Below are 57014 nucleotides of genomic sequence, written 5' to 3' on the forward strand. Positions count from 1 at the left end.
GCCTCGTGACGGCGCTGCTCGTCGGGCTGTTCGGCGCCGCCGGAGCCCTGCTGCGCTTCGCCGCCGACACCTGGCTCGCCCGCCGGCAGGCAGTCCGCCGGCGGCCGGAGCAGCACTGGCCCTGGGCCACCCTGCTGGTCAATGTCACCGGGTCGTTCATCCTCGGGCTCGTCGCCGGCGGCGTGGTGGGCCAGGAGCCGGGCCTGGCGGAAACGTGGCGCCTGGCCGAGCCCTGGCGACTGGCGCTGGCCAGCGGCCTGGCCGGCGGACTGACCACCTTCAGTTCCTTCACCGTCGCCACGGTTAAGCTGTGGGCAGAGCGACGGGCGGGCGCCGCCGCCGTCAATCTCGCGGCGAACCTGCTGCTGGGCACCGCCGCCGCGGCGCTCGGGCTCGCGGCAACTGGCCTGACCGTGCCACTGTCCTGAGCAATCCGTGCCCCTCGCCAGACGGCTGGCCGGCAGGGTTCGGGCGGTCCCGGCCGTGAGCATGACCGCCCGCAGATCGGTTAGGCTCGGCTTGTCTGAGCGTCGGCAGAAGAAAGGTGCCCCATGGCAACTCTGGGAATTGAGGAAGAATACCTGCTGCTGGATCCGGCCACCGGCTTACCCGCCCCGGTGGCGGACAGGGTCGCCGAAAACCTGGAAGGCTCGGTACAAGTAGCCAGGGATGAGATCCAGCGGGAGTTGCTCACTTGCCAGATTGAAACGGCCACCGCGGTCTGCTCCACGCTCACCGAGGCCGAGGAATCGCTGCTCAACTTCCGCCGCGAGCTCGATACCGCCGCCCGCAAGACCGGCGTGCGTGCGGCGGCCACGGGCACGGCCCCGCGGATCCAGGACGACTACCCCGAGGTCACGGACAAGGAGCGCTACCACCAGCTCAAGGCCAGCGCGAAGGGCATCGTGGCCGACCAGTTCGTCAACGGCCAGCACGTGCATGTGTCCGTCCCCGACAAGGAGGCCGGGGTGCAGGCCTTGAACCGGATCAGGCCGTGGCTGCCGGCGGTGGTGGCGCTGGGCGCCAACTCACCGTACTGGCTGGACCGGGACAGCGGGTTCGGCAGCTGGCGGATCGTCCACTACCGCCGCTGGCCCATCCAGGGCTGCGCGCCGGTTTTCCGCGACGCGGCGGACTACGAGCGCCGGATCCAGCGCCTGGTCGACTCCGGCGTGGTCATCGACCGGGGCGTTATTACGTGGCTGGCACGGCTGTCCGACCGCTACCCCACCCTTGAAGTCCGTGCCGCCGACGTGCAGCTCGAGGCCCAGGACTCCGTGCTGATCGCGGCGGTTGTCCGGGGACTGATCTCCACGGTGCTGACCGATGAGGCTTCCTCCCGGTCCTTCCTGCAACCCGAGCCGGAGCTTCTGGACGCCGCCGTCTGGCAGGCCGGACGGCAGGGCCTGTCCGACCGGCTGGTGGATCCTGAGTCCGGCGTGCTGCTGCCGGCACGGGATGTGGTGGGCATGCTGCTGCGCTACATCCGGCCCGCACTCGAGGCAGAGGGCGACTCGGCGTGGGTGGATGCCAGCATCGAGCGGCTCTTCGCCACGGGCACCGGCGCCGACCGGCAGCGCAGGGCCATGGAATCCGGCGGGCTGCCGGCGCTGATGGATCTGTACGCCTCGTCCCTGACCGCGGAGCCATAGCCCGCGGCGCACTGGTCCTTTTAGGCGGGCGGCCGGCTGCCCGGCCCCGATCTGCCGTCCGCCGCAGCCGGCGGCGCGAGCAGGGGTGCGATGAGGTTCATGATCTTGGCCGAAGGCTCCACCCCATAATCCTTCCGCAGCCGGGAACTGAAGGCCTCGAACGCCCGCAGCGCCTGCGCATAATTGCCCTCGGCGATCTGCGCCTGGAGCAACAGCCGCTGCGCGCTTTCGCGCAGCGGCTCAATGGCGACGGCGATTCCCGCTGCGTCCGTCGCCCGGTCGATCTCACCGCGCTCCAGATACTGGCCGGCGAGGCGTTCCAGGGCCTTCAGCCTCAGCTGCCTCCACCGCTCCTGCTCGGCCATGACCCAATCCTCATACCACCCGGGCAGCAGTTCGGCCGTGCGCAGCAGGTCGAGCAGGGCCGGCCGCTGGCCAACCCCGCGGTCCCCGTCGAGGGCGGCCAGCCGCCGGCGGACTTCGTGAACGTCCACCGTGACGTCCGGAGCGAGTGCCAGCGGATCCCTGCTCTCCTCCAGCAGTCCCGGCAACTGGTGGGAAATCATCCAGATCGCCTCCCGCAGGCTACCCGCCGCCTGCCTCTCCGAACTGTCCGGCCACAGCAGGCCGGCCAGGAACGCGCGTGGCTCGCTGCCGTGAAGGGCCAGGGCTGCAATCAGGCGCTGCTGCCGGATGGTGACCCTGACGGGAAGTGTTCCCTGGCGAATCTGCCATCCCCCCAGGAGTTGGACCTCCCACGGGCGTTCTGTTGCATTCATTTCCGTGCCCTCCCCCAAGGGCATCAAGTAGCCCCCAAGCAACTGCCCCGCTTCTCCCCGATTACAGCTTCCCACCGTGTGCAACGTTGTCAATGCGGCCCTCGTCGGCGGCAGTCGGCCCGGTAACGCCGCCGTAACACCGGACGTCGTCCAATGTCGTCTAGGGGCCCGTCGTCGCACATGGCTAGACCGTCGCACATGGCTCGACGCACTGCCCGGCACGTCGTCGACTCCCGAGGCTAGGAGGACTGCCATGGCGGCACATGCGCACTTCCCCACGCCCGCCCAAGAGACGCACGCCGCCTGCGGCTTCCTGGTACAGGCGGTCCGGCAACCGGGACAGCGGGGAGCGGCATGAGCGCTCCGGCAGGGCGCAGCGCCCGGCGCCGCCTGACCGAGACAAGCCACCGGCCGAAATCTTCCAGCCGTGCCGAGGCTGCCAGCACCATCCTCACCGGCGCCCCCGGCAACGGAAGGGTACGTTGGCACGATGGGGACAGGCTGGAACGGCTCTTCGAAGACCGCTGCGACGAACTGCGGCGCGACGGCGAGGGGGGACGGCTCGCCGTCGACGGCGTTGGGTCGTCGCTGACCTACGATCAGCTCGACGCCCGGGCGAACCAGCTTGCGCGGTACCTGATCTCGCGCGGCACGCGGGCGGGCGACCGGATCGCGCTGCTCTTTGACCAGCCCACCCGGTCCTACACGGCCATTCTGGCGGTCTTGAAGGCCGGTGCCGCATATGTCCCGCTGGACGCCGGATACCCCTCCGACCGTCTGGCCTACATTGTTCAGGATGCCGGCGTGAGGCTTGTCCTGTCGCTGTCCCACCTTCGTGACCGGATGCCCCAAACGGGTGCGACCATCCTCTGCCTCGACGAGGAGGACCCGCTGGTGGCCGCGCAGGATTCCTCGCGGCTGCCCCGGGGAGAACAGGCGGGGCCACCGGGCGACCTGGCCTACATCATCTACACCTCCGGCTCGACGGGCCGCCCCAAGGGTGTGGCCATCGACCATCCCAGCATCTGCAACTTCGTGCTCGTGGCAGCCGAAGTCTACGGTTACCAGCCGACGGACCGCGTCTACCAAGGGATGACGATCGCCTTCGACTTTTCGGTGGAGGAGATCTGGGTCCCGTGGATGGTCGGCGCAACCCTGGTGCCCAAGCCCGGCGGCGTCAGCCTGCTTGGCATGGAACTGGGCCAGTTCCTGCGGGACCAGCGGGTGAGCGCCATGTGCTGCGTTCCAACGCTGCTGGCCACCCTCGACGAGGACCTGCCCGACCTGCGGTTCCTACTGGTCTCCGGCGAGGCCTGCCCGCGTGACCTCATTACCCGATGGCACCGGCCGGGCCGCAGGTTCCTGAACGTCTACGGCCCAACGGAAGCAACCGTCACTGCGACCTGGGACGCGGTCCATCCGGACAAACCGGTGACCCTGGGCACTCCCCTGCCCACGTACTCGGTGGTGGTCCTCGATCCGGATGAACCGCGAGCGCTGCCACCGGGGGAACTGGGCGAAATCGGGATCGCCGGGATCGGGCTGGCCCGCGGATACATCAACCGTGACGATCTGACCGAGCGGGCCTTTATCCACGACTTCCTTGGCATCGATAACAATCCCTCAGGCCGGATCTACCGCTCGGGCGACCTGGGGCGGTTCACCGAGGGTGGAACCATCGAGTACCACGGCCGGATCGATACGCAGGTCAAAGTCCGTGGTTACCGCATCGAACTTACTGAAATCGAGTCCGTCCTGCTGCAGGTGCCCGGCATCGCCCAGGCGGTAGTGAGCACCTACGAGCCATCCCCCGGACTCGTGGAGCTGGTCGCCTACTACACACTGCGCCAGGACACCGCGGCGGTCGACGAGGCCGGCATCGCCGAAAAACTGAGCGAGACCCTGCCCGGCTACATGGTTCCGGCCTACCTCGAGCGCTGCACCGAAATCCCCGTCATGCCCAGCGGCAAGGCCGACCGGAAGAAGCTGCCGCAGCCCGGCAAACCCCGGCTCACCGGCGGCACTCACGAGTACAGCGCACCGGCAACGGAGGCGGAGGAGATACTGGCCGGTTGCCTCGCGGGGGTCCTGGGCGTGGAGAAAGTCTCCGCCACGGCACACTTTTTCAACGATCTCGGCGCCAATTCGCTGCTCATGGCCGGTTTTTCGGCCGCCGTCCGGCGCCGGGCTGCGCTGCCGCCGGTGGCCATGCAGGACATCTACCAGCATCCGACTGTCCGCCGGCTCGCCGTCGTCCTCTCGGCAGCCCAGGCCGCGGCCGAGCCGTCGGGAACCCCTGCGGGCGAGACGGAGCCGGCCCTGCGGCCTGCGCCCAGCGCGCTCCGGCATATCTTGTGCGGCGTCGCGCAGTTGATGTTCTTCCTGGGCTACACCACCTACGCTGCCTCTTTGCTCGTCATGTCGTTCGTTTGGGTTTCCGATGGAACCGGCTTGATCGACATGTGGCTGCGATCCGTCGGATTCGGCGCCGCGATGTTCCTGATACTGTCCGTCACCCCTATTGTCCTGAAATGGGTTCTGGTCGGCCGCTGGAAGCGTCAGGACATCCCCCTGTGGAGCTGGGCCTACATCCGGTTCTGGGTCGTCAAGACGCTCAATCGGAGCAATCCCCTCGTTCTGTTCGTCGGCTCGCCCCTTTTCGTTCTCTACCTCCGGGCGCTCGGGGCAAAAATCGGCAAGGGCGTTGCCATTTTCTCGCGCATGGTGCCGGTATGCACCGACCTGGTCAGCATCGGCGACGGCACGGTCATTCACAAAAATTCATTCTTCCTCGCCTACCGCGCCCGCAGCGGCGTCATCGAAACGGGCACGGTAACGCTTGGCCGCGATGTCCTGGTGTCGCAAAAGACGACGCTGGACATCGACACGGCCATGGGCGACGGCGCTCAGCTGGGCTATGCGTCCTCGCTGCAGACGGGCCAGGCGGTACCGGACGGTCAGCGCTGGCACGGCTCCCCCGCGGTCCCTACGGCAACGAACTACCTCAGGGTTCCGCCGGTACGCTGCAGCACCCGCCGCAGGGTCATTTTCACCCTGCTGCAGCTTTTCAACCGGCTGGTCCTGGTCGCGCCGGTCGGACTCATCGGCCTGTCAGCGCTGCTGCCGCCCTATCTCGACAGCGAACACCTGAAAATGGACAATCCGTTCTTCTACCTCGACACCCTGCTCATCACCCTGACCCTGTTCCTTGCCTCCTTCTTCGGCGGCCTCATCGCGGTCCTGACCATCCCCCGGCTCCTGAACCTCGCTCTCAAGCCGGACAAGGTCTACCCGCTGTACGGCGTGCATTTCACGCTCCAGCGGATGGTTGCCGGGCTGACGAACGTCAAGCTGTACAAGGATGTTTTCGGCGACAGCTCGTACATCGTGCATTACCTGAAGGCACTGGGCTACAACCTCGGCAAGAAGGTGGAGCAGACAGGGTCGAACTTCGGCCCCGAGGTGTCACACGATTCGCCCTACCTGAATACCATCGGATACGGGACCATGGTCTCCGACGGCCTGAACATGATGAACGCCGATTACTCGAGCACCTCGTTCCGGCTGTCCCGTGTCAGGATCGCGGGCCGCAACTTTCTGGGAAACGACCTCACCTTCCCGCTCGAGGCACGGGTTGGCGAGAACGTCTTGCTGGCAACCAAGGTCATGATCCCGGTCGACGGCCCGATCCGGGAAAATACCGGCTTGCTGGGATCCCCTCCGTTCGAGATTCCGCGCTCCGTTCAGCGGGACGGCCGGTTCGATGAGCTAAAGATCGAAGAGGCGAAGAACAGGCGGCTGCCGGCCAAAAACCGCCACAATATCGCGTCCATGGGAATCTTCCTCGGTGTGCGCTGGTTCCTGTTTTTCTCCGGGACGCTCATCGCCGCAGCCTCCGTAACAATCTACGATGAATTCGGCGCGTTGGCGGTTGCCGTAGGAACGTTGGGCTTCGTCATTTACCTGGTCCTGCTGTCCGTCCTCGTCGAGCGCCTGGTGATGGGCTTCCGCAGGTTGAAGCCGCAGTACTGCTCGATCTACGACCCGTACTTCTGGCACCATGAACGTCTGTGGAAGATGCTCGCCACTCCACCCTTCAACGGCACGCCCTTCAAATCACTCGTCTGGAGGATGCTCGGCGTCAGGGTGGGCAAGCGTCTCTACGACGCCGGCTGCAACATCCCCGAGAAAACACTTGTCTCAATCGGCGACGACTGCGCCCTGAACGAAGGCACGGCCCTTCAAGGCCACTCAATGGAAGACGGTACATTCAAGTCGGACTACATCGCGGTGGGAAACCGGTGTTCCTTTGGCGTCGAGTCCTTCGTCAATTACGGCGCCGTGGTGGGCGACGGCGTCTCACTCGAGGCCGACTCGTTGCTCATGAAGGGAGAAGACGTGCCGGAGAACGCCATCTATGCCGGCAACCCGGCCCGCGACACGACGGACACCGCCAGACCCAGGCGGTTGACCGGCGCGGCGCAAGGTTGATGAAGTAAACGGGCGCGGAGCAGTGCGCCCGGCGCAGGCGCACTGCACGAAGTTGCTGCAACTGGACTCCCGGTCCATGGTGGTAGGTGATGATTACCAGACGCGAAGCAGCCCAGTTCCTCGATATCCCACCGGAGATGGCGAAACGCCACGGGATCCCCTCCCGCATCTCCGAGGAGGAACTCGCCTCGATGGACGCGGACCCACCGGCCTGGCTGGCCCAGTCGCGTGCCAATCGCACGGGCAAGAGGCCTGTCTGGACACCGCTGCGGTGCTTCATGTGCGGCTTTACCGAGTCTGCCCGGCCCAAGAAATGGTGGCCCGAATTCACCTATGTTTACTGTCGGCACCATGATCCCGCGGAGCTGCCCGAGCTGCCCGCGGGATGGGTCCGCAGCGAGTATGACGGCATCGGCACCAGGTTCACCGGAATCGTCGACGTGGCGCTTCCCGGAGACTGACCCCTGGCGGCGGGCGCTGCTGGGCGAGAGGTTTAGAAGAAAGCCGAATCGCCGCCGGTCCCTGCGCCGGACTCGGCCGGCTCCACGCAGAGGGGCGGCCTCCCCGCAGGGAGGCCGCCCCCGATGGCGGAGCCGGCTGGATTACTCGACCTCGCCGACGCCCTCCTCGGCGGCCTTGGCCGTCTTCCACACGGCCTTTCCTTCGGCCTTGGCTGTCTTCCAGTCGGCCTTTCCTTCAGCCTTGACGGCCTTCCAGTCTGCGCTTCCCTCCGCCTTCGCGGATTTCCACGCGGCATCAGCCTCGGCCTTCGCCGATTTCCACGCGGCGTCCGTTTCGGCCTTCACGGCCTGCCAGGCGTGGGTCGGCTCCTCAACCGGAGCCGGGGCCGGCTCTTCCACGACCGGCTCCTCAATGGGGGCCGGTGCAGGCTCTTCCTCCACCGGAGCCGGTTCCTCGACCGGAACCTCCTCTACCGGCTCTTCCCCGGGGACGGGCTCAACGGGCTCTTCACCCTCGTCCGGGGTTGGGGCTTCGTCCTCGACCGGTGCCGGGGCAGCCGGCTCCTCAGCGGGGGTTTCCTCCGCGGGACCGTCCTCGACGACCGGTTCAGCTTCCTCGACCGGGGCCGGCACGATGGTTACGTCCTCGGCCGTGATGGCCACGAACGAATCCTGCGTTTCGTGAGCAGAAGCGGCTCCTGCGCCTCCGGCAGTCACCACGCCTGCGACGAAGACTCCAGCGGCCAGCTGCCGTGCCTTGGTTTTAGCAAACGATGACATGTGTTGCTCCAATCGTTGGGGATGTTGCAACTTAACCGTTACATCCGGCGGCGAGGGGCTTGCAAGCGGAAGCGGTGAATAGCCGCCGATTGGCCTTAAGACCAGCGTGAGGTCTTTACAGGCCGGCGGGAGTCCGTCACACTCCGCCACGGCCGGGTGGTGACCGGTTCGAGCTTTGTCAGGGGCTGTACCGTACCACGGGGGATAATCGTTACACTGAACCGCGTGGGCGCAACGTCGCATCCCGTCCGTCCTGCACCAACTTCCCGGGACCCCGCCCGCAAGGATGACACCCATGCCTTCGCCCCTGCCCCGCCGCTTCCTCGCCGGACTGGCCTCGTTCACCGCCGCCGCTGTCCTCGGCGGAACGCTCGCCGTCGTTCCGGCTTCGGCCACCGCTGAGTCTGACCCGCCCCTCGCGCCGAGCAAATACCTCAGCGCCCGGGACGTGCCGACCGACCGGTTCATCGTGAAGTTCACGGACAAGGCCGGAGGCAGCTCCGCAGGTAGGGGGAAAGCCTACGGGCGTACCGCCAAGAAGCTGGGCGTCAGCGTGAAGGAACTGCGCGGCACCGCCACCGGGGCCCGGGTAATCACCACTGGCAAGCCCCTCGCCGACTCCGAGGCCAGGGAACTGATCGCCGGACTCGAGGCTGACCCGGGCGTTGAATTCGCCGAACCCGATCAGCGCATGCAGCCAGCGGCGGCCCCGAACGACGAGCACTACGGCCTGCAGTGGGACCTTTTCGAGGACAAGGCCGGGATGCGCGTGCCGGGAGCCTGGGACGTCAGCCGCGGCGACGGCGTCACGGTCGCCGTCGTCGACACGGGCATTACCGATCACAGCGACCTTAACGCGAACGAGCTGCCCGGCTACGACATGATCTCTCACCCGGCCATTGCCCGGGACGGCGACGGCCGGGACGCCGACCCCCGGGATGAAGGCGACTGGTACGACGTCGGTGATTGCGGGTACGACGACTCCTCCTATTCCTCCTGGCACGGCACGCACGTTGCCGGCACCATTGCCGCCGTCTCGGGCAACGGGCAAGGAGTCGCAGGCGTCGCCCCCGGCGCGAAGATCCTTCCCGTCCGCGCACTCGGAGCGTGCGGCGGTTACATGTCCGACATCGCCGACGCCGTGATCTGGTCGGCAGGAGGCGAAGTCCCAAACGTCCCGCTCAATTCAAACCGGGCCCGTGTCATCAACCTGTCGCTCGGCGGCTCCGGGGTGTGTTCCGCCACCTTCCAGTCAGCGGTGAACATCGCCGTGAACGCCGGCTCCGCCGTCGTGGTGGCGGCCGGCAATGAGAACCAGGATGCCTCCCTGTCCACCCCGGCGAACTGCAAGAACGTCATCACGGTGGCGGCCAGCGGACGCGAAGGCAACCGCGCCCCGTATTCGAACTTCGGAGCCATGGTCGACGTAACCGCCCCCGGCGGCGACGGGAGCACCGGCGCGGGCAACGGCATCGTCTCCACATACAACCAGGGCACGACCACCCCGGGCGCCGAGGGCTACTCCTACCTCCAGGGCACGTCGATGGCCGCACCGCACGTCGCCGGCCTGGCCGCCTTGATCCTTGCTGCACGTCCGAATTGGACGCCGGCCCGGCTGGAAAACCACCTCAAACTCAAGTCCCGTCCCCTTCCGGACACCTGCCCCGAAGGCTGCGGAACCGGGTTGGCCGACGCCACCTCGTCCCTGGACTTCAGCCTCGTCCCGGTTATCACTGGGGAACCCCTGGTCGGTCGCCGGCTGGGCGCGGACACCCGCGGCTGGCCCGAGGGAACGGTGGAGAGCTACCAGTGGAACCGCAACGACCAGCCCATCAGCGGCGCCACCTTCGATACGTACACCCCCGTACCGGCCGATTTGGGGTCCGCGCTGAGTGTGACCGTGACGGGCAGCAGGTCACAGGAGGGCTATGCCGTCCGCAGCAACACCTCCGAGCCGACGCCCAAGATCGCTCCGGGCTTGCTGGCCAGTTCCACGCCGACGATCAGCGGAACCCACAAGGTCGGCTACACGTTGACCGCCGGCGCCGGGGCCTGGACCTCGGGCACCACGCTGAAGTATCGGTGGTACCGCGGAACCACGGCGATCTCTGGGGCGACGGGCCGCACCTATGTGCTCACCGGCTCCGACGCCGGCAAGCAGATCTCCGTCCGGGTGACCGGATCCAAGAGCGGCTACACCAGCCTGACCCGTCACTCGGCCAAGACGTCCGTGATTGCCAAGGGCACCCTGCGCACCTCCGCACCGGTCATCAAGGGCACGCTGCGGCCCGGCTACACGCTGACCGCGTACCCAGGTACCTGGACCTCGGGCACCACGCTGAAGTACCAGTGGTACCGCGGCACCACGGCGATCTCACGGGCGACGGGCCGCACCTACGTGCTCACCGGCTCCGACGCCGGCAAGCAGATCTCCGTCCGGGTGACCGGATCCAAGAGCGGCTACACCGGCCTGAACCGGTACTCGGCCAAGACGTCTGCGATTGCCAAGGGCACCCTGCGCACGTCCGCACCGGTCATCAAGGGCACGCTGCGGACGGGCTACACGCTGACCGCGTATCCGGGCACCTGGACGGCGGGCACCACCCTGAAGTACCAGTGGTACCGCTCCGGCACGGCCATCCGCGGCGCCACCGGCAAGACCTACCGGTTGACCGCCACGGACCGCTTCGACACGATCAGGGTGCGGGTCACCGGGTCCAAGACCGGGTATGATACGGCGAACAGATACTCGCTCTCCACCGCGCGCCTTCGATAGCGCCGGCCGGCCCAGACCAGGAAGCATGTCCGGCCACCTGGGTGCGGCGGGCGGGGCGGAAGATCCCCCGCCGGACCGGCTCATACCATGTTGAGCTCACGTAGGCTGCACTCAGGCTGGCTTCGCCTCAGCTTGCTTTTGGCGGGGCCTGAGCGGCGACGATCTCGGCGATCGCGTACTCGCAAACACCCGCCGCTTCCCCCACCTCCTCTTCGGACAAGCCTGAGGAGAGGGCAGCGATGATCTGCTCGTCGCTGGCCGCCTTTGCCTGGTCCAAAGCCCATTCGGCTGCTTCCACTTCGCCGGATCTGCACAGGACGGCGGCCAGCATGCTCCTCTGCGCGGGCGACTTGCCGGTGGGCAGGCCGGGTACCTCAAGGCCTTCAAGATGCGGGTTCGTGCCTTGCCCCAAGTACACGGCCGAATCGAGGCTCGCGATGGAAAGGGCATGGGGGTGGGTTTTGATGTGCGACTCCATGAGAGCCACCTTTCAGAGAATGAAACCAGGCTCCCGGTGGCTCGAAAGAGGGCTTCACAGCAGGCAAAACCAGTTGGCCGCCTGTTTCGACCGTACGCGTGGCTGCCCTCGATGACAACAGGCGGGCTGTCGGCGAACCCCTCGCAAGCAAGGCCTCTTGAACATCATCTTGTCAGTTCGGTGTCTTCCTCGGAGGTTGCGCCCCTTATCTCCTCCGCGCGGCTCTTTTCGGCCTGACTTGGCGGTGGGCTCGGCGAATGTCGCGTAGGGTTTGGGCTGATAGTTGGTCGCCTTGGCCCGCGGCCTGCTTGAGAAGCGCTCTACCCTCCTTAGCTTGCCCCGATTCCCAGAGCGCCAAGCCCAGGTTATGCAGTGCGTTCGGTTCGCCTTCAGAGAGGCTGCGCCGCAGAAGTTCGATTTCTTTGTCGCTTCTGCCTGCCTTGGAATAGAGATCCGCTAGAGGGATCAGGACATCAGCCACACCGGTGTCGAGGTGTCTTTCGAGGAGCTGAATCGATGTGTCGAGGTCCAACTGATCCGTTGTGGTGACCAGTTCTACGGCCGCCTCTGCGCTGAGTTCGCTGCCTTTTCGCAGGATTTCAACCGCGGAGCCCTCATCCCCAACGGCTCGGTATGCTCTGGCCAGCCGGAGTGGGACTAAAGGGTTCTCACCGGCGTCGCTAAGCCATCTGATCGCCTCGGCCGGTTTTCCAAGGTTCAGGTAGGCCTGCCCCAGGGCTAACGCCGCCTGTGGGTCTCCTGCCCTATGTGCCGTCTCGTATTGCTCCAAGGCTTGCATGGTCCGATGCTGCCCTTCGAGGAAGGTCCCGTAGTTGAGATGTGCTTCCGTAACGCCGTGCTCAATCGCTAGTCGATACAGGGCTTCGACCGCTTCAGACGCGGGTATCTGCTGCAGGTCATTCGCGGCGTTGAAGAGACCGTCGGCGTCGCCTGAAAGGATTAGTTCGGCCGATGCGCGAAAGTCGACCGGCTCGCTCTGCTCATTCATGATCACTCGTCTTGTTCCTGCCGCTCGAAGGCCTCGAATTCATCACGATCCTAAAGCCGTCCGGGCGACCAGGGGTGACCAAAGCTGCGTGGCTCGCCGTCATACTTTCCAGTGATGGTTTCCCAATGAGTCGGGACACCGTTTACCTGCTCCGGGTGCCAGCATGAGCCATGTCGAAGATCCGGACCGGAACCACCAACCCAGACAAAAGAAAACACCCCGGTCCGAAGACCGGGGTGTAAGCGATGACCCGACTCATCCGTAAAGGATGTCCCGACTCATCACATAGTGGAGATGGGGGGAATTGAACCCCCGTCCGATGTTGTGTTGCCAGGACTTCTCCGGGCGCAGTTTGCTTCGGGTTTTCTTGGCCCCAACCATCCCGCAAACAGGTGGTTGACCCGGGCCCAGCCGTCTAAATGTCCCGAATACCCCAACGGCGAAGGTATTCAGCAGTGGCCCTCTTAATGACGCCAGCATCCGGGGCGAGAGCGACCCCGGGCTGACGGACTTGCAATGCTACTTAGGCAGCGAGAGCGAAGTCAGTGCGCTTAGATTCGGCACTTATTGGTTTGCAGAGAGCGTTTCCGAGATAACTCTGCATCCTCGGCCCGCTTCCCCTGGCGCGACTAACATCGTCGAAACCTGTCATCCCCGTATGTAGTTATCAAAATAACCATTGCTGCCGGGCAGTTACCTGTCCCGGACCATCCAGTGTAACCCATGTTTGCGCCCGTCTATTCCCGCCGACCCGGCATAGCCAGCGTGCGGTCGCGGGACTTACGCTCGAACCATGGTTGTGGGCCGGCCCCCAGGCACGCCGCCGCCGGCGTCCACCCCGGCAACGTTCGGCATCGAAGAAGAATTCCTGTTGATGGACCCGCGCACCGGCTTGCCGGTGATGACCGGCCCGGCGGTGCGGGCCGCCCTGCGCCTGGGAACCACCCCGGAATGGGTCAGCTACGAGTTGCTCGACTGCCAGGTTGAAACCTCAACCCCGGTTTGCCGCCAGCTGTCCGAAGCTGCGGACGCCCTGCTGGACTTCCGTCACGAGCTGGCCCTCAGCGCCGCCGCAACGGGCGCGGCCGCGGCCGGCATCGGCGTGATTTTCGACGCCGACCTGCGCCCGGCATCCGTGACCGACAACCCCAGGTACCGCAGCATCGCCGAGCGTGCGCCGGCCCTGATCGCCGACCAGTACGTGACGGGCATGCACATCCACATTGAAGTGGCAGATCCGGAGGTGCGGCTGCAGGTCCTTAACCGGCTGCGCCCCTGGCTCCCGCTGCTCACGGCGGTAGCAGCCAACTCACCGTACTGGCGGCACGCGGACAGCGGCTTCGCCAGCTGGCGCACCATCATGTATCGCCGCTGGCAGGTCCAGGGCTGTCCGCCGTTCTTCGCGGACCTGCACGACTACGGCGTCCGCGTGCGACAGTTGTACGCCTCCGGGGTGGTCCCGGATCCCGGGCACCTCTCCTGGCTGGCCAGGCTGGCCGACCACTACCCCACTATCGAGGTCCGGGCCGCCGACAGCCAGCTCACCGCGGCCGACAGCGTGCTGCTGGCCGGGCTGGTCCGCGCGTTGGTCGCCACCGAGCAGGCCGCCGTCCTCGCGGAGCGCCCGGTCACCAACTTCCATCCGGAACACCTGGACGTGGCGCTCTGGCAGGCGGCCCGGTTCGGGTTGTCGGAGAAACTGGTGCATCTGGACTCGGCCACCCTCTGGCCCGCGCACGATGTCCTCGAACTCTTGCTGCGACATATCGATGAGGCGTTGGAGCAGCACGGGGACGGCGGCTGGGTCCGCGAGCAGGCCGCACGGCTGCGGCTGGAGGGCAACGGTGCGCAGCGCCAGCGGAAGGCGCTGGCCCGCGGCGGCCTACCCGGGTGGCTGGACTTGGTGCGTCGGTCCCTGACGGCGGGCTGATGCCACATAGGGCTCTCCGGCCAGCGGCATGGCGGGGCGGCAGCGGAAGGAACAGGGGCGGCTCCCGCCCGCGGCATGGCGGGCGGCAGCGGTGAAGCAGCTGCTCAGGCCCCGCGGTTCTTTTCCCGCATGGCGCGCAGGGCCTCGCGGTTGTCCTGCTTCTCGCGCAGCGTCTGGCGCTTGTCGTAGTCCTTTTTGCCGCGGCCCACGCCGATCTCCACCTTGGCCAGGCCGTCGTTGAAGTACAGCTGCAGCGGAACAATCGTGTAGCCCGACTCCCTGGTCTGGCGGGAAATCTTTTCCAGCTCGGCCCGGTGCAGCAAGAGCTTCCGCCGGCGCCGGGCGGCATGGTTGGTCCAGCTGCCGTTGAGGTATTCCGGGATGTAGACGGATTCCAGGTACAGCTCATCGTTGTAGAAGATGGCGAAGCCGTCCACCAGCGAAGCGCGGCCCTCGCGCAGAGACTTCACCTCGGTCCCCATCAAGACCATGCCGGCCTCGTAGGTGTCCATGATGTGGTAGTCGTGCCGGGCCTTTCGATTGGTGGCCACTACCTTTCGGCCACTTTCTCTGGGCACGGGATACTCCTTCGTCGTCGGAACGTTCCATTATAGCGGCGCCACGGCAGGAGCGCCGCCGCGGTGTTACCGCCGGATTAGCCGCAGCGGCGTCACGGCCGGATAAGCCGCAGCGCGCCGGGTGCCGCCGGCGAAACCTAGAGCAGGTTCATCGGATTGACGAAGCTGCCGTTGACGATGGTTTCGAAGTGCAGGTGGCAGCCGGTGGAGTTGCCGGTGCTGCCCACATAGCCGATCAGCTGGCCGCGGCCGACGCTCTGGCCGGCGTACACCACGTAGCGGGTCATGTGGTAGAAGTTGGTGTCCAGCGCGTTGCCGCCGACCACGCCGTGGCTCATCGTCACGCTGTTGCCGCCGCCCCAGACCGTGCTGTCCGCGCGCGCCACGGTGCCCGCCGCCGGCGCGTAGATCGGCGTGCCGCAGGCGGAACCGTAGTCGATCCCGCTGTGCATGTAGCCGCCGGTGCCGTAGAAGTCCATGGTGCCCGCCGGAGTGGGCCGCCAGCCGTAGCCGGACGTGATGGGCCCGTTCACCGGGTTGATCAAGCCAAAGGACGACGGCGCCTGGCTGGCCGGCGGGGGCGGCGGCACCCTCGGGACCAGCTGCGGCACCGGCTGGCCGCTGTTGCGCGCCGCCTGCTGTGCCGCCTTGATCCGGGCCTGTTCCCGCTCCCAGGCTTCCTGGGCCTTGCGCCGCTCCTCGGCCTCGCGCCGGGCCTTCTCCGCCGCCTCGCGGCGGAGCCGTTCCTGCCGTTCCTTGATCTGCGAGAGCACCTGGTTCTGGGCCTGCTCGGTCTTGGCCAGCTCCTGCTCGATCTGCGGCTTCTTGGCCTGCAGGCTGTCCGACAGCGCCGAGGTCTCGGCGATCAGCTGGTCGACCTTCTGCTTTTCGGCGGCCGCCTCGTCGCGGGCGACCTGTTCGGCCGCCAGTGCCTCCTCGGCCTGCGCCTTCAGGTCCCGGATTTCCTCCTCCACGGCCTCCAGCCGCGCCCGGGAGTTCACATTCGTGGCGTTCTGCTGGGCCAGCTTGTCCAGTGCCGCGTTTTGGCTGCGCAGCGCCTGGTCGGCCAGGTCGATGGTGCTGGCTAGGTTGGCGTCGCCGTCGGAACCGAAGAACAGCGACAGGTTGGACGGCACCCCGCCCTGCTTGTAGGCCTGGGTGGCAATCTGGCCGATGACCTTCTTGGTTTCCTCCAGCTCCTCGGCATCGCTGGCCAGTTGCTGGTTGATCTTGTCCTTGGTCTGCAGCGCCAGGTCCACGCGCTGCGCCAGTGCGGCCACCTTGTTGGCGGCGGCGTCCACCCGGCCCTCGGCCTCGGAGAGCTTTTGCTGCGCCGCCGGCAGCCGGCTCTGGTGCTGCTTCAGCTCCTTGACCGCCTCGACGATGTCGGCGTTGAGGAACTCCAGCGACGATTCGATCTGCTGGATTTCCTGGTCGAGGGCGGCCTTGCGGTCGTCGAGGTCGTCTGCCTGGGCGGGGCCGGCGGAGCCCAGCGAGAACGCGAGCAGGGCGGCCATGGCGGCACTCAAAATCCCTTGCGGAAGGCATTTCTTCCGCGGTTTAGTACGGCTCACAGCCTGGCTCCCCAATGTCAAGTTCTGTGCACGTTTCATGAGTCTAGACCTTAAGGTAGCGGCGCAGGGTCAAAAGGGACGATATTCCGGCCAGGACGGCGCCCAGCAGCACCAGCGCGGGACCTATCACCAGCATGGTGCTGGAGGAAATGAAGGCCGTGTCGGGGTATTGGCTGGCCAGCCAGCCGCCGATGAAGAAGTGCGCCACGGCCCACAGCGTGACCGAGGCCAGCAGCGCCCCGAGCACGGCGGCGATCACCCCTTCCAGCACGAACGGCAGCTGGATCACGGCCTTGGAGGCACCGACCAGGCGCATGATGCCGGTTTCCCGGCGCCGGCTGAAGGCGGAAAGCCTGATGGTGGTGGCGATCAGCAGGATGGCGCAGACAATCATGACGACGGCGATGCCCACCGCCACGAGCGAGGCGATGTTCATGACGCTGAAGACCTTTTCCAGGATCTCGCGCTGGTCCACGACTACTTCGACGCCGGGCAGCGAGGAGAAGATCTCGTTGATGACCTCGTACTTCTGCGGATCGACCAGCGAGACGCGGAAGGACTCCGGCAGCTGGTCGGCCGTCACCGAGTCCACGATCGGCGAGTTCGCGAACTGGTCGCGGAAGTGGCCCAGGGCATCGTCCTGCGACTCGTACAGGTAGGTGTCCACGTACTGTTCCACGGCCGGACTGGTCAGCGTGGCCTCGATTTCCGCACGCTGCTCGTCGGTCACGGGGCCGGCCGCGCAGCTGGCCGTCGTCGAAGTGTCGACGCACAGGAAGATGGCCACCTGGACCTTGTCGTACCAGTAGCCCTTCATCTGGTTGATCTGCATCTGCAGCATGCCGGCCGCGCCCACGAAGCTGAGCGAAATGAAAGTCACCAGCACCACGGAGACCACCATGGACAGGTTGCGGCGCAGGCCGGAACCGATTTCGCCGAGGATAAAAGCCAGCCTCATTTGGCCTCCTCCGGTTCGCCCAGGTAGATGCCTTCGGACTGGTCGCGCACCAGCACGCCGTCGCGCAGCTCGATTACGCGCTTGCGCATTTCGTTCACGATCACGTTGTCGTGCGTGGCCATCACCACGGTGGTGCCGTTCTGGTTGATCCGGTCCAGCACCTTCATGATCCCCAGCGAGGTGGTCGGATCCAGGTTGCCGGTGGGTTCGTCGGCCAGCAGGATCCCGGGCTTGTTCACGACGGCGCGGGCGATGGCGACGCGCTGCTGCTCGCCACCGGAGAGCTCGTGCGGCATGCGGTGGTCTTTGCCCTCCAGGCCCACGGTCTTGAGCACTTCGGGCACCGTCTCGCGGATCACCGCCCGGCTGCGCCCGATCACCTGCATGGCGAACGCCACGTTGGCGAAGACTGTCTTGTTGGGCAGCAGCCGGAAATCCTGGAACACCACGCCGATGCCGCGGCGCAGTTTGGGCACGCGCCAGCTGGGAATGTTGGCCACGTTCTGGCCGGCGACGTAGACCGAGCCGCGGGTGGCGCGGTCTTCTTTCAATACCAGGCGGATGAACGTGGATTTCCCGGACCCGGACGAGCCGACCAGGAACGCGAAGTCGCCGCGGTCGATCTCCAGACTGATCTTGTCCAAGGCCGGACGAGAGTTCTGGTCGTAGATCTTCGTGACGTTATCGAATCGAATCATGACTACTTTGTGCCTCAGGCCGAGGACGAGGGCTTGTGCTTGGGGGAAGAAACCTCAGCCTCTCGACTATAGGCACGCAGTCTTGAGTTTATCCTGCAGCTTGTTCGGTGTGTCGTTTCACCCGACCGGCCCCTGGCCCGCGGCCCATCCCGCCGCCCGGCCGGCCATGGCGTCGCGCACCGCATTGGCCACCGCCGCCGCGCCCGGGCGGTCCATGACGATGGTGTAGTGGTTGGTTCCGGCGACCTCGCGCACCCGCAGCGCCGGCAGCCGGCGCGCCCAGCCGTCCACGTATCCGGGCGTGTACAGGCCCGCGTCTTCGTTCAGCAGGCCGCGCGGGGCCCGCAGCAGCACCGCCGGGACAGCGAGTGATTCCAGCGCGTCCATCAGGACGGCGCCGCTGTTCAGGTCGGCGGTGTCGCGGGCCATCGCCTCGTAATTCGTCGCCGGCCGCAACAGCGGCGGCTCACCGGCGAGGTCGTAGTCCACGTAGTCCTCCACCAGCGCGTTCCAATGCTCGGCGAACGCCGGGTGCACCCGCCAGAAGTCCCGGTACGCCTCCCGGGTGGGGAACGTCGCGGCCAGCCGTTCGGCGGCCGGGCCGAGCACCGACTGGATGACCTCCTCGTCGCTGAGCCCCGCCGGCACCTGCAGCGGCAGGCCGCCGTCGACGAGCACCAGGGACTCCACCAGCCGCGGGTGGCGCCGGGCCAGCACCACGGAGGCGAACGCCCCCATGGAATGGCCGACGACGACGGCCCGGCCCACGCCGTGCGCCGCGAGCACCTCCGCTAGGTCGTCGGCGTGCGCGGCCATGCCGAACGGGCCGGGCAGCCCGTTGCTGCGCCCGCGCCCGCGCAGATCCGGGGCGATCACCCGCACGCCGTCGAGCTCCTGCGCCAGCAGGCCCCAGGTGCGGTGGGAGGCGGTCACGCCGTGCACGGCCAGGATGGCCGGCGCCTCGGCGTCCCGGGGTCCCCACACGCCGGTGCGCAGGGTACCGCCGCGGACCGGCACGTCCAGGGCGGCATAGGGCAGGGCTGCGGGTTCGGCGCTCATCGGCTGGACCATCCGCCGTCCATCGTGTAGGACGCGCCGGTGACCATGCCGGCGTCGGGCCCCGCGAGCCAGCACACCAGCGAGGCCACTTCGTGCGGCTCGACCAGGCGCTTGACGGCGCTTTCGGTGAGCATCACCTTCGCCACCACTTCTTCCGGCGGCAGCTGGTGCATCCGGGCCTGGTCGGCAATCTGCTTCTCGACCAGCGGCGTCTTCACGTACCCGGGATTGATGCAGTTGCTGGTCACCCCGTGCGCGCCGCCCTCCAGCGCGGTGACCTTCGAGAGGCCCTCCAGCCCGTGCTTGGCGGAGACGTACGCGGATTTGTAGGCCGACGCCCGCAGCCCGTGCACGGAGGAGACGTTGATGATCCGGCCGAAACCGCGCTGGTACATGCCCGGCAGCGCCGCGCGGATCAGCAGGAACGGGGATTCGAGCATCAGGCGAAGCATCAGCCTGAAGGCCTCCGGGTCGAACTCCTCGATGGGGTTGATCCGCTGTATCCCGGCATTGTTGACCAGGATGTCGGTGTCCACCGCCGCCGTTTCCAGCGCCCGGGTGTCGCTGAGGTCCACCTGCCACGGGACCCCGCCGATCTCCTGCGCCACCCGTTCGGCGGCCGCGCCGTCCAGGTCGGCCACGGTGACCTTCGCGCCGCGGTCGGCCAGGGCCCGCGCGCAGGCCTCGCCGATGCCGCTGGCCCCGCCGGTCACCATGGCGCTGCGGCCCGTCAGAGTCTTCTCAGCCATGGGTGGGTCCTTCCGTCGTCTGCTGTCCGGGCGCCAGCGCCCGCTCAATGAACTGCATCATCTCTTCGAATACGTGGTCGGGCACTTCCCGCGGGACGGGCTGCGCACCGTCGTCGTCCTCCCAAAGCACCCACCGCATGCCGATCAGTTCGCCGATGCCCATCAGCGCCCACGCCGCGACGTTCGGGTCCATCGGACGGACCTCGCCCGTGGCCTGCGCCGCCTTCAGTCCCTCAATGTAGCCGTTGACAATGCGCGTGTAGTGCATCCGCAGGGCGCCGGGCGACACGAACTCCGCCTGCCGGATGATCCGGTAGAGCGCGGGGTGTTCGGCGGTGAAGCGGAAGAACGCCTTGAACCCGGCCCGCTCGGCCTCCAGCCGGTTCTCCGCCGACTTCGCCGCCTCGGCCATCGCGTGGCGCACCCGCCGGTTAAGGTCCTCGACGACCTCGTCGAAGACGGCCTGCTTGCCCTCGAAGTAGAGGTAGAAGGTGCCCAGCCCGACGTCGGCCTGCTCGGTGATCTTGACGATCGAGGCCTCGTGGTAGCCCACCGACGCAAACACCGCTTCGGCCGCCTCCAACAGCTTGGCCCGCGTTCGGGTGCCCCGGGCGGTGCGTGGTGCAGCGCTCATGATTCCTGCTCCGATCCTGCGGTCAGCGGGTGGCGGCCGGGGCGGACGGCGGCCTCCCGCAGCCTCCCCCGGACCACCTTGTTCAGTGCGGTGCGCGGCAGCGCCGGCACGAAGGCGAAGCGGCCGGGGACCTTGAAGGCGGCCAGCTGCGCCCGGCAGTGCTCGGCCAGTTCCTCGGCGTCGGTGATCCGGCCCGGCCGGACCACCACGTAGGCCAGCCCGGTCTCGCCCCAGCGTTCGTCGGGAACCCCGACGACGGCGGCCTCGGCCACCGCGGGATGCGAGAGCAGGACCTGCTCCACCTGGGCCGGGGCCACGTTTTCGCCGCCGGAGATGTAGAGGTCCTTGATCCGGTCCACAATCCGGAAGAAGCCGTCCGCGGTGCGTTCGACCAGGTCGCCGGTGCGCAGCCAGCCGCCGGCGAGCGCCGCCGCGGTGGCGTCCGGGTTCCGGAAGTAGCCGGCGAACACGCCCGGCCCCGAGACCAGCAGCTCACCGGTGGCCGCCCCGTCGAGGATCTCGCCGGTGGCCGGGTCCGCTACCGCCACGCTGACGTGCGGGTAGGGCTTGCCCGCGTAGCCGATCATGGAGGCCGCGTCTTCATTGGGCAGGCAGAGCACGTTGGGCGAGGCCTCGGTCAGGCCGTAGCCCTGGCTCAGGGCCACGCCCCGCTTGTGCCAGATCCGCAGCAGCGGCGCGGGCATCGACGCCCCGCCGACGATCGCGTGCTGCAGGCTGGACAGGTCGGCGGACGCGAAGCCGGGGTGCTCGGCCAGCAGGGCGTACTGGGTGGGGACGCCCATCATGGTGGTGACCCTGCGTTCGGCGATCAGCTGCAGCATCCGGCCGGCGTCGAACGTGCGTTCCAGCACCACCGTGGCGCCGGTCCACCAGGCCAACAGCGGCTGGATGTTCCAGCCGCCCACGTGGAACTGCGGCAGCGCGGCCAGCACCACGTCGGAGCTGGAGAGCTCCATGGTCCGCGACAGCGAGAGGTTGGTCCAGAAGCAGTTGGCGTGCGTGAGGATGGCGGCCTTGCTCGGCCCCTCGGTACCGGACGTGAAGATCATCAGGAGGGCATCGTCGTCGCGCACGTCCCGCTGCACGGGCGCCCCGGTGCTGTCCAGCCGGCGGGTGGGGCCGGGCACGTGCCGCTCCACCCCCGAGGGCCCCAGCGCCGCCGTGCGCGGCGGCAGCGGGAGCATCGTGGCGGCAGCGGCGGCCAGCGCGTCGAACTCATCCTCCACCAGCAGCAGCGCCGGGTCCGCCAGCTGCAGCTGCTCGGCGATCTCCCCGGGCGACAGCCGCCAGGACAGCGGGACCAGCACGAGGCCGGCCTTGGCGCAGGCGAAGAACAGCACCACGTGGTCGGCGGAGTTGCCGGTCAGCGTGGCGATCCGGTCCCCCACGCCGTACCCGGCGGCGCGCAGGCCCGCGGCCAGGGCGACGGCCCGGGCATCGAGGTCGCGGTAGCGCAGGCTGACCCCGCGGTCGTCGATCGCCACCCGGTCGGGGGTGGACACCGCGCGGTCGGCGGTCCAGCGGCCGAGGGTATGGAGGCCGCCGGCGGGCGGATGGGGCTGCAGGTTCACTCGGCTTTCTCCAGGATGTCGCGCTGCCGGGCGGCTGCCTGGCGGCGCTGGCCGCGGCTGAGGGTGGCCCGCTGCACCGCGCCGGTGATGCCGCCGGGCAGGAACAGGACCACCAGGATGAACAGTGTACCGAGGATGAACAGCGGCTCCGAAAGCGGGATCCGCAGGATGTCCGGCAGGTTCGCGATGGCCTCCGACTGCGCCAGCGCCGTCAGCCGCTGGTCCAGCAGCGTGTAGAAGACGCCGCCGATGACCGCTCCCCAGCGCGAGCCCACGCCGCCGAGCACCACCATGACCAGCAGGGTGATGGTGAAGTCGGCCGAGAGGCTGCGCGGGACGGCACCGGACTGCAGCAGCAGGTAGACCATGCCGACCGCCGAGGCCAGCACCCCGCCGACCACGAACACCAGCAGCTTGACCAGGTAGGGCTGCAGCCCGATGACCCGCACGCGCAGCTCGTTCTCGCGCACCGCCGCGGCCACGTGGCCGGCCCGGCTGAACTGCACCCAGCTGACGACGGCGAAGACCACCAGCAGCACGATCAGCGCCAGCCAGTACAGGTTGCGGGTGTTGGCCACGCCCAGCAGGGCCTCGGGCAGGTTCTCGGTGGCCAGGGTCAGGCCCTCTTCGCCGCCGGTGGCCTGGCCGGGGTTGCGGCCCACCAGCACGTGGCCGGCCTCCGCGAAGGCCAGGGTGACCATGGCGAACGGGATGCCCGTCACGCGCAGGCCGACCGCGCCGACCACGTGGGCCAGAACGATGACCAGCAGCAGCGTCAGGCCCATGGCCGGCAGCAGCGGGATGTCGAACGTGTCCAGGATGACGCCGAGGCCGTAGACCCCGGCGCCGAAGTACAGCGCATGGCCGAAGGACAGCAGGCCGGTGACACCGAGCAGCAGGTGGTAGCTGAGCGCCGCGGCGGCCATCAGCATGCACATGGCGATCAGCTGCAGTGAACCCGGGGTGTAGGTGGGCCCGGGCAGCACGCCCGGCAGGGAGAGGTTCAGCAGCGGCAGCAGGGCCAGCAGCACCACGGCCGCTCCCCCGGCGGCCCACTTGAGCAGCCCGCGGACCCCGCCGGCAGCAGCCCCGCCGTCGTTCCTGCCCGTCCGTCCGCGCCGCGGCGTCCTGTCTCCGCTGCCCGGGGTCTCGGGGTGCCCGGCGGCTGCGGCGGCAGGATTCGGCTGCGCGTCCGATTGCGGGTCGGTCTTGCTGGTGGTCATGATTTCCTCCCGAGCAGGCCGGAGGGCCGGAAGAGCAGGACAAGGGCCAGGGCCACGACGACGACGAAGTCACCCGTGCCGTTGAGGTAGAAGTTCGCGAACTGCTGCAGCAGCGCCACCACCACCGAGGCGATGGCCGCGCCGGTGAGCGAGCCCAGGCCGCCGATCACGGTGACGATGAAGGCGAAGATCAGCAGCGATCCGCCCAGCAGCGGCGAGACGTAGCCGAAGTAGTGGCTGGCCAGCACCCCGCCCAGGCCGGCCGCGGCGCCGCCGATGGCGAAGACCAGCGTGAACGCCTTGCGGACGTCAATGCCCAGCGCGGTGACCATGGAGCGGCTTTCCACGCCGGCGCGGATGATCATGCCGTAGCGGGTGCGCTTGAGGAAGAACACCAGGCCCAGCAGCACGAACACCGCCGCGATGATGGCCACGAAGCGATCGTTCGCGATGTCGGCGCCGAAGATTCTGGTGGTCTGGCTGAACCATTCGGGTCCGGAGATATAGACCGGGTCGGTGCCCCAGATCCCGTCGAACAGCGCGACCGATGCCAGCGAGAGGCCGACGGTGACCAGGACCTGTTCGATGTGCCGCTCGTACAGCTTGCGGATGAGCACGAACTCGGTGAAGGCGGCGAACAGGGCCCCCACGACGGCGCCCACCAGGAGGGAGCCGAGGAAGGTCCACCAGTTGTCGGCGCCGGCGCGGCGGGCCACTTCCCAGCCGGCGAATGCGCCCAGGGTCAGGAAGGAGCCGTGCGCGAAGTTCAGCACGCCCATCAGCCCGTAGATCAGGCTCAGCCCGGAGGCCACCAGGAAGTAGAGCGCGCCCAGGCCCAGGCCGGTGACGGTCAGCAGGACGATGGTACTCACTTGTGCACCCCGTTCGGGTCGGTGCCGGTCTCAGAAAGGGATACGGCGGCGGGGGCCGTGTCCCGGCCGTCTGCGCCGGCGGCGGGGCCGGCCTCGTCGTCGTGCCCGCCTTCGGCGTGGACGCCCAGCAGCCGCTGGGTCAGGTCTTCGTTGTCCAGGAAATCCAGCGCGCTGTCGGTGGTGTGGACCACCCGCCCGCCGGACAGCACCACCGCGCCGGCGGCCAGCTGGCGGACCACCTGCAGGTTCTGCTCCACCAGCAGGATCGGCACCGTTGCGGCGGCCCGCTCCAGCGTCTCGGAGACTTCCTGCACGATCTTGGGCGCCAGGCCCTTGGTCGGCTCGTCGATCAGCAGCAGCTTGTTCTCATTCAGCAACGCACGCGCCAGCGAGACCATCTGCTGCTGCCCGCCGGAGAGCGTCCCGGCCATCTGCGAGGCGCGCTTGAGCAGGTCGGGAAAGAGTTCCTCCACCAGCTGCCGGCGCGGGGAGGCGTCCCGTTCGGCCAGCCGCAGGTTCTCCGCCACGGTCAGCTTGGAGAAAACCTCGCGGTCCTCCGGGACGTAGCCCACGCCGCGGCGGATGATCTTGTAGGTCGCTTCCTTATCGATCCGCGTGCCGTCCAGCGTCACGCTGCCGCTGCGGGAGATCAGCCCGATGATGGCCTTGATGGTGCTGCTCTTGCCCACGCCGTTGCGGCCCAGCAGGGCGGTGATTCCGGTGGCCGGCACGGAGAAGCTGACGTTCTCCACCACCTGCTGGCCGGCGATGTGCGCGCTGAGCCCCGCGACCTCCAGCACCGGGCGGGCGTGGCGGTCCGGCCGTGCCGCGGCCTGCGACGTGGCCGCGGCGGTTGCGGTGGTCGTCGTCGCAATGGGCGGGGCAGCGTCCTGCGGCGCGGCCGCGCGGCGTTCCGGGTGCTGGCTCATACGGGTTCTCCCAGGTAGGCGCTCTGGACGGTGGGATTGGCCATCACCGCGTCCGGGGTGTCGATGGCCAGCAGCTTGCCGTGGTGCATGACCGCCACGCGGTCGACCAGTCCGAGGACCACGTCCATGTGGTGCTCGACCATCATCACGGTGCAGCCGCGGTCGCGGTGCATCCGGCGGATGATGGCGCTCAGCCCCGGCACGTCGCCGGAGGCAACTCCGGCCATCGGTTCGTCGAGCAGGATGACCGAGGGGTTGCCGGCCAGGAGCATGGCGATCTCCACCTTGCGCTTGTCGCCGTGGGCGAGGTCGCTGGCCGCGGTGTGCAGCTTGTCCTCCAGCCCGACCTCGGCCACGTTCTGTTTCGCGGCGGCGGTGGCGGAATCCGTCCGCGAGGGGAACCGGAAGACCGTGACGCTTCCGCCGAGGGCTGCCTGGGCCGCGAGCCGGACGTTTTCCAGCACGCTGAGCCGCGGGAACAGGCTGGAGGTCTGGAATGTCCGGCCCAGGCCGGCGCGGGCGCGGCTGTGGATCGAGGCCGACGTGACGTCCTTGCCGTCGAGCGTGATGGAACCGGCCGTCGGCTTCAGGACGCCGGAGATGAGGTTGAACAAAGTGGTCTTGCCGGCACCGTTCGGTCCGATCACGCCGACCATCTCTCCGGTCGCGACGGAGAATTCGACATCCTCGAGGATGCGGGCGCCGCCGATCTGCAGGCCGAGGCCCTGCACCGTGAGCGCGGGCTGATCTGGGGAGGTCATCATGTCACTTTCTGTCCGGTCGAGGACCCTGGCCGCGGGCCGGGGCGCCGCCGCCGTTAGGTCGGCGGCGCCCCGGTACTGCAGCAGTGCGGGCCTGCCTGTGGTTGTGCTGCGGTTACTTGGCTTCCGGCGGAGCCACCGCGTCGGCCGGAATGGCCTTGATCAGCTCAGGCACCCACTCGCCGTCCTTCTCCACCAGCTTGGCCTGGTACATCTCCTGCAGCAGCGCGTGGTCGGAGGCGCGGATGGTCGTCTCGCCCTTGGGCCCTTCGAAGCTGTAGCCCTCCAGCGCCTCGACCATGGCGTCGACGTCGTTGCCGCCCTCCTTGACCGCCTGCACGATCATCTGGCCGGCGACGAAGCCGTCCGGGGTGAAGAGGTCGGCCTTCTTGCCTTCGGCCTCAACGCTTTCGATCATGGCCTTCTCCACGTCGTTGCCGGCAGCTCCCGGGAAGTAGTGGTTCAGGAAGCTGATCTTGTCCGAGGCCTTGCCGTAGGCGCCGAAGGTCGCGGCGTCGCCCAGGCCGGTCACGATCGGGGCGGCGTCGAACGCGCCCTGCTGGCTCAGTGCCTGCCACATGGATCCCGACGTGGCGCCGGCCCAGGCCACGAAGACCAGATCCGGCTTGGCGTCGATCAGTTGGCGGGCGAACGGCGTGAACTCGGTGGCGTCTTCGGGTACCAGCACGTCATCGACTTCGGCGCCCTGCTCGCCGAGGACGGCTTCGACGGCGGCGAGGTTGCCCTGGCCGAACGCGTTGTCCTGGCCGAACACCACGACCTTCTTGCCCTTGAGGTCGTCCACGAAGGTGCCCGCGGTTGCGACGTCCTGCAGGCTCTGGCGGCCGGAGCGGAAGGTGTAGTCGTTGATGCCCTGCAGCGCGTCGGTGGCGGCGGGGCCGGAGATGTAGAGCACCTTGTTCTGCGCGGCCTGCTCCGCGAGCTTCAGCGCGATGCCGGACACCACGGTGCCGGCCAAGATCTTGTAGTCCTTGCCGATCAGGTCCTTGGCGACGTTGACCGCCTTGTCGGGGTCACCGCCGTCGTCGTGGTAGGTCAGGTTGAGCTTGGTGCCGTTGACCTCGCCGGTGCCCTCGGTGGCGTAGTCGATGCCCGCCTGGAGACCCTGGTAGTAGGCCGCGCCGTAGGCGGCCAGCGGTCCGGATTCGGAATAGACGATGCCCACGTTGATGCTCTCGGGGGCGTTGCCTTCCTCGCCGGCCGCTCCAGCGGTGTCGCCGCCGGCGGTCGGCGCGCACGCGCTCACGGTCAGTCCGGTGACCAGCGCCGCGGCCATCAGGAACTTCTTCGTTGCCTTCACTCCGATGCCTTTCGTTGAAAAATCTCTTGAGGAGTAACTCTGGAACTGTCTGAACCTGATGGTCAGGCCCCCAACCTGAAAGGTGATTCAGATTACGGCAAATCTATGGTGTGGCTCACAGAGGTGTCAACAGTCGCGCCGGGTCGCGAAGGTCACGATTCGGTTGCAGGCGGCTGAGGCCCGGGTGCAGGCGCACGCCCAGACGACAAAAGCCCGGCCGCTCCTGGTGGAGCGGCCGGGCTTCGCGCAACAGAGAAGTGGCGGCTAGTTTTCCGCGTTGCGGTTGTTGGCGCGCCAGCGGATGCCGGCGTCGATGAAGTCGTCGATTTCACCGTCGAGCACCGCACCCGTGTTTCCGACCTCGTGTTCGGTGCGCAGGTCCTTGACCATCTGATACGGGTTCAACACGTAGGAGCGCATCTGGTCGCCCCAGGACGCCTTGACGTCGCCGGCGAGCGCCTTCTTCTCGGCGTCCTGCTGCTCCTTCTGCAGCAGCAACAGCCGGGACTGCAGCACGCGCAGCGCGGCCGCACGGTTCTGGATCTGCGACTTCTCGTTCTGCATCGAGACCACGATCCCGGTGGGGATGTGGGTCAACCGCACGGCGGAGTCGGTGGTGTTCACCGACTGCCCGCCCGGACCGGACGAGCGGAACACGTCCACCTTGATCTCGTTGTCCGGGATGTCGATCGAGTCGGTCTGCTCAATCAGCGGGATGACCTCGACGGCGGCGAACGAGGTCTGCCGCCGCCCCTGGTTGTCAAAGGGGCTGATCCGCACCAGGCGGTGCGTGCCGGCCTCCACGGACAGAGTGCCAAAGGCATAGGGTGCCTTGACCTCGAATGTGGCCGACTTCAGCCCGGCCTCTTCGGCGTAGGAGGTGTCCAGCACCTGGGTCGGGTAGCCATGGCGTTCGGCCCAGCGCAGGTACATGCGCATCAGCATCTCGGCGAAGTCGGCGGCATCCACTCCCCCGGCGCCGGAGCGGATAGTCACCACGGCCTCGCGCTCGTCGTACTCACCGGAGAGCAGCGTGACGACTTCGAGTTCAGAGAGCGCCTTCTTGAGCGAGGTCAGTTCGCTGGCCGCCTCGGCCATGGAGTCCGCGTCGCCGGCGTCCTCCTGGCCCAGTTCCACCAGGACTTCCAGATCGTCGATCCGTGCCGCCAGTTTCTCCAGCCGTTCCAGTTCACTCTGGCGGTGCGAGAGCCTGGAGGTGATTTTTTGCGCCGCGGCCGGGTCGTCCCACAAGTCCGGCACGCCCGCCTGCTCGCTCAGCTCGGCAATATCTTTGCGGATCGCCTCCGCGTCGGAGACGGCTTCAATGGAGTCATACGTGGCGCGCAGAGCGCGGATTTCAGCGGGAAAGTCGATCTCAGCCATGGTCCTCCCAGCCTACGCCATGGCGGGGAATCCTCTGTCCCGCCAAGACGGCGCCGGACAGCCCCTAGCTCAAGCGCGGGCGCGTGCAATAACCTTTGGAGAGTGCGGGATGCAGGTGCCGCGTATGGGGTTGGGGCCTGATCTAAATCCACTTATTGGGGGAGGCTGCAATGCCCAGTCAAAGTCACGGATCCGTTCAGAGCCTGCGGAAGAGGCAGAAGCCCGAAAGCCGGCGCGAAGGCCCGCGGTCAACCACGTCGCGAAGAATCCTGGGGGCTTTCGGCGCGCTCGTGCTGGCCGCAGCAACCGCCGTCGCCGCCGCCGGACCAGCCGCCGCCGAACCTGCTGCCGCTGGGGCCGCCGTCGCGGGCGCCGCCGCCGCGGGAGAAGAACACGGCTACACGGTCGTCCTCAAGGACAGCATCGGGAATGTCGATTCCACCGCCACGGCCCACGGGGAGAAGTACGGGTTTACGCGGTCCAACACCTACGAACACGCGCTGAAGGGATACTCCGGCACCATGACGGCATCGGAGGCGCAGCAGCTCGCCGCCGACCCGGCCGTTAAATACGTTGCGCCCGAGCGGGAGTTCGCGTTGCCGGAAAACGTGGGCGGCGCGAATAACGGAACCAGCGGCGCCGAATTCCTCCCGCCCGGGTGGTTGCGGGTCGGCGGCACAACAGAGGAGGCGGCCGAGGACGGTCGGCAAATTACGGTCAACGCCGCCGTGATCGACACCGGTATCGACAGCACCCATCCGGACTTGAACGTGCGCGGCGGGGTGGACTGCTCGTCCGGCACTCCGGTCGAGGTAGCTCCCGTCGACCTGTTCGGGCACGGAACCATGGTCGCCGGGATCCTTGGCGCGAAGAACAACAACGCCGGGATCATCGGCACCGCGAGCGGCGCCCCGCTGTGGTCCGTCCGGGTTATCGCAGACGACGGCACCATCACAGAAAGTGCCCTACTCTGCGGCGCCGACTGGGTGGTCTCCACTCACACGGACGAGGACCCGGGCAACGACATCAGGGTGGCGAACATCAGCATCGGCAGCCCCGGCCAAGAGCAGGGAACCTGCGGCAACGGGGTCGATCCCCTGCACCAGATGATTTGCCAAGGCGCCGAGCAGGGGGTGGTCTGGACGGTCGCCGCCGGCAACGAGACCGCGGACTTCTCGAACACTGTTCCGGCCGCGTATGACGAGGTGCTCACCGCCACCGCCATGGCTGACTTCGACGGCCGCCCCGGCGGTACGGCAACAGCGAGCTGCAGCGGATACCCTTTTCCCACCCCCGACGACGAGTTCGCCCTCTTCTCCAATTTCGCCACGCAGCGTGCCGACAAGGAGCACACCGTCGCCGCTCCCGGCGTGTGCATGACCTCTACGGTGCCGGGCGACCGGTACGCGAACTCACACGGCACCAGCTTCTCCAGTCCGATCGTCGCCGGTTCGGTGGCTCGGTGCCTGGAGAGCGGAGTCTGCCATGGCGATGGGACGGCCGTGATAGAGCAATTCCGCGCAGCGGCCGCGGAGTACAACCAAGAGAATCCCCAGTATGGGTTTATCGGTGATCCCCTGCGACCGGTCCCGGGCCGCTACTACGGTTACCTGGCCACCGCGACGCCCTTCTAGGGAACAAGCAGCGGATGTGCCAGTTAGCCGCCGAGGACTGGCACTTAAACGGGCAAAAACAGGAGCCCGCTCCGTCCAGGGTCCGGCCGCGTACTCGCGGCTGACGGCAGCCCCGATGCATTTTATAGTCACGTCTGCCAGCGTCGGGGTCAGCGTCTGAGTTCCGAGCGCGCGTCGCTGGAGACGGTAACCGGTATACCCGCCGGAATCAGGAAGTTTACCACCGGCGGCCTAACGACCGCACTCAGCGTGCTGCGCAGTCTGGAACGGACACCGCGGGCTAAGTTGACGAATGTCGGCGCCACCAATTCCAGTTCCGCCCCGCCCCAAGGTGAGACTTTCTCCAAAGCCTCTGCTGGCGTCCCGCTGCAGTCGGGGCGCCACGCCGTCTGTACTTCCTGTCTGAGCCGCAGGAACTCCGCAACTGTCTCGCTAAAAACCCGCCGCTTCTCGTTGCGCAGCCACTGCTGGTGCTCTGTCCGCTTGTTTAGCTTGTTTCCGAAGAAAGCTTGACGTCGCAAAAACAGGCGGTGCCACAGCTTGGATCGCTGAATATCGAGCAAATCTGTAAGGGTCTACCCGCGCATGCGCAACAAAAATGGCCGCCGGGGGTCAGCGCTTGCGGAAATCATAGGACCACGAAGTCTTGCCCGATAGCCTGTAGTTGGATGACGCGGCGTGCGCCGTGACCCTGATAATCCTGTTCTTGGCGTTGTGCATGCCAGCCTTGGCGATTTGTCCGTTGACCTTGTAGGTAATCCCCGTTTTCTTCGGAATCGTGTACTTTCCTGCGGTGGTCTTGTAGAACTGCGGAGAGGAAGTGACAACCTTCTTGCGAAAGTCATAGACCCACTTCGCGACCCCCGACACCTTGTAGCCGGTGGTCGCCTTTACGGTGATGGTCGTGTGCTTGCTGCCAGCGCCGTAGGTTCCGGCCCTTTTCAGGGCGCCGTTCGCGTAGTATGCGATGCCGGTCTTCGAAGGAATCGTGTACTTACCGTTAGGATGGAACACTGGCTTGGTCGCTGTCACGGCAGTCGGTGCGAAGTTGTACTGCCACGATGCAATACCAGTCAGTGCATACCGGTCGGAAACGGCCTTCGCGGTGACGGTGACGCGGCTGGTACCGCCGCTGTATGCGCCAGCTCTCACTGCCTTGCCGTTGACCAGATAGACAACGCCGATCCGGCTGGGAACGGTGTACTTGCCGGTGGTCTTGGTGAAGACCGGGGCGGCCGGTGTGACCTTAATCCGGGAAAAATCGAACTTCCACGAGGCAGCGGAGCCCGACAGGCTATAGCCGGTGTCTGCCTCTGCCGTGACAGCGACGGCAACCCAGCCGCCGCTGTGAGTGCCAGCTTTCACAGGCTTCCCGTTGACGTAGTAGGTCACGCCGGTGACAGCGGGGATGGTGTACTGGTTAACGACATGGTCGAAGACAGGTGCCTTCGCGGTGACGGGGGAAGGAGTGAAGTCGAAGCTCCACGAAGCGCTCCCGTTCAGGACATGGCCTTTGGCTGCGGCTGCCGTGATGGTGACCTTGCCGGTGCTTGAGTAGGTACCGGCTGCCTTGACTGCCCCGTTGACGGAGTAGACCACGCCAGCGGTATCGGGGACCGTGTACCTGCCGGTGCTCTTCGTGAAAACTGGGGCTGCCGGGGTTACCTTGATTAGTTCAGGGACTGCCTCAGTTTCAGAGAAGTCGAAAGCCCACTCTGTTGTGCCGGTCAGGGCATAGCCGTATGCAGGTTTGGCGACTATCTTGACCAGAAATTTCCCGGCCGTATGGGTTCCCGGCTCGTATGGCAGTTTGCTGTGGTTTACGAAGTACTCGACTCCGGTGGCTACCGGAAGCTCGAAGGTGCCGTTGGCGCTGTTGAAGACCGGCACCGGGGCAGCCACTTCCACTGGAGAGAAGTCAAACTTCCATTCAGAAGCGCCCTGAATCTCATACAGGTGGGGGTTTGAGGAGATAGCCTTGATGCTTATGATTTTGGCTTCGGTGTAGGTGCCCACGGGGGTCGGCACGCCGTTGACCAGATAGGTGACGCCGTAGGTGCCCGGGATGTTGTACGAGCGCCCCACGTTGCCGATGTACGGCGCGGAAGGGGTCACCTTGGTTAGGGACAGGTCGCGGGTCCATGAGGCGGTGCCGTTGAGGACATATCCTGCCTTAGCGGCAGCGGTGATGCTGATCTGCGCCTTGGTGCTCGGGTAGGTGCCCGGAGCCGTTACGGTGCCGTTGACCGAGTACCTTACACCTTCAACGATGGGGATGGTGTAGGCGTTGGTTTCCGGGTCGAAGGACGGGGCGGTGGGACTAACTTCCTGCGGAGTGAAGTTGAACTCCCACTCGGCTGCGCCGGTGATCTTGTACCCGCTCATGGAAGTGGCTCGGATGATCACGTTGGCGCTGTTGCCCGGGTAGGTGCCCGGTGCGACGAGGCCGTGGTTGACGGTGTAGTTGACGCCCTCCACCTCAGGAATTGTGTACGTGCCGGTTTCCCGGTTGAATACGGGTGCCTGCGGGGCCACTTCGACCATGACCGGTTCGGGGATGGCGGTGCCGCCGTTGAGCGCCTCTTCGGCATCGACGTAGGTTTCCGGCATCCAGAACGGCTGGTGGAAGAAGTTGATGGTCGAGTACATCGTGAACCGGTTTTCATTGGCTCGCGGGTCCTCGTTGTTCGTGAAGGACAGGCCGATGCCGACCGTGTTCAGGTCGGGGTTGCTCATGACCGCGTTGTGGCTGGGCGAGTCGACCCACTGCTGGAAAATGGCAGTGGGGTTGCGGTCCCAGCGGGCAGCGATGATTTCTCCGACACCGGTCCAGCTGTGGAATCCCCGATCAATCTGATCCACGTATTCGTTGGTTTTGTTGTGCTGGAAAATATCATTGCCAGCCATGTGATCGGTCCAGCCCTGAGCCATCTGGGCAACGTAGACGTTGTAGGTAACGGGTTCCAGACCCTTAGCGGCACGAAACTCATTCAGCAAACGGAAAATTGCGGTGATGTTCGCACGCTGGCTCGCCTCGTCTTCAACAATGGCCGCATTGGCGCCGCTGTAGAAAGTGGGCACCATGAGGGTGACGGCGGTGGCACCATTGGCGGTGGCGGTCACTGCGCCGAGCGCGATCGCCGATGCGATGGCAAGGGCTCCTAATGGTCGTCTGGTCTTCATCTCTGTTCCTTCTAACTAGTCTGTCAGAGCGAAGAATTCATCCGCCTAGGAACACATATCGGCTATTTATCGGGCGCTGTTAGCACGTAAGAGAATATGAACGCGGCCGGTCCACGTCGCCACATCGATCGGTTTAATATCGGCAAGCGTTCCGGTAAACATCTAAAAGGTGAGTCGATTGCTAGGCGCGAGACTAAACTGCCCATCCTCGTCGTCCGGCAGATCAGCAATGGGCGGCGCGTGCCCTAGGTGATGCTCCGATAATCTTCGGACTCCCTCATCAGCGGGTGAACGGCCTCCATGTTCTCGGAAGGTTCATCAAGATGCACTATGGGGGAACGGTCATTAAATTGCGGAGCGGTCTGCTGTAGATAGGTAAGGCCACGGAGGGGATCAGCGTCCGTGTCCCGGCGGTGCGCGGTCGAAGCCTCAATTTCCTGCTAGGACAGTCGAAGGCCACTGGTCGGTGTCTAACTCCGTTTGGCCTCCACAAGCTCAAGTAGCTGTGCCGGAGTCAGCCACGGCCTGCCACGGTGGATCATTCGATGACAGTTCGAACACAACAGCGCCAGATCGGCCAGCCTCGTCCGCACCTCCCCGGATACATGCAACGGAAGGATGTGGTGGATTTCGATAAAGTCCTGCCCGCGCGGCCCATAAGTTGCTTTGAAGTCGAAGGAGCACACATCGCAGGCGATAGCCCGTCCAACGCGCTTCACTTCCTCAATCTTTCGCGCACGGAGCTTGCTGCTGCGCTCCCGCCGCAAGTTGCGGGCGAACAGGACCCGACCCTCCCCTGCTTCGTCCTCAAATCCTTCGAGGTCCGCTGGCCGGGTTTCGCCCCGTTGAGCTCCTCCCTAATCGCGCGGGCCGCCGCCCGCATTCGGCCGGGGTCGGAAAGAAAGTCGCGCAGCACTTCGTGTAGCTAGGGCAGTACGCCACAAGTGTGCCTCACCAATGATGCCTCACGGCACCGACAGTTCTTGCCACTGGAGGCTCGCTGACGCAACGGATGCTGGGTGGAACCGCGTTGAGCGCGGACCGCTACTGCATGAAGCTCGGCTGGCAAAGAAGAGCGGGTGCCATTGGCATGACTAAGGCCGACCTGGAGGACGAGTTGATGCTCCTCACGCGGTGTTCGCAGGAGGACCTGATGGAGATGCCGGTCTGCGCCGACGCTAAGAGGAGGGGCTGCTCAGACGAGTCTCTGCTAAGGCAAGCAACAAGATCCACGCTCTGGAACCGTATTGGTCTCTAAGCGGCTTTCAGTCGTTTCTGGAGCTTTAGCCCCGCATCTCTACACGGTCTTGGAGCTCGTACCAGCGGCAGGTCTCGGTGGTAGTGAGCTGCTCCCCCGTGTCGTGCGTCAATGTCCAACTCAGCGGGGCTTCGTAGGCAATGCGGTCGTACGGGAGCTCGATCTTCTCCACTGCGCCAATGAACTCTGTGGAGCTGATTTCGTAATACTTAGGGGCAACACCCGCGATCTCCCTAGCTGCGTTTCGTGCCACTGCTTCCAGATGCTGGACGCACTTCTCTTTCACGCTGGCAGCGAGAGTTGCCTCCACTCGTACCACGGGTTTCGGCGTGGGCGTATAGGCGTACGGGTTCTCCGTCTCGCCTGCACAGGCGCTAACTGTCGCCAGTAGAACTGCTGCCATCATTGTTGCGCGCGCCACGGACTTGAGACTCATGGTGAAAAGGTTATTCGAGCGGCGGTGTTACGCCTGCTTCGTCGAGTTCTTCTTCACAACCTTCTTCTTGGCAGGTACCTTCACCGATGACTTCTTCATGGTGACCTTTTTGGCGGCTGGCTTTTTGTTCGATGCCTTCTTGCCCACGGACTTCTTCTTCGCCACCTACTTGACGGACTTCTTCGCAGTGGCGGCACCGTTGCTGAACGCGACGCACGTTCGCTGCGTTGCAGCCTGTGCCGATCCCGCAGCCAGCAGGCCGCCAACGAGGATTAGTGCAGTCCCTAGCGCTGCTGTCAATGCTTTCACTCTGCCCCCAACTTTTCACTGTATGTACGTAGAAGCCCCTTCTGTTCCCTATATAGGAGACGGTCGGGGCTTCCTGTTGTTTATGGGCTGTAGTCCTGTACGTGTACCTACCGCTTCGTCGTAACTGACTTCAGCACGTGGGCAGAGGACGTTATGTACTTACCGTTGCTGGACTCGGCGTTGGCTCGTACGTGCACTGTGTATGAGGTGTTCTGCTTTAGTCCCTTGATGGTCTTCTTTGTTCCAGTCACATGGAAGGTCTTGATTGTCTTGCTGCCCTGCTTCACGATGACCGTGTAGCCAGTGAGCTTCCCAGTGTAGGAGGGCTTCTTCCATGTTGCAGTGAGAGAGCTGCGGGCAGTGGATGCCTTGAGAGAGGAGGGCTTGCTGACCCTGACTGTGGAGGCGGCACTGAGCTTGGTCTTCGTGACTGTCGAAGATGTCGAGCTCGCCTTGGTCTTGCCGTTGGTGGAGACGGCATTAGCCCTTACGTAGACGCGGTAGGTAGTCCGCTCCCTGAGCTTGGTGAAGCTGGCTTGGGTTGAGGTGGTCGTGACTGCCTTGACCGTCTTAGTGCCCTGCTTCAGCGTGACGGTGTAGTTGACCAGCTTTCCGGTGACGGCAGGGCGCTTCCACATGACGTTCAATGCGTTGGAGGTGGTGGATGCCTTCAATGAGGAGGGCTTGCTGACGGACAGCTTAGGACCGGGAGCTGGGGCGGGTTCCGTGTCAATATCCGATCCCGGATTGACTACGAAAACACCTCCGTCATCGCCGGGACCATCGTCTTGAAAGTCGAAGCATGCTTCTGCACCGTTGGCTGCAACGTAGCATTCCCTTGCCGCGTGTGCCGATGGAGCCATCACTGCGTTCCCGCAGAAGAGAAGCGATGCGGCCAGTAGAGTCGTCACTGTTCGCATAATGCTCCGCATATTGCCCCCGATGCCTTGATGAATCTGCTTCGGGGAAGTCTGCCACACCAACGGAATTTTGTCGCACACTTTGTATCAATTTAGGACGACAACTAGTTCCGCCGCATCTCACTCGGTCTTGCAGCTCGTACCCACTGCACCCCTCTCAGTGGTGGTCGATTCTCCCCATGTCATGGGTAGATGTCCAAGTCATCGGGACCTCGTAAGCGATGCGCTTATATGGCAGTTCGACCTTCTCCACTTCGCCTAAATACTCATGGGCGGTGATCTCGTAGTGTTTGGGGACAACGCCTGCGATCTCCCGCCCCGGAGAAAATGATCGCGGCCTCAGGAAAGAGCATGCCTGAGGCGGACCAGGCGGTCGCAGCCCGGTCCGAAGCCGCGCCGCGGTTCGCCGCCTTCCTCGCGGACGCCATGCGGCAGGGCACGGGCGGGGTACGCGATGACATGAGGCACGCTGCCTCGCCTTGGAACTTCATCCTCGACAGCCCTGGCGTCCCGGCGTTCATCTGGCACGGGACGCTGGACCTGAATGTTCCGGTGGCGGCGGCCCGCTGGCTCGCAGAGCAACTGCCCTCCGCCCGACTGCATCCGGTAGAAAGCGGCGGACACATTTCCGTGCTTGATGCCTCCGCCGAAACGGTCCTGCAACAACTATCCCAGGAGGCGCTCCGGTAACTGCACGGCAGCGCCGGACATTTGCCGAAGCCGCTTGGAACGCTCGAGGCGTTTCCTGACCGGCTACGGCGCAGCGTCGGCCGCACTGGCCCTGCTGGACGTCGTCGCCCTGGGACTGATCGCCGCGCTCCTGCCGGCCCTCGTGGGCAGCTCCGACGCCGAACTGCCCCTCGTGGGAAACGTCGCCGAAAACGGTCTGGCCCTGCCGTTGCTGGCCTTTATCTGCCTGCTGATCGTGCTCAAGGGAGTGCTGGCCGTCCTGCTGCTGCGCTTCGCCACCAAGCGCTTCGCCCGGCACGAGGTGGCCATCGGCGACCGCCTCTTCGCCGCCTACCTCGCCTCCCCGTGGGAGAAGCGGGTCGGCCGCAACTCGGCCGAGATCGTCCGCTCCGTGGACGTGGGCGTGGGGATCACCGTTTCGGGTGTCCTGATGCCGGCGATGAGCCTGTTCGGCGAGCTGGGCACCCTGGTGGCGGTCGTCGTCGTGCTGTTCGTGGCCCAGCCGCTGATCGCGGTGGTGACGATGATCTATCTGGGCCTGGTGGTGCTGCTGCTGGCGAAGGTGATCTCCCCGCGTGCCGTGGCGATCGGCCGGGAAAACCGGGAATGGTTCAACGGCCGCGCAAAGACCCTCTACTAAGCCCTGGGCTCGCTCAACGCAATACCCGACCGGGGCGCCTTCCCCGTCGCCTTCAGCGTCTGAGTTCCGAGCGGGCGTCGCTGGAAACGGTGATCGGTATGCCTGCCGGAACGAGGAAGTTGACCACCGGCGGCCGGACGACGGCGCTCAGCACCACGTGAGCCGTGCGCTGTTCCGGGGAGCCGGTGTCGCCGCCTAAGGCTAGCTGGTCAAACCTCCCGTAAGCACCCGTGTCGGACAAGTACCGCGAGACGGAGCCCCTTACGGACCCGTCGTCCAGCGTTGGCACGGGCGTCCCGGAACCGGTCTCGACGTCGGCCAAGGCGAAAGTGTCCGCGGCAGCCAACGCGGCCCCGTCCGCAACGGACAGCAGCTTCTTCCGCTCGACATACACGGCGGAGGCACCCATCACCACGGTCAGGATCAATAGGCTCAGCAACACAAAGCCGATGAGCAGAACCAACACCTGCCCCTGATCAGCGGTTCCGGCCCTTCGGATTCCTGCGCCGTTAATGCAACGGGCAGTCCGGGCGCCTGAAGGTCTGCCGGACATCATCGGTACCGTTCCACTATTTGGGTCGCTGAGGAGCTCACGCTAGCCATGCTGAGGCCCGTCCCATCCAGCAACGGCAGCGGGATCGAAATCACGACTTCCGTGGTGACCCAAGAGCCCGCTTCCAAGCACGCTCCATTGCCACAGCTAATGCTGATATCCATACGCTCCGGCCCAAAACCGAAATCTGCGGCAGCCAAGAGCGCCGCCTGCTGCGCGGCCTGGCCGGCAGCCGCGGCCTCTTCCGACCCCGCATACACTTTCGCCGCTTGATCCGCGGCGTTCACGACGGCGAACGACGCGGCCTGCACCTGTGAGACCGCGAGGACGAAATAGACCACCGGAATCAGGAGCAGCGTGCCCAGAAAGACGAATTCGACGACGGCGCTCCCCCGTTCCTGTTTCTCTCCCTGCAGGCAATCCGTCAGTCGCTGTCGCAGGCCAGTCACCGGGTTCCTTTGACGGGTTTTCGGAACCAGTCCGGCGGCCGCGACCCCTGAACCCGGCGCCCCGTGCGGTGCCCCGTCAGCGCGGAAAAGCCGCATGACCGTGGACCTCCAGCGCGCCTTGGGGACCGATCAGTCCGAACGCAGGCAGTGGAGCCCGCACCGTGACCCGTAGCGTGGGGACGCCGGACCGGACGATCTCTTGAACGTGGACGTCTTGGCCGTAAGTGTCGGTTAGCGAAGCCGAGATCAGGTCAGCCGTCCTTTCGTGCGCGTCGGCGGCGCCTCGATCGGCCAAGGTTCCGTAACGTGCACCCGACCCCGCGGCGTCGATCAGCGTGTTGCGCACGTGCAGGACCAGGCTCAACTGCATGATCGACACGAATATCAGGGTGAGGACACCGCCCACCAACACGAAGTCCACGCTTGCGGAGCCTCGGTCAGAACCGTCCTGGCCCTGACTGGAACCGCTGCCGACGCTGGCAACGGTGGACGGCCGCATTCCGCGGGCACTGTAGCTCGATCCCATGTCAGGGCTGGGTCACGCGGCCAATGGCGTCGTTGAACAGTCCTTCCAAAGCCGGCTTGGCCAGGGCCAGGATGCCTGCCACCAGCACGGCCGACATCAAAGTGATCATCACCCACCCCGGCACATCTCCGCGTTCGCCATCTTCGGCCTGCGTCGCACGACGTAATCGATCCAGACTTCCGCTCCACACCAGCGAAAGCGTGACAGTGAACATGAGCAAGAGTTTCGTCATTTCGTAGATCCTTCCCCTTTTACCCCCAGTGAGAATTTCCATCGGTCGACTTCACCAGCCGAGATTGATCAGCGCCAGGCCCGGATACACGGCGAACAGCACGGTCAGCGGCAAGACCCCGAAAACCAGCGGCACCATCATGCCGATTTCCTTCTTTCCGGCCGACTCCATCAGGTTCCGCTTCGCCATGTCGCGCACGTCCTGGGCCTGCGCCCGCAGGACGTCCGCCAGCGGAGTTCCGCGCTCGACGGCCACGGTGATTCCGTCAACGAACCGCACCAGCGCTGGCAAGCGGGTGCGGTGTGAAAAGTCCTGCAAGGCCGTCAACATCGGCATACCGGATCGCGTTTGTGCGAGCACCACCGCAAATTCGCCGGCGAGTTCGCCCTGGGCGCTGCGGCAGATCCTCTCGAGTGCTCCCGTAGCGCTCTCTCCAGCGCTGACCGCAAGTGCCATCAACTCCGCCAGGCTGGGAAATTCCGCCAGCATCTTTTCCTCACGGCGTCGAATTTGGACACTCAGAAGGTAATCCCGCATCATGAACCCGCCCATAGCCAGGCCCAGGGTGACAATCACCGCAAGTACCGGGTCCAGCGAATTTCCTGCCGCCGAGGTAATCGTCCACGCAACGCCGATGACGAAACCCGCCGCCGCCCACAGCAATTGTTCAGCACGGAAATCGACGGTTCCCTGTCTGCGTCCGGCCTGCAGCAACCGCTTGGACAACAAGGTGGAACCGAAATTGAACTTTCCAAGCCAGGTGACCGAGTCACGGAGCACCGGGCGAAAAATCCGTTCCAGGGGGCCAAACGGGGTGAAGTTTCCCTGTCCGCCGTCGAGCAGCCGCGACTTCATCTCGATCGACTTCAACTGCGGGGCGATCCGGTCCGCGAAACGCCTGCGGCGTAAGAACGGCAGCCGGACGACCGTCAGCCAGAGGCCGAGACCCAACGTGATGCCCAATAACGCCGTCGTTGCAGCTGTGTGATTCACCGGAGCACCCGCTCCTCTTCGGGGAGCGACCCAATGCGCAGCATCAGTCGATAACACACGATCGACACCACGAGCCCGCCCAGCAGGACGGCCGCCCCTGCGGTCGTGTTGTAGGCAGCCACAGCTTCCGGCCTGGTAGCCAACAGCATCAAGATGATCCAAGGCGCGGCAACAGCGAGCCGGGCGGCGTTGACAGTCCAGGATTGGCGGGCCTCCAGTTCACTGCGGGTCCGAGCGCTGTCGCGGAGGAAATCCGCCAGCGTCCCGAGCAACCTGCCCAAGTCGGTACCGCCGACCTCACGAGTCAAGCGCAGGGCCTCCACGATGCGGTCGGCCACCGGATCGGACAGCCTTGTTTTGAGCCGCTCCAGCGCGTCGTCGAAATTCCCGCCCGCTCGGTAGTCGGAAGCAAATTCGCTGAAGGCTGGCCGCAGCTCCACCGGACCTCGCGTTCCCAACTGCACCAGCGCCTCGGGCAGCGAGAGTCCTGCCCGGATGGCCGACCGGAGGTGGTCGACGGCGTCCGGCCAGATTTCGCGCAAGACGGCAGCGCGGCGGCGAGCCCTCCAACTCACCAGGGCGAACGGGAGCCATCCCCCGAACAAGCCGAAACAGGCTGCGATGGGACCGGACGCTGCGAGTGCAAACACCATCAGGAAAGTCGCAGCTGCCATTGCCACGCAGCTGGATATAAGCGCAGTCGGCGATACCCTCTCGATGCCTGCCTGGCTGATCATCCGCTGGAGTCGGCCCGGCCGAGTCCGCCGCACTTGCGGGGGCGGTTTTTCCCAGCAGGACCACCAAATCAAAAAGAGCCCCACGCCGCCAAGGAGCCCCGCCGCCGTCGTCACGGCACCGATTCCAACAGCTGCATGACTTCATATCCCGCGCGCGCGAACTTCTCATCCGCGGGGCTGGCAGAAGGACTCACCTCAAGCTGGCCGTCTTGGCGGCTGAACAACGTGGACGTTTCGATAATCCCGTTCTCCACCCGCCCGCCCAGCGAAACTATCTCCGCGACCTGTCTCCTGCCGTCTGGCCGGCGGACGCAATGGACCACAAGGTCAATGCACGATGCCACAGTAGGAACCACGAAGGCGGACGAGATGTTCTGCCCGGCCAGCAGCGGCAGGGTGCAAATCTTAGTGATGGCATCGTGCGCGCTGTTGGCATGGACTGTGCACATCCCCGGTAACCCGCTGTTGAGCGCCACGAGCATGTCAAGGCTTTCGGCTTCCCGGACCTCACCGACGATTAGCCGGTCGGGCCTCATGCGCAGTGCCTCCTTGACCAGCCGCCGCAGCGGTATGGCGCCCTCCCCTTCAAGATTCGGTTGCCGGCACTGCAGCCCCACGACGTCGCGCAGGGGCAGTTGCAGTTCAAAAATCTCCTCCACCGTGACCACCCGCTCCCGGCTGCCGATAGCGGCAGCCAGACAGTTGAGCATGGTGGTTTTGCCCGCCTGCGTTGCTCCTGACACGAGGATGTTCAGTCCGCTGCTGACTGCCGCTCCCAGGAACCGGGATGCTTCCGGCGTTAGCGAGCCCAATTCCACCAAGTGCTCCAACCGCGAAGCACGGGCGATGAACTTCCTGATGTTGACCGCCCAATGCCGGCGGGTGATGTCCGGAATGACAACATGCAGCCTCGATCCGTCCGGAAGAGCCGCATCTACGAAGGGCGATGACAAGTCCAGGCGGCGCCCGGACGACTTCAACATCCGCTCCACCAGGTCCGCCACCTGCTGCTGGGTGAGCGAGACGGACGTCAGTTCAGATTCGCCGCCTCGGGCTACATAGACCTCGGACGGAGAGTTGATCCAGATTTCTTCGATCGAGCGGTCGTCCAGCAGCGGTTGCAACGGTCCGAATCCGGCCACGGCGTCAAAAACGTGCTTGCGCGCGGCATCCAATGGTCCGAGCGGCGGAAGAGATCCCAGCAAGGACCGTTCGTCATAGTCGGTCACCGCTGCTTCCACCAGCCGCCGGACCTCCGGACCTTGGCGGACAGGGTCCAAACCTCGTTGGCGGATCAGCTCTCGGACCTCCCCCTCGACGATCCGGAGTCCCTCCATCCCTTCTCCCCCCTCAGAGTTCGGGCGCAACCCCCGCCACGCGAAGCTGAGACTAGCGGTCGGGTGTGTCCACCGACCCTAGCGGCCGGTCTTCGGACCGGCCAGCCCCCGCACCCCGAATGTGGAAAAACCGTCCCATCTTCGATCCGCCACTGGCCAGTAGCCGTCGCGGGTGATAGGGGCGCGATGGAATAGGCTGAGGGGCAGTATGAAAAGCATCCTCGACGTCCTTGTGCCGCTGCTGCGCACCCTGCCCGATGGCAGCCGGCGTTTCCTGACCGGTTATGGCGCAGCGTCGGCGGCGCTGGCCCTGCTGGACGTCGTCGCGCTGGGGCTGATCGCAGCGCTCCTGCCGGCCCTCGTGGGCAGCTCCGACGCCGAGCTGCCCCTCGTGGGCAACGTCGCCGAAAACGGGCTGGCCCTGCCGTTGCTCGCGTTCATCTGCCTGCTGATCGTGCTCAAGGGAGTGCTGGCCGTCCTGCTGCTGCGCTTCGCCACCAAGCGCTTCGCGCGGCACGAGGTGGCCATCGGCGACCGCCTCTTCGCCGCCTACCTCGCCTCCCCCTGGGAGAAGCGGCTCGGCCGCAACTCGGCCGAGATCGTCCGCTCCGTGGACGTGGGCGTGGGGATCACCGTCTCGGGAGTCCTGATGCCGGCGATGAGCCTGTTCGGCGAGCTGGGCACCCTGGTGGCCGTCGTCGTCGTACTGTTCGTGGCCCAGCCGCTGATCGCGGTGGTGACGATGATCTACCTGGGCCTGGTGGCGCTGCTGCTGGCCAAGGTGATCTCCCCGCGCGCCGTGGCCATCGGGCGGGAGAACCGGGAATGGTCCAACCGCACCGCCAAGACCCTCTACGAGGCGCTGGGCGCGCTCAAGGAAATCACCCTCGCCGGCCGCGGGCCCGAAGTGCAGGAACAGGTGCACGGCACCCGCACCAAGTCCTCGATAGCGCGTGCCGGCGCCATCCAGATCTCGCAGATCCCGCGCTACGTGCTGGAGACCGCCCTGGTCCTGGGCTTCGCGCTGCTGGGCGGCGTGGGCTACCTGACCGGCGGACCGGCCGGGGCGGTCAGCGCCGTCGGGCTGTTCGCCGTCGCCGGGTTCCGCCTGATCCCCTCGCTGACGCGCATGCAGGCCGTGCAGTCCTCCGTGAATACCAGCGCGTCCTTCGCCCGGCAGATCGTCGAGGACATCCACGAGGGCGAGGCGGAAATGTCCCGGCTGCGCGACGAGCGCCCGCAGCACGAGCTGCCGGACAACGCCGCCGACATCGAGCTGCAGGACGTCGCTTTCAGCTACCCGGATACCGCGGCGCCGGCCCTGCACGACGTGAACATCCGGATTCCGGCCGGCAGCCACGTGGCCTTCGTCGGTGCGTCCGGCGCCGGCAAGTCGACAATGGTGGACCTGCTCCTGGGCCTGCTCGAACCGAGCCGCGGGCGCATCCTGGTGGGCGGCGAACCGATGGATTTCGTGTTGGATTCCTGGCGGCGGCGCATCGGCTACGTGCCCCAGGAGGTCTCGCTCTTTGATGCCTCGATCGCGCAGAACGTCGCCTTGGCCTGGGACCAGTCTCGCGTGGACCGCGAGCGCGTGACCGTTGCGCTGCGGCGCGCGCAGCTGCTGGACACCGTGATGGGGCGCGACGGCGGCCTGGACGCCCTGGTCGGCGAGCGCGGCATGGCGCTCTCCGGCGGGCAGCGGCAGCGGCTCGGCATCGCCCGCGCCCTCTACGACAACCCCCGGGTGCTCGTCATGGACGAGGCCACCTCGGCACTCGACACCGCCACCGAGGCGGCGGTGACGACGGCGATCCGGCAGCTGCACGGTGACGTCACCGTCATCACCGTGGCGCACCGCCTGGCCACGATCCGGGACGCCGACATCGTGTTCTTCATGCGCGGCGGAACGGTGGCGGCCGCCGGAACCTTCGAAGAGGTGGTGGCCACCGTGCCGGACTTCGCGGAGCAGGCCGCCCTGGCCGGCCTCGGAAAGAGCGGGAAGCCGGTGGAAGAACACCGCTGAGCCCGCGTCCGCCACGGCATCTCCAGGCACCCGCGGAGCCGGCCGGTCTATCCGGCTGCGGCCTCGGCGTAGAGTCCTGCCAGCCGCTGCACCAGGCGTGCCGGGTCGTGGTGTTCCCGGAGCCAGGTGCGGCCGCCCAGGGCCGCGGAGGTGCGGGACGGGTTCTCCAGCGCCGCCGCGGCCGCAGCCGCGAGCGCGTCGGCCGACTCCCCCTGCAGCACGGGAGGCGACCGGTAGTACCCCTCCCCCAACTGCATCACCACGGGAACCCCGATGCCGATGGCCTGCAGCTCGCTCATGGCCAGGATGCCGGCACTCTGGCCGATCACCACGTGCGCCGACGCGAGCCAGCGCAGGTACCCGGGCTTGGGCATCTTCGGCACCATCACGACGCCGAGCTCCGCCGCCCGGGATGCGCCGCCGCCCCACTCCAGCCCCTGCAGTTCCACCTGGCTGCCGGCGGCAATCTGCAGGGCACGCACCAGCTCCAGCTGCCGCCGGCCGCCCTTGGAGTCGTCCCAGCGGGAAGCGAAAACGATCCGCGGCCGCTCGGCCGGCCGCCACTCGGGCAGTTCCTCCAGGTCGACCGGGTTCGGCAGGTACACGGCGTCGGGGCGGGCCGTTTCCGCGTGTTCGCGCAGGTCGGGGGTGGAGTACAGCACCTTCACCGCATGGTCGGCGCCCCACTGCAGCGCGGGCCGGCGGGCGGGCTCGTAGTACTGGCTGCGGATGTCCGTGCCGTGGAAATGCAGCACGAAGGGCTTGACCGGGCGGGACCGCACCACGCCGATCCGCGACCCGGAGTGCACGTGCAGCAGGTCCGACCGCAGGATGGCGGCCGCCCGCCGGGCCTGCCACACGGCACCGGCGGCCAGCTTCCCCGCCCGGCCCGCGGCCGACGACGCCGCGCCTTCCGGCGGGATGACGTTGAAGTGCCGCCACGGGCGCCCCGCCCGCCGGCCGTACTTGACCAGGGTGGCCCCGACGTCGGCGGCGTCGTAGATGTGCAGGACGCGCGGTTCTGCCGCCACCGCTCAGGCCTCCTGCCGGGCGAACAGACGGTCGACGGCCTGCTCCCAGCCCTTGATCTGGTGCTCGGAGGACAACTCGCGGGCGGCGTCGTGCGCGTTGGCCTTCCACCCGTCCACCAGCTGCGGCGTCAGGGTCTTGAGCACCTCCATCAGGGCCGCGGGCGTGAAGTCGGCGGTGACCGCGCCCAGCCCGTGCCGGCGCAGCAGCGTCTCCATGGCGGGCGAGGGCCCGATGATCAGCCCGGTGCGGGCCTGTACCGCCTCGAAGAACTTGTTCGGCAGGGCGTGGGCCAGGTTGAAGTTGGTGGGCGGGATGATGGAGATGGCGACGTCGTATTCGGCCACGGTGTCCACCAGCCGGTCATACGGGACCGGCTCGCGGAACCGCACCCGCGGCAGTTCCTCGCCGAGGGCCTTGAGCTCGGCCACGTAGGCCGGCTCGTTGGGCATCACGATCAGGTCCAGCTCCAGGTGCTCCGGCGCGCCGCGCATGGCCTCCATGATGTCTTCGATCTTGCGGTAGCGCTGTCCGGCGGAGCTGTAGATCATCCGGATCTTCGCGCCGGTGGGTCGCGGCTTCCGGTCCGCGTAGGGCGCGGCGTTGGTGACCACGCTGGCGGCGACGCCGAAGTCCTTGGTGTACTGCGCGGCGATGCCCTCCGCCACCGTGGTCACCGAGCGCACGGCCGGCAGGTAGGTGCGGCAGAGCCAGCGGACGTAGGGGGCGACCAGCGCCCGCCAGGCCGGCTTGTTGAAGTGCTCTTTCGGCGCGAACTCGTGCAGGTCGGCGTGGACGCCGTGGTCGGGTCGCAGGCTCAGCGCCAGCGGGACGGTGTTGGTGTCGTTGGCCAGGACCGCGTCGAAGCGCTGGCCTCCCAGCAGCTTCCGGGCCTGCGCGACGGCGGCGATGTTCCAATACACGTCCACATAGCGGCGCAGGGCGAGCCGCCGGGGATCGCGCGGCCAGCTGGCCAGCGCGGTGTCCAGCTCGAAGTGCCCGGCGACGCCGTCCGGCGCGGGGCCGTAGCCGCAGGTGAAGACCCGGTACTTGTCCTTGAACAGGGTGATCTGCTTGAGCACCCGCGGGTCGCTGCGCAGCGGCGAGAGCGAGAGGACCAGCAGGGATCGGGCATCAGTCACGGGGCTGCCTAACGTCGGGGCTGGCGGATTCCGGGGCGGCTGAGGAGCCGCTGGCCCCGGCGGGGCGTCCCGCCGCGGCGGCCGGGCTTGCCTGCAGCCGGGCATCGCGCAGCCGGCAGGCGGCGGTGAACGCGAGCGAGTTCAGGTTGGTCCGCAGCGGGGCTTCGCGCCGGGCGTTGTCCGGCCAGCGCCGGGTGAAGGTGCGCCGCAGCGCGCCGGCGGCCTCCCGCCGTCGTATCTCCGAGGCAAGGTCCGCTGCGGAGGCCGCATCCCGCAGGGCCAGCAGCAGCCGTTCGTCCGGGGCGCCCAGCAGGCGCGGCGCCCCGGGCGCGGCGTTGGTCAGGAAGCGGACGACGGCGGACATCGCCTCCCGGTCCTCGGCTCCCCAGGAGAAACCCGCACCGCGGCGCAGCGCCGCGCTGATGACGTGGCCGCGCAGCAGCTTCACCGCGATGGCCTCGCGCCGGGCACCCGCCAGCGACTGGAACCAGTCCCCGGACACCAGCGACTCGACGTCCTGGAACTGGGCGCGCAGCGGCAGCACCGCGGCGGTGACGCGTTCGTCCGCGTCCTGTCCCACCAGGTACGCCGGGGCGTGGGCCGGGTAGGCGATCCTTTCGCCGGAGAACCACAGGCGCAGGCCGAATTCCAGGTCCTCCCCGGTACGCAGCCCGTCGGTCAGCCGCAGGCCCAACCTGCCGACCGCCTCGCGCCGAATCAGTCCCAGCGGTGCCGTCCGGTAGGCCAGGCGGTCGCGCAGCGGATCCACCAGCGGGCCCCGGAACACGCGGGCGCGGGGCGTGAGGATGCGTGCGCCGGCGCGGTAGCGGAGGGGTGCGACGACGGCGACCGCGCCCGTGGCCTGCGCGGCGTCCAGCCAGGCGGACACCGAGCCGGGCTCCAGCGTGTCGTCGGATCCCATGATGCCGACGAATTCTGCCCGGGCCTGGTCCAGCCCGTGGTTGAACGGCCCGGCTGGGGACGGTATCCCGTCGGCCAGTTCCAGCACCCGGACGGTCTCCGGCAGGCCGGCCAGCTGCCCGCGCACGGGATTCGGGTCCATGTTGTGGCACACCACCGTGGCGCCGACGCGGCCGGGCGCTGCGGCCAGGACCGAGTCCACTGCGCGGCGGACGGGCCGGTCAGCGGTATGGACGGCGATCACGATCTCGGCTTCCGGACCGCTGTCGTGGCGGCCAAGGTTCTGCGGCACGCTCACGTCCCGTTCCCCGGGGGTGCCGCGTCGCTCGGTCCGGCCACGTCATCCGGCTTGGGCACCTCGTCCAGCGCGATGCGCCGGGCCAGCTTGGTGATCCGCTCCTCGAGTTGCCGGGTGCGCTGGAACGAGCTCGCCATGTAGATCAGGAAGCACACGATCAGCCCGTACAGCACCAGATCGGTGCCGCGGCCGATGCCCAGCGCATTCGCCACGGCGGTCAGAATGCCCGGGAAGAAGACGGACAGCGCGGCCATGACCGCGAAGAGCATCAGCAGGATGCGGCGCACGGCCTGGTGCCGAGCGTTTTGGCCGCCCCGCATCAGCGCCAGCGCGCCGAGGGCGACGGCCAGGACCAGGACGATTTGGACAACTATGAGCATGGGTTCACCGGAAGAAGAGGTCAGCGAGGATGTTGATGCCGTTGAGCAGGGACTGCCCCTTGGACTTGGAATATTCCGTGTAGACGATGTGTACCGGTTGTTCCACCACCCGGGCATCGAGGGCGGCGAACTGGTGGACCAGTTCGGAGGCGTGCGCCATCCGGTTTTGGGTCAGGTGGATCTTCCGGGCCACGTCGGCGGAGATGGCACGCAGCCCGTTGTGGGCATCGGTCAGGCGGTAGCCGGTGGAAATCCGGGACTGGATGGCCGCCGTCTGCAGGACCAGGCGCTTGAGCGCCGAGACCTCGCCCCGCCCATCGAGGAAGCGGGAACCGAGCACCACGTCCGCTTCGCCGGCCCTGATCCGAGCCAGCATCGCCGCGGCATCCTGGACCCGATGCTGGCCGTCCGCGTCGAACGTGATGACCGCGTCCAGCTGCGGATCCTGCACGGCATATTCGATTCCGGTCTGCAGCGCGGCGCCTTGGCCCAGGTTCACCGGATGGGCAACGACGACGGCGCCGGCCTTGCGGGCCAGGGCGGCGGAATCGTCGGTGCTGCCATCGTCCACGCAGACCACGTGGGGAAAGGTTTCGAGCAGCTCCTGAATGACTGAACCGACGACGGTGGCCTCGTTGTACATCGGCACGACGACCCAGCAGCGACTCACCCGCCTAGTATTCCACACAGGGAATGGTCACGGCTGTTCCGGCGGCGGCGGGCCCTGCCGTCCGGCGGCCGGCGGCTGGGCTGCCACGTCGCGATAGTGGCCGTCCAGCTCCCGCACGCTGCCCGCCAGGCTCCGCTGGTCCACCACGAACTTGCGCGCGTCGCGGCGCATGGCCAGGTACTCCGCGCTGCCCAGCTGCAGCAGTTGCTGCAACCCGTCCTGCAACTGGTTGTACTCGGCTTCCGGTGCCAGCAGTCCGGTGACGCCGTCGTCCATCATTTCGGGAATGCCCCCGCTGCGGTACGCCAGCACGGGAGTGCCGCACGCCTGGGCTTCCAGCAGCACCAGTCCGGCGGCCTCCCGGGCGCCGCCGGCTTCCTGGCTGGGGGCCACCAGGACATGTGCCCGTTGCAGCCAGGAGCGGATCGCGCTCCTGTCCTGGCGGCCCAGGTAGTCGATGTGCGGATGGCTGGCGGCCTGCTCGGCGACGGTGTCCCGCAAGGGCCCGTCCCCGATCACCACCAGCCGGTGCCGGGCCTTGCGCCAGACGGCCAGGGAGGCGTCCAACAGATCCCGGATGCCCTTTTGCGTGTTGAGCCGGCCGACGAAGAGCACTACCGGCACTTCATCGGCCTCGTAGCGGACCGGCTCGAAGTAGTCGGTATCGACGCCCTGGTAATGCACCCGGATTTTCGCGGTGTCCAAGTCCAGCTCCGCGGCGCGGCCGGCCATGTAGTTGCTGACCACCAGGATGCGGGTGCTGTGCGCCGCCGCGGCCAGGACGTTCCGGTGGTGCCACCGGGCCATCACCGTGTCCGCGGGATTCCCCAGCGAGACCATGTCGGAGCCGTGCATGGTGGTGATGAGCGGCGTCCCGGACACGATGGATGCCTTGACGGCGGGCGTCGACCAGGTGGCGAAGTGCTGATGGATGATGTCCGGTTCAAAGCGTCCCACTGCCACGGTCATGGCCGGCATGAAAGCGGGCATCATGAGCTCGCGGCGCCGGAAGCCCAGCCGCGGCACCGGAACGAAGTCCGTCACCGGGATCGTGACGGATGAATCCTCGATCTCGGCCACCAGCGTGAAGACACGGAAGTCGTGCCTGTCCTTCAACCGCTCGGCGTGCGCCGTGGCGAAGTACGTTGGCGGAATCCGCAACGTGCTCTTGGTGATGGCGATCTTCACGGGGCTCCCGGACCTTGGTGGGCTGCAGCCGGCTCGGTCCGGCTTATCGCCATCCTAGCCCGGCGTCCTGAACGCCACCCCGGGGCTGCGGGCCCCGCCCGGTCCCCTGCCGCGGCCCGGGGTCCGCAGGGCTGCCATGCGCCCGGCTGTCTTGGGCCGGAGGCCTGCAGCCCGGTCCCGCATCCTCCCCTCGCGCCGCGGTCCGGCGCGCCCGGTGCACCGTCGCGCCGCGGCGGACCGATTCCCGGACGGTAATCTTTCAGTGTCCGGCATTCGCCCGGCGTCAGCGACAAGGAGCAGTGGTGGCCCAGCAGATCCTGTGTATCTCGTTCTCGGATATCCAGGCCGACTCCCGGGTGCTGCGGCAAGTCAAGCTGTTGGCCGAAGCCGGTGAGGTCACCACGCTCAGCTACGGCAAGCGTCCCCCCGGAGCCACCCACCACCTCGAAATCGACGCGTCGCTGCCCTCGCTGCCGCAGACGCCGCTGGGTGTGCTGCTGTTGGCGCTGCGCCTGTATTCTGCGGTGGAGCTGGCTGCCCCCGCCATCAAGCAGGCCCGCGAACTGGTGGCGGGACGCCGCTTCGACCTGGTGGTGGCGAATGAGGCGCGCGCCCTGCCCCTGGCCCACGCCGTGGCGCAGGGGGCCCCGGTGTGGGGAGACATGCACGAGTGGGCGCCGGAGGAACGCTCCCATGTACTGCCCTGGCGGCTGCTGGTCGCGCCGTATATGCACAGGCTCTGCGCCAAGTACCTGCCGATCAGCGCCGCGGTCACCGCCGTTAACGGATCGATCGCCCGGATGTATGCGGATCAGTTCGGCTGCACGGTGGAGGTGGTCCGCAACGCGGGGCCGTTCCGATATCTGGACCCGTCGGCCCCCGTGCCGGGGAAGATCCGGCTGGTCCACAGCGGCGCCGCGGTACCCGGACGCAACCTGGAAGGCACCATCAACGCCGTAAAGCTGCTCGATGACCGCTTCACCCTGGATCTGTACCTGGTCAAGGCGCGCGACGGCGGGCGCTACTGGCAGCAGCTCAAGGACCTGGCCGATGGCGACGAACGCATCACCTTCCACGACGCGGTGCCGCCGGAAGAGCTGCCCGCCACGCTCAATGCCTACGACGTCGGGGTCTTTTCCCTTCCGCCGCAGACGATGAACCACAGGTTCATGTTGCCGAACAAGTTCTTCGATTTCGTCCAGGCGCGCCTGGCGCTGGTATTCAGCCCGTCCCCGGAGACCGCGGCCCTGATGAAGGCCTACGACCTGGGCGTGGTGACCGAGGACTTCAGTACCGAGTCGCTGGCCCGGGCGCTGGCGTCGCTGACCACGGAACAGGTGGACAAGTACAAGGCAAACGCCCACGGAGCCGCCGCGGCGCTCAGCTCGGCCGAGGACGAGGCCGTCACCAGGGGCATCCTCGCGGCCCTGCTGACGCCCTGACCGAGGCCGTCGCCGGAGCTATCCTTTCGGCGCTGTCGGAGCCTGGCCGCGCCACCGCCGGAGGCATTGCCGCGGCCCTGCCGACGCCCTGCCGGAGCCGGCGTCAGCGCGGCCGAAAGCCTTTCGCGGCACCCGCGACGGCTTCGGCGGCGCGGGCCCCCACGCTGCGCAGCGAGTAGTTCCGCTCGACCCAGTCCGACAGCCGGCGGCGCTCGGCGTCGTCCGGGGTCCGTTCCAGCGCCGCGGCCAGGGCTTCGGCCACCTGGCCGGCGTCCCAGTCCACGCTCTGGCCCAGCCCGTGGTCGGCCACCAGCTGCCGCAGCGGGCCGACGCCGGCGTAGACCACGGGCGTGCCGCAGCTCAGCGAGACGAAGGCCTTGGTGGCGAAGGCGAAGTCATAGCCGCGGGCCGGCCGCACGGAGGCCAGCCCCGCGGTAGCGGAGCGCAGCGCGCCGGCGATCGTGCCGCCGTCGGCCGTTCCCATGAAGCGGATGCGCTCACCCGCCGGTGCCGCCCGCCGGCGCAGCTCCTCCAACTCCACGCCGCCGCCGTACATCAGCAGCCGCGCGTGAGGGTACCGGTCCATGATCTTGAGGAATGCGTCCACGAACACGCCGGCGCCCTGGATTTCGGACATGGTGCCCGCGTAGACGAAGGTGGGGCCGGGGTGCGCATCCCGGGGCCCGTGCAGGCTGAAGGTGCCGGTGTCGATGCCGGTGCCCACCTCGGCCACCCTGGCGCGTCCGGAGGTCAGCCGCGCCAGCGCCTGGGTCACGCCGGTCGAGATGCTCAGGACGCCGGCTGCGCCGGTCACCACCCAGCGTTCCACTGCCCGCAGCACCTTGACCACCTGCGGGTGCACTCCGATTCCGGCCGCCGCATCGGAGCTGACGTCGGCGGAAAAGTACACGTAGGGACGGCGCCGCAGCGCGGCCGCGGCCCGGACCACCACGCCGGTGGTCGGCGGCGGCTCAACGAGCAGCACGTCGAAGGGTTTCTGCGCCAGCAGGCGGAAGAACAGCGGGATGTCGAAGCTGGCGTACTGCAGATAGCCCCGCACGGCGCCGCTGGCGTCCCGCAGCACGGGCCAGCGGAGGATCCGGGCGCCGTCGCCGCTGGTCCCCGCCGCGGCAGGGAGTCCCTTGGGGGGCCGGGTGGTGAGCACGGTTACCTGGTGGCCGGCCTCGGTCAGGGCCCGCACGGTGGCGGCCAGCCGGTAGGCGGCGGCGCCGGCCTCCGGTGCGTAGATCCGGGTGGCCAGCACGATCCGCAGGCCCATCAGGCGTGCAGCCCGATGGTGCGGGATTCCTTCGCGCTGGCGATCATGGCTTCGGCCACGCGCAGCGTGTTCAGCCCTTCCCGCATGGTGACGATGCTGGCCGCCGGGCGGCCGGGGCGGGCACCGCCGTCGTGCCGGGCAGCCGGGGAACCGGGCGGCAGTCCGCGGGTGGCGAGCACGGCGTCGCGGAAGGCCTCGTGTTCGACCTTCAGCGGTTCCCGCTTAGGGATGGCCAGGCGGGTGATGTTGCCTTCGGAGACGCCGCGGAAGTTGGCCACGGACTCCCACTCGGTGTTGATGGTGCCGTTTTCGTGGAAGGTCAGGTCGGCGGTCAGCGTGTCGGCCACGAAGGCGCCGCGTTCTCCGGTGACCACCGTGACGCGTTCCTTCGTCGGCGACAGCCAGTTCACCAGATGGCTGGTGATCACGCCGTTGTCCAGCAGGCCGGTGGCCGCCACCATGTCCTCGTGCTCTCGGCCGGTGCGGATGGTGGTGTTGGCGCTGACGGATGCGTAGCCGGCCTGTGCCAGCCAGGCGGTGAGGTCGATGTCGTGCGTGCCGAGGTCTTTGATCACGCCGACGTCTGCGATCCGCGCCGGGAAGGGGCCCTGCCGGCGGGTGGCGATCTGGAAGATCCGGCCGAGTTCGCCGGCTTCCAGCCGTGCGCGCAGCGACTGCAGCGCCGGGTTGTAGCGTTCGATGTGGCCGACGGCGCCGATCAGCCCGCGGGATTCGAACGCGTCCGCCAGCTTCTCGCCGCCCGCGACCGTGTCCGCGATCGGCTTTTCCACCATGGTGTGGATGCCGGCCTCGGCCAGGGCCATTCCGACTTCCACGTGCAGGCCGGTGGGCACCGCGCACATGGCGATGTCGATCCCGGCCCCGATCAGCTCCTCGACGCCGCCGAAGACGGGCAGGCCGGGCGCCGCGCCGTGCGGGTCGCCGTACGCGTCGGCCACGGCCACCAGTTCCACGCCCTCGGTTTCGCGGAGCACCCGGGCGTGGTGGCGGCCCATCATGCCCAGGCCGATCAGCCCGGCGCGCAGCACGTTCTTGCCGTTCCCCGCCATGCTCACGCCCCTGCCTTCGCGAGGGCGTTGACCGCCGTGGCGATCCGGTCCAGGTCCTCGGCGTCGAGGGAGGGATGCACCGGCAGCGAGAGCACCTCGGCGGCCGCGGCCTCGGTCACCGGCAGGTCCGCGGCGACGTTAAAGGAGGGCAGCCGGTGGTTCGGGATCGGGTAGTAGACCCCGGACCCGATGTTGTATTCGTCCTTCAGCGCCGCGGCGAACCGGTCGCGCTCCCCCGCGCCGATCCGCACGGTGTACTGGTGGTACACGTGGACCGCCCCGGCTGCCACCTTCGGCGTGCCCACGCCGTCCAGGTTCGCGTCCAGGAACGCGGCGTTGGCTTGGCGCCGTTCGGTCCAGCCGAGGACCTTGCCCAGCTGCACACGGCCGATCGCGGCGTGCAGGTTGGTCATCCGGGCGTTGAAGCCGACCAGTTCGTTTTCGTATTGGCGTTCCATGCCCTGGTTGCGCAGCAGCTGCAGCCGGCGCGCTAGGTCGTCGCTGCCGGTGGACACCATGCCGCCCTCGCCGGAGGTCATGTTCTTGGTCGGGTACAGGCTGAACATCGCGAACTCGCCGAACGTGCCCACCGGCCGGCCGCGCAGCGACGCGCCGTGGGCCTGGGCGGCGTCCTCGAAGAGCAGCAGCGACTTCTCCGCGGCGAGCCTGCCGAGCCCGTCCATGTCGGCCGGGTGGCCGTACAGGTGCACCGGCATGACGGCCTTGGTCCGCGGCGTAATGGCTGCGGCGACCGCGTCCGGGTCCAGGCAGTAATGCTCCGGCTCGATGTCGGCGAACACCGGGGTGGCGCCGGTCAGGGCCACCGAGTTCGCGGTGGCCGCGAAGGTAAAGGACGGGACGATGACCTCGTCGCCCGGGCCGATGCCGGCGGCCAGCAGGCCCAGGTGCAGGCCGGAGGTCCCGGAATTGACCGCCACGGCGTGCCGGCCGTCCAGCAGCAACTGCGAGAACTCCCGCTCGAAGGCGGCGACCTCCGAGCCCTGGGCGAGCATCCCGGAGGCCAGCACGGCGTCCACCGCGGCCCGTTCCTCGTCCCCGATGATGGGCTTGGCCGCCGGTATGAAGTCCTTGCTCACAGCTGTTCTCCTCCGGTTTCGTCCGAAACTTCGTGCAACACGCCCTCGTCCTCCCGGTACCGGGCGCCGGTCGCCGGGCACTCCCACCCGGATGGGTCCGCCGGGTCCTGGACCAGCCGCTGTCCGGCCCGGCCCACCCAGCCGATCCGCCTGGCCGGAACCCCGGCCACGAGGGCGTAGTCGGGCACGTCGCGGGTGACCACGGAGCCTGCCGCCACGGTGGCCCAGGCGCCGATAGTCACCGGGGCCACGCAGACCGCCCGCGCGCCGATCGACGCGCCGTCGCGGATGTCCACGCCCACCGGCGTCCAGTCGTCGGCGCTCTTCAGCGACCCGTCCGGGGCGACCGCCCGCGGGTAGGTGTCGTTGGTCAGCACGACCGCCGGTCCGATGAACACGCCGCGGCCCAGCCGCGCCGGCTCGTACACCAGCGCATAGTTCTGGATCTTGCAGTTGTCCCCGGCCTGCACCCCGGTGCCGATGTAGGCGCCCCGGCCCACGATGCAGTTCTCTCCCAGCACGGCGCCCTCGCGGACCTGCGCCAAGTGCCAGATCTTCGTGCCCTCGCCCAGCCGGGCGGCGTCGGCGACGTCCGCCGAATCGGCGATGAACGCCATGGGTTCCCTCTTTCCGCTCACGACCGCTGCTCCACCATCCATTGCGTCTTCGCTCCGGCCCTCATGCCTTGCCGATCACCCGGTACGCCACGCCCGGCCACCGTTCGGCCGAGCTGACCCGCCGGCCGTCGACGAACACCTTCACGCCGGGAAGGTCGTCCGGTCCCAGCTGCGCATATTCGGCGTGGTCGGCCTGCACCACCGCGGCGTCGGCCGGCTCGCCCAGCCGGTAGGGCGTGAAGCCCAGGGCGGCGAGCTCGCCGTCGCTGAACATCGGATCATGCACGACGGCGGTGCCGCCCCGCGCGTTGATCGCCTCTACCGCGCCGAACACCCCGGAGAACGCCGTCTCCTTCACGCCGCCGCGGTAGGCAGCGCCCAGCACGGCCACGCGCGCGCCGGCCAGGTCGCCGTACGCACCCTCCAGCAGGCCGATCGTGTAGTCCGGCATGCCCGCGTTCGCGGCCCGGGCCGCAGCCACCACCGTGGCCGACGGATCGTTCCACAGGTACAGCCGCGGGTACACCGGGATGCAGTGCCCGCCGACGGCGATGCCGGGCTGGTGGATATGGCTGTAGGGCTGGGAGTTGGACGCCTCGATCACCTGGTAGATGTCGATCCCGGCGGTCGCGGCATAGCGGGCGAACTGGTTCGCCAACCCGATGTTCACGTCCCGGTAAGTGGTCTCGGCGAGCTTGGCCAGCTCGGAGGCCTCGGCCGAGCCCAGGTCCCAGACGCCGTTGCCGCGCGCCAGGTCCGGGCGGTCGTCGAAGTCCAGCACCGCCTCGTAAAACTCCTGCGCCGCCGCGGCACCGGCCCCGGAGAGCCCGCCGATGAGCTTGGGATACTTCCGCAGGTCCTCGAACACCCGGCCGGTCAGCACCCGCTCCGGGGAAAAGACCACATGGAAGTCCTCGCCCTCGACCAGGCCGGAGCCGGCCTCGAGCATCGGCTTCCACCGGGTCCGGGTGGTGCCTACCGGCAGCGTGGTCTCGTAGGAGACCAGGGTGCCCGGCGTCAGGTGCCGAGCCAGCTCCTGCGTGGCAGCATCCATCCAGCCGAAGTCGGGCTTGGCCTCCGCGTCCACGAACAGGGGCACCACCAGCACCACGGCGTCTGCTCCCGGCACCGCGTCCGCATAGTCGGTGGTCGCCCGCAGCCTGCCCGCCGGCACCAGCTCGGCCAGCCTGTCCTGGAGCCCCGCCTCCCCCGGGAACGGCTCGCTGCCCGCGTTGACCAGGTCGACCACGGCGGGGTTGACGTCCACGCCG

At 67.2% G+C, this 57014-nt stretch carries 53 protein-coding genes and 1 other RNA gene (1 of these 54 running past the window's edge); 11 read left to right on the forward strand and 43 right to left on the reverse strand.

What is annotated here, in order from left to right; genetic code table 11:
• Together AC5RUH_RS09830 and AC5RUH_RS09835 are read left to right on the forward strand one after the other, a co-directional pair.
• The coding region (locus AC5RUH_RS09830) for a fluoride efflux transporter FluC (protein ID WP_494128461.1) at positions 1-428 on the forward strand (428 nt) is incomplete at its 5' end.
• A 123-nt stretch (positions 429-551) separates the two neighbouring features.
• Positions 552-1652: a carboxylate-amine ligase gene (locus AC5RUH_RS09835; protein WP_494101620.1), complete on the forward strand. Its 1101-nt coding sequence runs from the start codon at positions 552-554 to the stop codon at positions 1650-1652.
• Positions 1653-1672: 20 nt separating this feature from the next.
• Here the strand turns inward: AC5RUH_RS09835 and AC5RUH_RS09840 are convergent, their stop codons facing one another.
• On the reverse strand, positions 1673-2431 hold the full coding sequence (locus AC5RUH_RS09840; RefSeq protein ID WP_494128462.1) for an AfsR/SARP family transcriptional regulator: 759 nt from the start codon (positions 2429-2431) through the stop codon (positions 1673-1675).
• A 354-nt stretch (positions 2432-2785) separates the two neighbouring features.
• Between AC5RUH_RS09840 and AC5RUH_RS09845 the strand changes: the two genes are divergently transcribed.
• On the forward strand, positions 2786-6922 hold the full coding sequence (locus AC5RUH_RS09845) for a Pls/PosA family non-ribosomal peptide synthetase (RefSeq protein WP_494128463.1): 4137 nt from the start codon (positions 2786-2788) through the stop codon (positions 6920-6922).
• 89 nt (positions 6923-7011) lie between these two features.
• Complete coding sequence (locus AC5RUH_RS09850; RefSeq protein ID WP_494128464.1) at positions 7012-7383, forward strand: hypothetical protein; 372 nt, start codon at positions 7012-7014, stop codon at positions 7381-7383.
• Positions 7384-7524: 141 nt separating this feature from the next.
• Here the strand turns inward: AC5RUH_RS09850 and AC5RUH_RS09855 are convergent, their stop codons facing one another.
• Positions 7525-8163: a hypothetical protein gene (locus tag AC5RUH_RS09855; protein ID WP_494128465.1), complete on the reverse strand. Its 639-nt coding sequence runs from the start codon at positions 8161-8163 to the stop codon at positions 7525-7527.
• 295 nt (positions 8164-8458) lie between these two features.
• Between AC5RUH_RS09855 and AC5RUH_RS09860 the strand changes: the two genes are divergently transcribed.
• The gene (locus AC5RUH_RS09860) at positions 8459-10939 is read left to right on the forward strand and encodes a S8 family serine peptidase (RefSeq protein ID WP_494128466.1); all 2481 of its coding nucleotides are present in this window, start codon (positions 8459-8461) and stop codon (positions 10937-10939) included.
• Between the two features lie 127 nt (positions 10940-11066).
• Here AC5RUH_RS09860 and AC5RUH_RS09865 read toward each other — a convergent pair whose 3' ends face one another.
• From AC5RUH_RS09865 to ssrA, 3 genes are all read right to left on the reverse strand, one after another.
• The gene (locus tag AC5RUH_RS09865; RefSeq protein WP_494128467.1) at positions 11067-11417 is read right to left on the reverse strand and encodes a hypothetical protein; all 351 of its coding nucleotides are present in this window, start codon (positions 11415-11417) and stop codon (positions 11067-11069) included.
• A 205-nt stretch (positions 11418-11622) separates the two neighbouring features.
• On the reverse strand, positions 11623-12426 hold the full coding sequence (locus tag AC5RUH_RS09870; RefSeq protein WP_494128468.1) for a tetratricopeptide repeat protein: 804 nt from the start codon (positions 12424-12426) through the stop codon (positions 11623-11625).
• Between the two features lie 286 nt (positions 12427-12712).
• Positions 12713-13082: a transfer-messenger RNA gene (ssrA, locus tag AC5RUH_RS09875) on the reverse strand.
• A 137-nt stretch (positions 13083-13219) separates the two neighbouring features.
• Between ssrA and AC5RUH_RS09880 the strand changes: the two genes are divergently transcribed.
• A complete protein-coding gene (locus tag AC5RUH_RS09880; RefSeq protein WP_494128469.1) occupies positions 13220-14356 on the forward strand; it encodes a carboxylate-amine ligase in 1137 nt (378 codons plus the stop codon).
• Positions 14357-14460: 104 nt separating this feature from the next.
• Here the strand turns inward: AC5RUH_RS09880 and smpB are convergent, their stop codons facing one another.
• From smpB to prfB, 14 genes are all read right to left on the reverse strand, one after another.
• Entirely contained in the window at positions 14461-14934 is a 474-nt protein-coding gene (gene smpB / locus AC5RUH_RS09885) for an SsrA-binding protein SmpB (protein WP_494000180.1), read from the reverse strand.
• 137 nt (positions 14935-15071) lie between these two features.
• The gene (locus tag AC5RUH_RS09890) at positions 15072-16451 is read right to left on the reverse strand and encodes a peptidoglycan DD-metalloendopeptidase family protein (protein WP_494000181.1); all 1380 of its coding nucleotides are present in this window, start codon (positions 16449-16451) and stop codon (positions 15072-15074) included.
• A gap of 100 nt (positions 16452-16551) precedes the next feature.
• Positions 16552-17466 carry a permease-like cell division protein FtsX gene (gene ftsX, locus AC5RUH_RS09895; RefSeq protein WP_493979072.1) on the reverse strand — a complete coding sequence of 305 codons (915 nt, stop codon included), beginning with the start codon at positions 17464-17466 and terminating at the stop codon, positions 16552-16554.
• Positions 17463-18164: a cell division ATP-binding protein FtsE gene (gene ftsE / locus AC5RUH_RS09900; RefSeq protein WP_493979073.1), complete on the reverse strand. Its 702-nt coding sequence runs from the start codon at positions 18162-18164 to the stop codon at positions 17463-17465. The genes ftsX and ftsE overlap by 4 nt, the downstream gene beginning before the upstream one ends.
• A gap of 117 nt (positions 18165-18281) precedes the next feature.
• Positions 18282-19223 carry an alpha/beta fold hydrolase gene (locus tag AC5RUH_RS09905; protein WP_494128470.1) on the reverse strand — a complete coding sequence of 314 codons (942 nt, stop codon included), beginning with the start codon at positions 19221-19223 and terminating at the stop codon, positions 18282-18284.
• Entirely contained in the window at positions 19220-19972 is a 753-nt protein-coding gene (locus AC5RUH_RS09910) for a 3-hydroxybutyrate dehydrogenase (protein WP_494012472.1), read from the reverse strand. Before AC5RUH_RS09910 ends, AC5RUH_RS09905 begins: the two co-directional genes overlap by 4 nt.
• Positions 19965-20606, reverse strand: coding sequence for a TetR/AcrR family transcriptional regulator (locus tag AC5RUH_RS09915; RefSeq protein ID WP_494128471.1), 642 nt, complete (start codon positions 20604-20606; stop codon positions 19965-19967). Before AC5RUH_RS09915 ends, AC5RUH_RS09910 begins: the two co-directional genes overlap by 8 nt.
• Positions 20603-22198 carry a class I adenylate-forming enzyme family protein gene (locus AC5RUH_RS09920; protein ID WP_494128472.1) on the reverse strand — a complete coding sequence of 532 codons (1596 nt, stop codon included), beginning with the start codon at positions 22196-22198 and terminating at the stop codon, positions 20603-20605. Before AC5RUH_RS09920 ends, AC5RUH_RS09915 begins: the two co-directional genes overlap by 4 nt.
• Positions 22195-23421 carry a branched-chain amino acid ABC transporter permease gene (locus AC5RUH_RS09925; protein ID WP_494128473.1) on the reverse strand — a complete coding sequence of 409 codons (1227 nt, stop codon included), beginning with the start codon at positions 23419-23421 and terminating at the stop codon, positions 22195-22197. Before AC5RUH_RS09925 ends, AC5RUH_RS09920 begins: the two co-directional genes overlap by 4 nt.
• On the reverse strand, positions 23418-24293 hold the full coding sequence (locus tag AC5RUH_RS09930; RefSeq protein ID WP_494128474.1) for a branched-chain amino acid ABC transporter permease: 876 nt from the start codon (positions 24291-24293) through the stop codon (positions 23418-23420). The genes AC5RUH_RS09925 and AC5RUH_RS09930 overlap by 4 nt, the downstream gene beginning before the upstream one ends.
• Positions 24290-25222 (reverse strand): ABC transporter ATP-binding protein, encoded by a 933-nt coding sequence (locus tag AC5RUH_RS09935; RefSeq protein ID WP_494128475.1) that lies wholly within the window; start codon positions 25220-25222, stop codon positions 24290-24292. The genes AC5RUH_RS09930 and AC5RUH_RS09935 overlap by 4 nt, the downstream gene beginning before the upstream one ends.
• A complete protein-coding gene (locus AC5RUH_RS09940) occupies positions 25219-25983 on the reverse strand; it encodes an ABC transporter ATP-binding protein (RefSeq protein WP_494128503.1) in 765 nt (254 codons plus the stop codon). Before AC5RUH_RS09940 ends, AC5RUH_RS09935 begins: the two co-directional genes overlap by 4 nt.
• A gap of 115 nt (positions 25984-26098) precedes the next feature.
• Entirely contained in the window at positions 26099-27304 is a 1206-nt protein-coding gene (locus AC5RUH_RS09945) for a substrate-binding domain-containing protein (protein ID WP_494022779.1), read from the reverse strand.
• Between the two features lie 264 nt (positions 27305-27568).
• Complete coding sequence (prfB, locus tag AC5RUH_RS09950) at positions 27569-28687, reverse strand: peptide chain release factor 2 (RefSeq protein WP_494128476.1); 1119 nt, start codon at positions 28685-28687, stop codon at positions 27569-27571.
• Between the two features lie 290 nt (positions 28688-28977).
• Between prfB and AC5RUH_RS09955 the strand changes: the two genes are divergently transcribed.
• A complete protein-coding gene (locus AC5RUH_RS09955) occupies positions 28978-30321 on the forward strand; it encodes a S8 family peptidase (protein ID WP_494128477.1) in 1344 nt (447 codons plus the stop codon).
• Positions 30322-30470: 149 nt separating this feature from the next.
• Here AC5RUH_RS09955 and AC5RUH_RS09960 read toward each other — a convergent pair whose 3' ends face one another.
• The 6 genes from AC5RUH_RS09960 to AC5RUH_RS09985 all read right to left on the reverse strand — a co-directional run bounded on the left by AC5RUH_RS09960 (position 30471) and on the right by AC5RUH_RS09985 (position 36418).
• Positions 30471-30884 (reverse strand): hypothetical protein, encoded by a 414-nt coding sequence (locus AC5RUH_RS09960; protein WP_494128478.1) that lies wholly within the window; start codon positions 30882-30884, stop codon positions 30471-30473.
• A gap of 49 nt (positions 30885-30933) precedes the next feature.
• Positions 30934-33504 (reverse strand): CAP domain-containing protein, encoded by a 2571-nt coding sequence (locus AC5RUH_RS09965; protein ID WP_494128479.1) that lies wholly within the window; start codon positions 33502-33504, stop codon positions 30934-30936.
• 470 nt (positions 33505-33974) lie between these two features.
• Positions 33975-34223: an HNH endonuclease gene (locus tag AC5RUH_RS09970; RefSeq protein WP_494128480.1), complete on the reverse strand. Its 249-nt coding sequence runs from the start codon at positions 34221-34223 to the stop codon at positions 33975-33977.
• 564 nt (positions 34224-34787) lie between these two features.
• A complete protein-coding gene (locus AC5RUH_RS09975) occupies positions 34788-35198 on the reverse strand; it encodes a hypothetical protein (protein WP_494128481.1) in 411 nt (136 codons plus the stop codon).
• A gap of 10 nt (positions 35199-35208) precedes the next feature.
• A complete protein-coding gene (locus AC5RUH_RS09980; protein WP_494128482.1) occupies positions 35209-35415 on the reverse strand; it encodes a hypothetical protein in 207 nt (68 codons plus the stop codon).
• Positions 35416-35614: 199 nt separating this feature from the next.
• Positions 35615-36418 (reverse strand): fibronectin type III domain-containing protein, encoded by an 804-nt coding sequence (locus tag AC5RUH_RS09985; RefSeq protein WP_494128483.1) that lies wholly within the window; start codon positions 36416-36418, stop codon positions 35615-35617.
• Between the two features lie 360 nt (positions 36419-36778).
• Here AC5RUH_RS09985 and AC5RUH_RS09990 point away from each other — a divergent pair, with 360 nt between their 5' ends.
• Together AC5RUH_RS09990 and AC5RUH_RS09995 are read left to right on the forward strand one after the other, a co-directional pair.
• Positions 36779-37117: an alpha/beta fold hydrolase gene (locus AC5RUH_RS09990; RefSeq protein ID WP_494128484.1), complete on the forward strand. Its 339-nt coding sequence runs from the start codon at positions 36779-36781 to the stop codon at positions 37115-37117.
• A gap of 34 nt (positions 37118-37151) precedes the next feature.
• Positions 37152-37757, forward strand: a complete 606-nt coding sequence (locus AC5RUH_RS09995; protein ID WP_494128485.1) for a 6TM ABC transporter family protein — start codon at positions 37152-37154, stop codon at positions 37755-37757.
• 52 nt (positions 37758-37809) lie between these two features.
• On the opposite strand, the gene AC5RUH_RS10000 is transcribed toward AC5RUH_RS09995, so the two are convergent.
• The 7 genes from AC5RUH_RS10000 to AC5RUH_RS10030 form a co-directional block, all read right to left on the reverse strand.
• Positions 37810-38223 (reverse strand): pilus assembly protein TadG-related protein, encoded by a 414-nt coding sequence (locus tag AC5RUH_RS10000; protein ID WP_494128486.1) that lies wholly within the window; start codon positions 38221-38223, stop codon positions 37810-37812.
• A gap of 86 nt (positions 38224-38309) precedes the next feature.
• Entirely contained in the window at positions 38310-38759 is a 450-nt protein-coding gene (locus AC5RUH_RS10005; protein ID WP_494128487.1) for a hypothetical protein, read from the reverse strand.
• 76 nt (positions 38760-38835) lie between these two features.
• Entirely contained in the window at positions 38836-39258 is a 423-nt protein-coding gene (locus AC5RUH_RS10010) for a TadE family protein (protein ID WP_494128488.1), read from the reverse strand.
• Positions 39259-39286: 28 nt separating this feature from the next.
• Complete coding sequence (locus tag AC5RUH_RS10015) at positions 39287-39517, reverse strand: hypothetical protein (protein WP_494128489.1); 231 nt, start codon at positions 39515-39517, stop codon at positions 39287-39289.
• A 51-nt stretch (positions 39518-39568) separates the two neighbouring features.
• On the reverse strand, positions 39569-40510 hold the full coding sequence (locus AC5RUH_RS10020) for a type II secretion system F family protein (RefSeq protein WP_494128490.1): 942 nt from the start codon (positions 40508-40510) through the stop codon (positions 39569-39571).
• Complete coding sequence (locus tag AC5RUH_RS10025; protein ID WP_494128491.1) at positions 40507-41361, reverse strand: type II secretion system F family protein; 855 nt, start codon at positions 41359-41361, stop codon at positions 40507-40509. Before AC5RUH_RS10025 ends, AC5RUH_RS10020 begins: the two co-directional genes overlap by 4 nt.
• Positions 41358-42584, reverse strand: a complete 1227-nt coding sequence (locus tag AC5RUH_RS10030) for a TadA family conjugal transfer-associated ATPase (protein WP_494128492.1) — start codon at positions 42582-42584, stop codon at positions 41358-41360. Before AC5RUH_RS10030 ends, AC5RUH_RS10025 begins: the two co-directional genes overlap by 4 nt.
• A gap of 208 nt (positions 42585-42792) precedes the next feature.
• Here AC5RUH_RS10030 and AC5RUH_RS10035 point away from each other — a divergent pair, with 208 nt between their 5' ends.
• The gene (locus tag AC5RUH_RS10035) at positions 42793-44610 is read left to right on the forward strand and encodes an ABC transporter ATP-binding protein (RefSeq protein ID WP_494128493.1); all 1818 of its coding nucleotides are present in this window, start codon (positions 42793-42795) and stop codon (positions 44608-44610) included.
• A 47-nt stretch (positions 44611-44657) separates the two neighbouring features.
• On the opposite strand, the gene AC5RUH_RS10040 is transcribed toward AC5RUH_RS10035, so the two are convergent.
• Genes AC5RUH_RS10040 through AC5RUH_RS10065 form a run of 6 tightly spaced genes read right to left on the reverse strand, consistent with a single transcriptional unit; the run spans position 44658 to position 50238 of the window.
• A complete protein-coding gene (locus tag AC5RUH_RS10040; protein WP_494128494.1) occupies positions 44658-45641 on the reverse strand; it encodes a glycosyltransferase in 984 nt (327 codons plus the stop codon).
• A 3-nt stretch (positions 45642-45644) separates the two neighbouring features.
• Positions 45645-46781 carry a glycosyltransferase family protein gene (locus tag AC5RUH_RS10045; protein WP_494128495.1) on the reverse strand — a complete coding sequence of 379 codons (1137 nt, stop codon included), beginning with the start codon at positions 46779-46781 and terminating at the stop codon, positions 45645-45647.
• Entirely contained in the window at positions 46774-48000 is a 1227-nt protein-coding gene (locus tag AC5RUH_RS10050; protein ID WP_494128496.1) for a glycosyltransferase, read from the reverse strand. Before AC5RUH_RS10050 ends, AC5RUH_RS10045 begins: the two co-directional genes overlap by 8 nt.
• Entirely contained in the window at positions 47997-48380 is a 384-nt protein-coding gene (locus AC5RUH_RS10055) for a DUF2304 domain-containing protein (protein ID WP_494128497.1), read from the reverse strand. Before AC5RUH_RS10055 ends, AC5RUH_RS10050 begins: the two co-directional genes overlap by 4 nt.
• A 4-nt stretch (positions 48381-48384) precedes the next feature.
• Positions 48385-49050 carry a glycosyltransferase family 2 protein gene (locus tag AC5RUH_RS10060; protein WP_494128498.1) on the reverse strand — a complete coding sequence of 222 codons (666 nt, stop codon included), beginning with the start codon at positions 49048-49050 and terminating at the stop codon, positions 48385-48387.
• A 27-nt stretch (positions 49051-49077) separates the two neighbouring features.
• A complete protein-coding gene (locus AC5RUH_RS10065) occupies positions 49078-50238 on the reverse strand; it encodes a glycosyltransferase (protein WP_494075507.1) in 1161 nt (386 codons plus the stop codon).
• A 302-nt stretch (positions 50239-50540) separates the two neighbouring features.
• On the opposite strand from AC5RUH_RS10065, the gene AC5RUH_RS10070 reads away from it, so the two are divergent.
• Positions 50541-51680, forward strand: a complete 1140-nt coding sequence (locus tag AC5RUH_RS10070) for a glycosyltransferase (RefSeq protein ID WP_494128499.1) — start codon at positions 50541-50543, stop codon at positions 51678-51680.
• Positions 51681-51783: 103 nt separating this feature from the next.
• Here the strand turns inward: AC5RUH_RS10070 and AC5RUH_RS10075 are convergent, their stop codons facing one another.
• The 5 genes from AC5RUH_RS10075 to AC5RUH_RS10095 form a co-directional block, all read right to left on the reverse strand.
• A complete protein-coding gene (locus tag AC5RUH_RS10075) occupies positions 51784-52959 on the reverse strand; it encodes a glycosyltransferase (RefSeq protein ID WP_494128500.1) in 1176 nt (391 codons plus the stop codon).
• Entirely contained in the window at positions 52959-54029 is a 1071-nt protein-coding gene (locus AC5RUH_RS10080) for a Gfo/Idh/MocA family protein (RefSeq protein ID WP_494075681.1), read from the reverse strand. Before AC5RUH_RS10080 ends, AC5RUH_RS10075 begins: the two co-directional genes overlap by 1 nt.
• A 2-nt stretch (positions 54030-54031) precedes the next feature.
• Positions 54032-55126, reverse strand: a complete 1095-nt coding sequence (locus tag AC5RUH_RS10085) for a DegT/DnrJ/EryC1/StrS family aminotransferase (RefSeq protein WP_494128501.1) — start codon at positions 55124-55126, stop codon at positions 54032-54034.
• A complete protein-coding gene (locus AC5RUH_RS10090; RefSeq protein ID WP_494075511.1) occupies positions 55123-55743 on the reverse strand; it encodes an acyltransferase in 621 nt (206 codons plus the stop codon). The genes AC5RUH_RS10085 and AC5RUH_RS10090 overlap by 4 nt, the downstream gene beginning before the upstream one ends.
• 61 nt (positions 55744-55804) lie before the next feature.
• Positions 55805-57014: the 3' portion of a nucleotide sugar dehydrogenase gene (locus tag AC5RUH_RS10095; RefSeq protein ID WP_494128504.1), read on the reverse strand. Its footprint extends 80 nt past the window's final position; only the last 1210 of its 1290 coding nucleotides appear in the window; the start codon falls outside the window, past its right edge; its stop codon occupies positions 55805-55807.

Source organism: Arthrobacter sp. Y3223166, assembly GCF_059090935.1.

What these genes read in the sequence shown, in the direction of transcription:
- AC5RUH_RS09835 (WP_494101620.1), top strand. Translation starts at nt 552, where the DNA reads ATGGCAACTCTGGGAATTGAGGAAGAATACCTGCTGCTGGATCCGGCC.
- AC5RUH_RS09840 (WP_494128462.1), bottom strand. Translation starts at nt 2,431, where the DNA reads ATGAATGCAACAGAACGCCCGTGGGAGGTCCAACTCCTGGGGGGATGG.
- AC5RUH_RS09845 (WP_494128463.1), top strand. Translation starts at nt 2,786, where the DNA reads ATGAGCGCTCCGGCAGGGCGCAGCGCCCGGCGCCGCCTGACCGAGACA.
- AC5RUH_RS09850 (WP_494128464.1), top strand. Translation starts at nt 7,012, where the DNA reads ATGATTACCAGACGCGAAGCAGCCCAGTTCCTCGATATCCCACCGGAG.
- AC5RUH_RS09855 (WP_494128465.1), bottom strand. Translation starts at nt 8,163, where the DNA reads ATGTCATCGTTTGCTAAAACCAAGGCACGGCAGCTGGCCGCTGGAGTC.
- AC5RUH_RS09860 (WP_494128466.1), top strand. Translation starts at nt 8,459, where the DNA reads ATGCCTTCGCCCCTGCCCCGCCGCTTCCTCGCCGGACTGGCCTCGTTC.
- AC5RUH_RS09865 (WP_494128467.1), bottom strand. Translation starts at nt 11,417, where the DNA reads ATGGAGTCGCACATCAAAACCCACCCCCATGCCCTTTCCATCGCGAGC.
- AC5RUH_RS09870 (WP_494128468.1), bottom strand. Translation starts at nt 12,426, where the DNA reads ATGAATGAGCAGAGCGAGCCGGTCGACTTTCGCGCATCGGCCGAACTA.
- AC5RUH_RS09880 (WP_494128469.1), top strand. Translation starts at nt 13,220, where the DNA reads ATGGTTGTGGGCCGGCCCCCAGGCACGCCGCCGCCGGCGTCCACCCCG.
- AC5RUH_RS09890 (WP_494000181.1), bottom strand. Translation starts at nt 16,451, where the DNA reads ATGGCCGCCCTGCTCGCGTTCTCGCTGGGCTCCGCCGGCCCCGCCCAG.
- ftsX (WP_493979072.1), bottom strand. Translation starts at nt 17,466, where the DNA reads ATGAGGCTGGCTTTTATCCTCGGCGAAATCGGTTCCGGCCTGCGCCGC.
- ftsE (WP_493979073.1), bottom strand. Translation starts at nt 18,164, where the DNA reads ATGATTCGATTCGATAACGTCACGAAGATCTACGACCAGAACTCTCGT.
- AC5RUH_RS09905 (WP_494128470.1), bottom strand. Translation starts at nt 19,223, where the DNA reads ATGAGCGCCGAACCCGCAGCCCTGCCCTATGCCGCCCTGGACGTGCCG.
- AC5RUH_RS09910 (WP_494012472.1), bottom strand. Translation starts at nt 19,972, where the DNA reads ATGGCTGAGAAGACTCTGACGGGCCGCAGCGCCATGGTGACCGGCGGG.
- AC5RUH_RS09915 (WP_494128471.1), bottom strand. Translation starts at nt 20,606, where the DNA reads ATGAGCGCTGCACCACGCACCGCCCGGGGCACCCGAACGCGGGCCAAG.
- AC5RUH_RS09925 (WP_494128473.1), bottom strand. Translation starts at nt 23,421, where the DNA reads ATGACCACCAGCAAGACCGACCCGCAATCGGACGCGCAGCCGAATCCT.
- AC5RUH_RS09935 (WP_494128475.1), bottom strand. Translation starts at nt 25,222, where the DNA reads ATGAGCCAGCACCCGGAACGCCGCGCGGCCGCGCCGCAGGACGCTGCC.
- AC5RUH_RS09940 (WP_494128503.1), bottom strand. Translation starts at nt 25,983, where the DNA reads ATGACCTCCCCAGATCAGCCCGCGCTCACGGTGCAGGGCCTCGGCCTG.
- prfB (WP_494128476.1), bottom strand. Translation starts at nt 28,687, where the DNA reads ATGGCTGAGATCGACTTTCCCGCTGAAATCCGCGCTCTGCGCGCCACG.
- AC5RUH_RS09965 (WP_494128479.1), bottom strand. Translation starts at nt 33,504, where the DNA reads ATGAAGACCAGACGACCATTAGGAGCCCTTGCCATCGCATCGGCGATC.
- AC5RUH_RS09975 (WP_494128481.1), bottom strand. Translation starts at nt 35,198, where the DNA reads ATGAGTCTCAAGTCCGTGGCGCGCGCAACAATGATGGCAGCAGTTCTA.
- AC5RUH_RS09990 (WP_494128484.1), top strand. Translation starts at nt 36,779, where the DNA reads ATGCCTGAGGCGGACCAGGCGGTCGCAGCCCGGTCCGAAGCCGCGCCG.
- AC5RUH_RS10010 (WP_494128488.1), bottom strand. Translation starts at nt 39,258, where the DNA reads ATGCGGCCGTCCACCGTTGCCAGCGTCGGCAGCGGTTCCAGTCAGGGC.
- AC5RUH_RS10015 (WP_494128489.1), bottom strand. Translation starts at nt 39,517, where the DNA reads ATGACGAAACTCTTGCTCATGTTCACTGTCACGCTTTCGCTGGTGTGG.
- AC5RUH_RS10030 (WP_494128492.1), bottom strand. Translation starts at nt 42,584, where the DNA reads ATGGAGGGACTCCGGATCGTCGAGGGGGAGGTCCGAGAGCTGATCCGC.
- AC5RUH_RS10035 (WP_494128493.1), top strand. Translation starts at nt 42,793, where the DNA reads ATGAAAAGCATCCTCGACGTCCTTGTGCCGCTGCTGCGCACCCTGCCC.
- AC5RUH_RS10055 (WP_494128497.1), bottom strand. Translation starts at nt 48,380, where the DNA reads ATGCTCATAGTTGTCCAAATCGTCCTGGTCCTGGCCGTCGCCCTCGGC.
- AC5RUH_RS10075 (WP_494128500.1), bottom strand. Translation starts at nt 52,959, where the DNA reads ATGGGCCTGCGGATCGTGCTGGCCACCCGGATCTACGCACCGGAGGCC.
- AC5RUH_RS10080 (WP_494075681.1), bottom strand. Translation starts at nt 54,029, where the DNA reads ATGGCGGGGAACGGCAAGAACGTGCTGCGCGCCGGGCTGATCGGCCTG.
- AC5RUH_RS10090 (WP_494075511.1), bottom strand. Translation starts at nt 55,743, where the DNA reads ATGGCGTTCATCGCCGATTCGGCGGACGTCGCCGACGCCGCCCGGCTG.